The following is a 44,333-nucleotide window of genomic DNA, read 5'->3' as shown; positions in this document are numbered from 1 at the left end:
AACGCCCGGACCCATCCCGAACCCGGAAGCTAAGCCTACCAGCGCCGATGATACTACCCACACGGGTGGAAAAGTAGGACACCGCCGAACACAAATTGGAATCGCCCCCCACTTAATTGTGGGGGGCGATTTCCATTTCCGAATTCGACGCCATGGAATTCGTCAATTGTGGGCGGATCGATTTTGGCCGTATCCTTTGCAGGACGAACATCCATGCGAGCAGGAAGGGCCCACGTGCCGCAGGAGACCCAGGGCGGCCGCGACGATCGGCGCCCGCGCCGAGGTTCGGCAGCCGGCGGCCCGCGACCGGGCCGCGATCAGCGATCGGCGCCGCGCACCTCCGGACCGCAGCGCGCCCGTCGCGCCCAACCGCGGCCGGACGGCGACGACAACCGCGACGTCGGCCCGTCGATCCCCGCCAACATCGAGGCCAGACAGCTCGCACCCGAGATCCGCGGTGAGCTCACAACTCTCGACAAGAGCACCGCCGACGTCATCGCCCGTCATCTGGTCGCCGCCGGGGACCTCCTCGAGGACGATCCCGAAGCGGCACTGGCGCATGCCCGCGCCGCCCGGGCGCGAGCCGGCAGGATCGCTGCGGTGCGCGAGGCCGTCGGCATCGCGGCCTATCAGTGCGGCGACTGGGCCCAGGCGCTGGCCGAGCTGCGTGCGGCCCGCCGGATGGGCAGCCGCTCTCCGTTGCTCGCCCTGATCGCCGACTGTGAACGCGGGATCGGTCGGCCCGAGCGTGCCATCGAGCTCGCCCGTACCCCGGACGCCGCGCAGCTCAGCGGCGACGACGCCGACGAGCTGCGCATCGTCGTCGCGGGCGCCCGTTCGGATCTGGGCGAGCATGACCAGGCGCTGGCCATTCTGTCGTCGCCGCAACTGGATCCGGCCAGGACCGGACAGACCGCCGCCCGGCTGTTCTATGCCTACGCCGAGACACTGCTGGCGCTGGGCCGCGACCAGGAGGCGCTGCAGTGGTTCCTCCACGCCGCCCGCGCCGACGTCGAAGCCGTCACCGATGCCGAAGAGCGGATCACGGAGCTCTCCTGACGTGAGCACCCTTGCTCAGCAACATGATTGCCTGCTGCTTGACCTCGATGGCACGGTGTTCCGCGGGCACGCGCCCACCCCCGGCGCCGTCGAGACACTGGCCGCTGTTGAGTCCCGGATCCTGTTCGTGACCAACAACGCGTCCCGGGGTGCCGGTCAGGTCGCCGAGCACCTGCGTGAGCTGGGCTTCACCGCGGAACCCGACGACATCGTCACCAGCGCGCAGAGCGCCGCCCGGCTGCTCGCCGAGCAATTGCCGCAGGCCGCAAAGGTTCTCATCGTCGGCACCGACGCCCTGGCCGCCGAGATCAGCGGCGTCGGCCTCGCGCCGGTTCGGCAGTGGTCGGACGCCCCGGTCGCCGTGGTGCAGGGACACTCCCCGCAGACCGGCTGGCCCGACCTGGCCGAGGCGGCGCTGGCCATCAGGTCCGGCGCGCTGTGGGTGGCCGCCAACGTGGACAAGACGCTGCCCTCGGAGCGCGGTCTGCTCCCCGGCAACGGCTCCATGGTGGCCGCGCTGCGCACGGCCACCGACCGCGAACCGCAGGTTGCCGGCAAGCCGGCACCGGTCCTGATGGCAGATGCCATGTCCCGCGGCGACTTTCACGCCCCGCTGGTGATCGGCGACCGCCTCGACACCGACATCGCCGGAGCCACTGCCTCACAGCTGCCCAGCCTGATGGTGCTGTGCGGAGTGAACACCGCCGAGGACGCGATCTGGGCGGTTCCGTCGCAGCGGCCCGACTACCTTGCCGAGGATCTCCGCGCCCTCACCGCCGACGCCGACACGCTGCGTGTCGGGCCGCATCCCGGTTGGCAGGTCGACGTCGACTCGGGAACGGTGACGGTGCGCTCCACCGGGAACGACCCCGGTGATGAGCTGTCGGTGGTGCGGGCGATCGCCGCCGCGGTCTGGACGGCCGACGCCGATGGGCGGCCCCGGGCGATCTCCGCTGTCGACGACGCCGCCCGACAGGCCATCGACCGCTGGTCACTGGCGCAGGCTGCCCGCGGCAGGGGTGCGCTAGCGTGAACACCGCCATGACTAACGATCCCGACGAGATCCGCGCCCAGGTCGTCGAATTGCTGGGCGAGCAGACCGACCCCACCGAATCCGACCTGGACGCCGTCGCGGCGCGTCTGGAGGAGGCGCACGATCTTCTGGTGCAGGCGCTGGAATCGGTCGAGAAGGGCTGAGCCGCGTGACGCGGCGCGCTCGTGTGGACGCCGAGCTGGTTCGGCGCGGCCTGGCCCGGTCGCGCCAGCAGGCTGCCGAGATGATCGGCGCCGGACGGGTCAGCATCGACGGAATGCTCGCGGCCAAACCCGCAACGGCCATCCCCGTGAGCGCAAACCTGATCGTCGCGGACCTGGGCGAGCACTCCTGGGTATCGCGCGGCGCGCACAAGTTGATCGGCGCCCTCGACGCGTTCGGCCTCGCCGTCGACGGCCGGCGCTGCCTGGACGCGGGCGCCTCGACCGGCGGATTCACCGAGGTCCTGCTCGATCGCAACGCCCGTGAGGTCGTCGCCGCCGACGTCGGCTACGGCCAACTCGCCTGGCCCCTGCGCACCGACCCGAGGGTGACCGTGATGGAGCGCACCAACGTCCGCGACCTCACCGCCGACGCGATCGGCGGGCCCGTGGACCTGATCGTCGCCGATCTGTCGTTCATCTCGTTGGCGACTGTGCTGCCCGCACTGACCGCGTGCGCGTCGCACGACGCCGATATCGTTCCCATGGTGAAGCCGCAGTTCGAGGTCGGGAAGGACCGCGTGGGTGCCGGCGGAGTCGTCTCGGATCCGGCGCTGCGCACCGAGGCGGTGCTGGCCGTGGCCCGACGCGCCGACGAACTGCACTGGCACACCGTCGCCGTCACCGCCAGCCCGTTGCCCGGGCCCGCAGGCAACGTCGAGTACTTCCTGCATCTGCGTGCCGAGACCGACCATGCACTACTGGCGGCCTCGCTCGAAAATGCGGTCCGGCAGGCCGTCGACGAGGGGCCGCAATGACGCACGAACGCACGATCCTGCTCGTCGTCCACACCGGCCGTGAGGCGGCGACCGAGGTCGCACGCCGGGTGGAGAAGGTGCTCGGCGACCACGAGATCGGGCTGCGGGTGCTCTCCGCCGAGGCCGTCGACAAGGGCCCGGTCCACCTGGCACCCGACGACATGCGTGCCCTGGGCATCGACATCGAGGTGGTCGACGCCGAAGAGCGTGCCGCCGCGGGCTGCGAGCTGGTGCTCGTCCTCGGCGGCGACGGCACGTTCCTGCGCGCCGCCGAACTCGCCCGCAACGTCGAAATCCCGGTGCTCGGGGTGAACCTCGGCCGGATCGGCTTCCTGGCCGAGGCCGAGGCGGACTCGATCGACGCCGTGCTCGACCACGTCATCAAGCGCGACTACCGCGTCGAGGAACGCATGACGCTGGACGTCGCGGTCCGTGCCGGGGGAGAGCTGCTCGACCGCGGCTGGGCCCTCAACGAGGCCAGTCTGGAGAAGGGGCCCCGCCTGGGGGTGCTCGGTGTGGTCCTCGAGGTCGACGGGCGGCCGGTGTCGGCGTTCGGCTGCGACGGGGTGCTGGTGTCGACGCCGACGGGGTCGACGGCCTACGCGTTCTCGGCAGGCGGTCCTGTGCTGTGGCCTGATCTGGAGGCGATCCTGGTCGTGCCCAACAACGCCCACGCGCTGTTCGCCCGGCCGATGGTGACCAGCCCGAAGGCGTCGATCGCGATCGAGATCGAGGCCGGCGGCCACGACGCGCTGGTGTTCTGCGACGGGCGGCGCGAAATGGTGGTGCCTGCGGGGGGCCGGCTCGAGGTGACCCGTTGTGCCACGCCGCTGAAGTGGGTGCGGTTGGACAGCGCGCCGTTCACCGATCGGCTGGTGCGCAAGTTCCGGTTGCCGGTCACGGGGTGGCGCGGACAGTAGTGCTATCCGAGATCCGTATCGAGTCGTTGGGGGCGATCAGCGCCGCGACCGCCGAGTTCGACGGCGGTCTGACGGTGCTCACCGGCGAGACCGGCGCAGGCAAGACGATGGTCGTCACCGGGCTGCACCTGCTGGGCGGCGCCCGAGCCGACCCCACCAAAGTGCGCTCCGGGGCACCCCGCGCCGTGGTCGAGGGCCGGTTCGTCACAGACGAACTCGGCGACACCGTGATCAGCCAGGTGGACGAGATCCTCGATGCCTCCGGCGCCGAGCGTGACGACGACGGCAGCGTCATCGCCGCCCGCTCAGTCAGCCGGGACGGACCGTCGAGGGCGTACCTCGGCGGCCGCAGCGTGCCTGCCAGGTCGCTGAGCGGGTTCACCAACGAACTGCTGACCCTGCACGGTCAGAACGACCAGCTGCGGTTGATGCGGCCCGACCAGCAGCGCGCCGCCCTGGACCGCTACGCCGACGTCACCAAGCAGTTGCACCGATACCGCACGCTTCGCGACGAGTGGCTCGGGGCAAAACGCGACCTCGACGACCGCCGCCGCCGGGCTCGCGAACTCACCCAGGAGTCCGATCGCCTCCTTTTCGCACTCAACGAGATCGAGCTGGTGGCGCCGCAGCCCGGCGAGGATGACGCACTGGTCGCCGACATCCGCCGGATGTCGGAGCTGGACTCGTTGCGGGAGGCCGTGCAGACGGCCCACGCCGCTCTGTCCGGCGCCGTCGACGAGGGGCCGGCCGACGGCTTCTCCGCCGCGTCCGCGGTCGGACAGGCGCGCTCGGCGCTGGAGGGCACCGACGACACCGCGTTGGCGGCGCTGTCCGAACAACTCGGCGCAGCCCTGACGGTGCTCGTCGACGTCTCCAGTGAACTCAGCCGCTTCCTATCCGAATTACCCACCGACGCAAGCTCATTGGAGATGAAGCTGGCACGCCAGGCGGAGTTGCGGACGTTGACGCGCAAGTACGCCGCCGACATCGACGGCGTGCTGGACTGGGCACGGGAGTCGCGCGAGCGGCTCGCCCAACTCGACGTGTCCGAGGAGACGCTGGCCGTGCTGGAGCGCCGCGTCGACACGCTGCAGGCCAAGGTCGTCGACGCCGCGCAGGACCTGACCAAGGCGCGGGTCAAGGCCGCGAAGGGGTTGTCCAAGGCCGTGACGGCCGAACTGTCCGGGCTGGCGATGGCCGGCGCGGAGTTCACCATCGCCGTCGGCCCCCTCGAGGCACGCCCCGATGACAGCGCCCCCCTGACCATTCCCTCAGGGCCGGCATGCACCACGGTGCATGCCGGCCGTGACGGCGTGGACTCCGTCGAGTTCGGCTTCGCCGCCCATCGCGGCTCCGACATCCTGCCGCTCAACAAGAGCGCCTCCGGTGGTGAGCTCTCCCGCGTGATGCTGGCGCTCGAGGTGGTGCTGGCCGCATCGACCGAAGGCACCACGATGGTGTTCGACGAGGTCGACGCCGGCGTCGGCGGTCGCGCCGCGGTCCAGATCGGCAGGCGACTGGCGCGGCTGGCCCGCACACATCAGGTCATCGTCGTCACGCATCTGCCCCAGGTCGCGGCGTACGCCGACGTGCACCTCGTCGTCGAGGGCGACGCCGGCGCCAAGAGTGAGCGGGCGAAGTCCAGTGGGGTGCGTCGCCTCGACGACGACAGCCGGGTTGCGGAGTTGGCCCGGATGCTTGCCGGGCTGGGGGAGTCCGACAGCGGCCGGGCGCACGCCCGCGAACTGCTGGAGGCGGCGCGCGAGGACCGTGCCTCGGTGAGTTGAGGGTCAGCGACCGAGGACCTCGTCGACCACGTCGGTGAGGAAGCCGGAGTCGGCGGGATCGGCGGTCATGAGGCTTCGGTAGAACACCGCGCCGGACAACGCGACCGACGCGGTCTCGGGGTCGACGGTCGGGGGGAACTCACCGGCGCCGACTCCGGCGGTGATGACGTCGGTGAGCCGCCGGCGACGTTGCGCCGAGAATCGGTGGAGCTCATCGCGGAAGCTCGCATCGTTGCCTGCGGCGTGGATCAGCGCCGGAATGCAGGCCGATACCGGTGAGTCGGTCAAGGCCCGCGCGAGGTGGCTCAGCAGCAACTCGACGTGCTGCCGCGCGCTCCCGGAAGCGACGTCGACGCCGGGATCGGGCTGGCGGTGCAAGGTTCTCAGCGCGTCCGCGATGAGTGCCGACTTCTCCGGCCAGTGCCGGTAGACGGTGCTCCTGCCGACGCCCGCGCGGGCCGCGACCGACTCGATCCGGAAGCCCGCGTAGCCGGTCTCGGCGAACTCGTCGAGAGCCGCGCGGCAGATCGCCCGCCGCGAATGCTCGATGCGCGGATCCGGCAGTCGCGCGCTGCTCATACCCCCACCCCCTCACATCCTTTGGGACATATTGCCATGCTATGGGACACAAGTGTATCGTAACTGCCAGGAGGTGCAGTTATGACCACTTTCAGCGTTCGGTACATCGTGGACGATGTCGACGAAGCCGTCGAGTTCTACACCCGCAACCTTCGGTTCGAACTGGTCATGAGACCCGGACCGGGCTTCGCCATGCTCCGCAGTGGCGGGTTACGTCTGTTGCTCAACGCGCCGGATGGCGGCGGCGGCGCAGGGAGGCGGCTGTCCGACGGGCGACGACCGGAACCCGGGGGATGGAACAGGTTCCAGATGGAGGTCGAGGACCTCGACGCCACCGTCGACGCGCTCCGCAGCGGGGGAGTCGGCTTCCGCGGAGACATCGTCGACGGGCGGGGCGGTCGGCAGGCGCTCGCCGTCGACCCGTCCGGCAATCCGATCGAACTGTTCGAGCCGCAGGCCTCCTGAGCCTGTGACAGATGTGAAAAGAAGTAACTAATGGGGCTGGTGTTACGGCGCGCCTCCAACGGATGACTGAGGTTCCTGGACAGAATCGGCTCCATGAAGATGTCAGCGCTGCTGTCCCGTAATGCCAGCTCACGGCCGGGTATCACCGGCACCGCCCGAGTTGACCGCGACATCGACCGCCTACTGCGGCGGCTCACTCCCGGCGACATCGTCGTGCTCGACGCGCAGGATCTCGACCGGGTCACCGCGGACGCTCTCGTCGAGGCCGAAGTCGCCGCGGTCGTGAACGCGTCGTCGTCGATCTCGGGGCGGTACCCCAACCTGGGCCCCGAGGTCCTGGTCGCCAACGGCATCATGCTCGTCGACGACACCGGTCCCGAGGTCTTCAAGAAGGTCAAGGACGGTGCCCGCGTCCGGATCAACGAAGGCGGCGTCTACTCCGGTGACCGCAGGCTGATCCTCGGCACCGAGCGCACCGACGCCGAGATCCACGAGTTGATGCAGGAAGCCAAGGGCGGCCTCGTCGCGCATCTCGAGGCGTTCGCCGGGAACACCATCGAGTTCATCCGCAGCGAGAGTCCGCTGCTGATCGACGGCATCGGCATCCCCGACATCGACGTCGACATGAACCACCGTCACGTCGTCATCGTGGCCGAGGAGGACCACGCCGCGGCCGACCTGAAGGCGCTCAAACCCTTCATCAAGGAGTACCAACCAGTTCTGGTGGGAGTCGGGGCCGGAGCCGACATCCTGCGCAAGGCCGGCTACCGTCCGGCGTTGATCGTCGGCGACCCGGACAAGATCAGCACCGAGGTGCTGCGCTGCGGTGCCCAGGTGGTGTTGCCCGCCGACGCCGACGGCCACGCCGCCGGACTCGAGCGCATCCAGGATCTCGGCGTGGGCGCGATGACGTTTCCCGCCGCCGGTTCGGCCGCCGACCTGGCGCTGCTGCTGTGCGATCACCACGGCGCATCGCTGATCGTCACCGTGGGCCACACCGCGAGCATCGAGGAGTTCTTCGATCGCACGCGCCAGCGCAGCAACCCGTCGACGTTCCTGACCCGCCTCAAGGTCGGCGAGAAGCTCGTCGACGCCAAAGCCGTTGCCACGCTGTACCGCAGCCGGGTGTCCGGCGGCGCGATCGCGCTGTTGGTGATGGCGATGCTGATCGCGGTCATCGCCGCACTGTGGGTGTCGCGCGCCGACGCCGCGGTGCTGGAGTGGGTCGTCGAGTACTGGAACCGGTTCACTCTCTGGGTTCAGGGCCTGGTCTCGTAGAAGGTGATGACGTGATCTCGCTGCGTTCGCATGCCATCTCGCTCGCCGCGGTGTTCCTCGCGCTGGCCATCGGCGTCGCCCTCGGCTCGGGGCTGCTGTCCAACACCGTGCTCACCGGTCTGCGTGACGACAAGAACGAGATGCAGAAGCAGATCGACACCCTGACCGACGACAAGAACGCCCTCAACGAGAAGCTCAGCGCTGCAGGGGATTTCAACGCGCAGATGGCGCCGCGCATTCTGCGCGCCAGCCTCGCGGAGAAAACCGTGGTGCTGTTCGCCACACCCGACGCCGCCGACAGCGACGTCGAAGGACTGACCCGCGTGGTGGAGCAGGCCGGCGGGCGGGTGACAGGCACCGTGGGTCTGACCCAGGAGTTCGTCGACGCCAACTCCGCGGAGAAGCTGCTGTCGGTGGTCAACTCGCCGATCGTGCCCGCGGGCGCGCAGCTGAACACCGGCTCCGTCGATCAGGGCTCGCAGGCAGGCGACCTGCTGGGCATCGCGTTGCTGGTCAACCGCGACCCCAAGGTGACGCCGGTCGACGACACGCAGCGCGAAACCGTGCTCGCCGCGCTGCGGGACACCGGTTTCGTGACGTACGGCACCGAGCGCATCGGCGCCGCGAACACCGCGCTCGTCGTGACCGGCGGTGCGCTGGGTGACGACGCGGGAAACCAGGGCGCCACCGTCGCCCGGTTCGCGGCCGGCCTCGCGCCGCACGGCGCGGGCACGGTCCTCGCCGGGCGCGACGGATCGGCGTCCGGGACCGCCGCTGTCGCGGTGACCAGGTCGGACGCCGCGCTGAACAGCGTCGTCAGCACCGTCGACGACGTCTCCAGCGAATCCGGGCGGATCACCTCGGTGCTGGCGCTCAGTGACCTGATCAACGGCGGCAAGCCCGGACAGTTCGGCATCGGCCAGGGAGCGACCGCCGTCACCGTGGCGCAGTAGCCCCGCCGGCGACGCACCCGCGTGTCAACAACGCGGTGTCGGTGTCGGTGTTAGGGTGAGATTCCGTGGGTCGGCAGGCCCCAACCGGACTCGATCTCGATGAGGGTCCTCCCAAACTAAGCCCTGCCCGTCGTCACGGAGGTCTGTTTTGCCCGGCCGAATGAACCAGTTACGTAAGCACCCGCAGACCGCGACCAAGCACCTCTTCGTGACCGGCGGTGTGGTGTCGTCACTCGGCAAAGGCCTCACGGCGTCGAGCCTCGGGCAGTTGCTGACCGCGCGGGGCCTGCAGGTGACGATGCAGAAGCTCGACCCCTACCTCAACGTCGACCCGGGCACGATGAACCCGTTCCAGCACGGCGAGGTGTTCGTCACCGAGGACGGCGCCGAGACCGACCTCGACGTCGGGCACTACGAGCGGTTCCTCGACCGCAACCTGTCGGGCTTCGCCAATGTCACCACGGGGCAGGTGTATTCGACGGTGATCGCCAAGGAACGCCGCGGCGAGTACCTCGGCGACACCGTGCAGGTGATCCCGCACATCACCGACGAGATCAAGCGCCGCATCGTGGCGATGGCCGAGGCCGACGGCGACGGCAACCGGCCCGACGTGGTGATCACCGAGATCGGCGGCACTGTGGGCGACATCGAGTCGCTGCCGTTCCTGGAGGCCGCCCGGCAGGTGCGCCACGAGGTGGGCAGGGAGAACTGCTTCTTCCTGCACTGCTCGCTGGTGCCCTACATGGCGCCCTCGGGGGAGTTGAAGACCAAACCGACCCAGCACTCCGTTGCCGCGCTGCGCAGCATCGGTATCTCTCCCGACGCGCTGATCCTGCGCTGTGACCGCGACGTGCCCGAGCCGCTGAAGAACAAGATCGCGTTGATGTGCGACGTCGACATCGACGGTGTGATCTCCACCCCCGATGCCCCGTCCATCTACGACATCCCCAAGGTGCTGCACCGCGAGGAACTCGACGCCTATGTCGTCCGGCGACTGAGCCTGCCGTTCCGCGACGTCGACTGGACGCAGTGGAACGACCTGCTGCAGCGGGTGCACGAGCCACGGGAAACGGTGCGAATCGCGTTGGTGGGCAAGTACATCGACCTCTCCGATGCCTACCTGTCGGTCGCCGAGGCGTTGCGGGCCGGTGGTTTCGCCCATCACGCCAAGGTGGAGCTGCGCTGGGTGGCCTCCGATGACTGCGAAACCGACCCCGGCGCGGCGGCCGCGCTGTCCGACGTCGACGGTGTCCTCATCCCGGGCGGCTTCGGAATCCGCGGCATCGAAGGCAAGATCGGCGCCATCCGGTACGCGCGCAAGCGCCGCCTGCCGGTGCTCGGTCTGTGCCTGGGCCTGCAGTGCATCGTGATCGAGGCTGCCCGGTCGGTGGGCGTGACCGAGGCGAACTCCGCCGAGTTCGACCCACAAACACCCGATCCGGTGATCTCCACGATGGCCGACCAGCGTGACGCGGTGGCCGGTGACGCCGATCTCGGCGGCACCATGAGACTGGGGGCGTACCCGGCCGTCCTGGAGCCGGAATCGATTGTCGCGCAAGCCTATGGGGTGACCGAGGTATCCGAGCGGCACCGCCACCGCTACGAGGTCAACAACGCCTACCGGGACCGCATCGCCGAGAGTGGCCTGAAGTTCTCGGGCACCTCGCCGGACGGTCACCTCGTGGAGTTCGTCGAGTACCCCCGCGAGGTGAACCCGTTCCTGGTCGGCACCCAGGCACACCCGGAGCTCAAGAGCCGCCCCACCCGGCCGCATCCGCTGTTCGTGGCTTTCGTCGGCGCATCGCTGGACTACAAGAACGAGGAGCGGCTGCCGGTGGAGATGCCGGCGATGCACGACACCAAGGCCAACGGCGCCGAGCATGCCCTCGAAGACGCCCCGGCCCGTGGCTGAAGAAGCCTCCGGCTCCAACGACACAGGCAGTCACGAGTTCTCCGTCGCCACCTCGGAAACTCTTTACGTCGGAAAGATATTCGCGCTTCGCGCCGACGAGGTGCAGATGCCCGGCGGTGCCGCGGCCCGCCGCGAGATCGTCGAGCACTACGGCGCGGTAGCCGTCGTGGCGATCGACGATGCCGGTGACGTCGTGCTCGTCTACCAGTACCGGCACGCGTTCGGCAGGAGGCTGTGGGAACTGCCCGCGGGGCTGCTGGACCTGGGCGGGGAGGCGCCGCACGTCACGGCGGCGCGGGAACTGGCCGAGGAGGCCGGCCTGGCAGCCGACACCTGGCGCACACTGGTCGACCTGGACTCCGCACCCGGGTTCAGCGACGAGAGCGTGCGAGTGTTCCTCGCCACCGACCTGCGCGACGTCGACCGGCCCGAGGCCCACGAAGAGGAAGCCGACCTGACGGTGCGGCGGTTCGCACTCGACGACGCCGTCGCCAGGGTCTACTCCGGCGAGATCGTCAACGCCATCTCGGTCGCAGGCATCCTGGCCGTTCACGCGATGCCGGATGTCGCGTCGCTGCGTCCCGTCGACGCGCCGTGGCCCGACCGGCCGACCGCGTTCGCGCGCCGGAAGGGACATCCGTGACCGACACGTCGCTGTTTGTCGGCGCCTCCCTCGACGACCAGTTCCAGGGGTACCTCGACCACCTGGCGATCGAGCGGGGGGTGGCGGCCAACACGCTGAGCTCCTACCGCAGGGACCTGCGGCGCTACGCCGAGCACCTGACCTCACGCGGGGTCGACGACCTGGCGAAGGTGGCCGAGGCCGATGTCAGCGAGTTCCTGGTGTCACTGCGCCGCGGAGACCCCGAGAACGGGGTGGTGCCGCTGTCGGCGGTCTCGGCGGCCAGGGCGCTGATCGCCGTGCGCGGGCTGCACCGGTTCGCGGCCGCCGAGGGGATTGCCACCATCGACGTCGCCCGCGAGGTGAAGCCGCCGACACCGACCCGGCGGCTGCCCAAGAGCCTGAGCCTCGACGAGGTGCTGGCGCTGCTCGACGGTGCCGGCGGCGACAGCGAGACAGACGGCCCGTTGACGCTGCGCAACCGCGCGCTGCTGGAACTGCTCTACTCGACCGGCGCCAGAATCTCCGAGGCCGTCGGACTCGACCTCGACGACGTCGACACCCAGGCGCGTTCGGTGCTGCTGCGCGGCAAGGGCGGCAAGCAGCGGCTCGTCCCGGTCGGCCGTCCCGCGGTCAGCGCGCTCGACGCCTACCTGGTGCGCGGGCGTCCCGACCTGGCCAGGCGCGGCAGGGGCACACCCGCTATCTTCCTCAACGCCCGCGGCGGTCGGCTGTCGCGGCAGAGCGCCTGGCAGGTGCTGCAGGACGCCGCCGAACGCGCGGGCATCACCGCGACGGTGTCCCCGCACGTGCTGCGGCACTCCTTCGCGACCCACCTTCTCGACGGCGGCGCCGACGTCCGCGTCGTGCAGGAGCTGCTCGGGCACGCGTCGGTGACCACCACGCAGATCTACACCATGGTCACCGTGAACGCGCTGCGCGAGGTGTGGGCCGGCGCGCACCCGCGGGCGCGGTAGTCGAACGACGATCAAGCGGCGAGGGACGAGCCGCGTTGAGGAGTTCGACGATTTAGCGGTAGTCGTCAGCCCAGGTACTCCGATTCCAGCACCAGATCCGGCATCAGGGACTGGTACTCGACGTGGGTCTTGTGCTCGACGGTGTCCCACGTCGTGCCCTGGTGCTCGCGCATGTAGGCGCGATACTTCGGCGCGCCCGGCACCAGGACGTTGTCGGCGACCACGATCGACCCGCGGTGCAGCCATCCCCGGTCCAGGACGCTCTGCAGGTCGGACAGGTAGGCGCGTTTGTCGTGGTCGATGAATAGCAGGTCCAGGCTCCCCGGGGTGAAGCCGTGTTCGGCGGCAAGGGCGTCGAGCGTCCGGCCGCCGTCGCCGAGGGTGCCGACCACGCAGGTGATCTGATCTGCGACGCCGGCATGCGCCCAGATGCGCCGCGCTACTTCGGCGTTGGCGGCGGAGAACTCGATGGAGCACACCCGCGCCGAGGGTGCTGCTCGGGCGATCCGCAGCGCGCTGTAGCCGCAGTACGTCCCGAGCTCGAGCACCAGGCCCGGTGCGGCGCGGCGCACGGCCGCGTCCAGCAGTCGGCCCTTCTCGTCGCCGACGTTGACCAGCATCGCCTTCTCATAGGCGAAGGTGTCGATAGCGGCGAGCACGTCGTCGACGTCCCCGCGGCGGGCGTGGGTCTCCACATACTCGGCGCAGGCGGCCTCCCGACCGTCGCCGATCTGACCGGTTCGCTGGAACGACGGCATGCCCAGCGCGAGACGCCACGTCGACCACCGCAGGAAGGGCAACCGCTGTTTGAGGCTCATGCCATCCAGCGTAGGAGCCCTCGAGCCGTCGACGAGGGTGCATCCATAGCGCATTTTCCGCCCATCTGCCTCACTGACCGCAATCTCGGCACAGTCCGGCTGCGATATTGCCTGCGGGTCTGCCAGACCAGTACGACACACCCCGTTAAACTTGCCCGGATGTCTGCCAAGCCTGTGGGTTGCCTGACCGGCCAAGGTCTGGGATGACCGACGACACGGGCACCGAGCCCACCCCCGGCTTGACCGGCCGCCTGCCTCGGCCGACGCCCGAGCCCAGGCCCCGATCCACGCACGGCCCGGCCAAGGTCGTGGCGATGTGCAACCAGAAGGGCGGCGTCGGCAAGACGACCTCGACGATCAACCTGGGCGCCGCCCTCGCCGAGTACGGCAGGCGGGTGCTGCTGGTCGACCTCGATCCGCAGGGCGCGTTGTCGGCGGGCCTCGGCGTGCCGCACTACGAACTCGACAACACCGTGCACAACCTGCTGGTCGAACCGCGGGTGTCCATCGACGAGGTGCTGCAGAGCACCAGGGTGCCGGGTATGGACCTGGTGCCGAGCAACATCGACCTGTCGGCCGCGGAGATCCAGCTGGTCAACGAGGTCGGCAGGGAGCAATCGCTGGCCCGGGCGCTGTACCCGGTGCTCGACCGCTATGACTACGTGCTGATCGACTGCCAGCCGTCGCTGGGGCTGCTGACCGTCAACGGGTTGGCCTGCAGCGACAGTGTGATCATCCCCACCGAGTGCGAGTACTTCTCGCTGCGCGGCCTGGCGCTGCTGACCGACACCGTGGAGAAAGTGCACGACCGGCTGAACCCGAAGCTGTCGATCAGCGGGATCCTGATCACCCGCTACGACCCGCGCACCGTGAACTCCCGTGAGGTGATGGCAAGGGTGGTTGAGCGGTTCGGTGACCTGGTGTTCGACACCGTCATCACCCGCACCGTCAGATTCCCCGAGACCAGCGTGGCCGGTGAGCCCATCACCACCTGGGCGCCGAAATCAGCTGGCGCCGAAGCATATCGGGCGCTGGCGCGTGAGGTCATCGACCGGTTCGGCGCGTGAGCGAGACGCCCGACACCGGAACGGCCCCAGACGAGGCAGCAGCGTCCCCCCAGGCCGGCTTCCAGGTCCGCCTGAGCAATTTCGAGGGTCCGTTCGACCTGCTGCTGCAGCTGATCTTCGGCCACCGGCTCGACGTCACCGAGGTGGCGTTGCACACGGTCACCGACGAGTTCATCGCCTACACCAAGGCCATCGGACCGCTGCTCGAGCTCGACGAGACCACGTCGTTCCTGGTGGTCGCGGCGACGTTGCTCGACCTCAAGGCCGCGCGGCTGCTGCCCGCCGGTGAGGTCCACGACGAGGAGGATCTGGCGCTGCTCGAGGTGCGCGACCTGCTGTTCGCCAGGTTGCTGCAGTACCGGGCGTTCAAGCACGTCGCGGTGATGTTCGCCGAGCTGGAGGCCGCGGCGCTGCGCAGCTATCCGAGGGCGGTGGCACTCGAGGACCGCTACGAAGACCTGCTGCCGGAGGTGATGCTCGGTGTGGATGCCGACCGGTTCGCGCAGATCGCAGCCGCGGCGTTCACCCCGCGGCCGGTGCCGACGGTGGGCACCGACCACCTGCACCAGGTGTCTGTGTCGGTGCCCGAACAGGCGGCGAACCTGATGTCGCAGCTCGAAGGCCGCGGCGTGGGACAGTGGGCGTCGTTCTCCGACCTGGTAGCTGACTGCGATGTGCCGATGGAGATCGTGGGCCGCTTCCTGGCGCTGCTCGAACTGTACCGAGCCAGGGCGGTAGCATTCGACCAATCAGAACCGCTTGGTGTGCTCCAGATTTCGTGGACCGGAGAGCGGCCGAACAGCCAACAACTGGCAACCGCCGACGCGGAATAGACAAGACAGATGACTGACGAAATCGCAGACAATTCGACGGAGCCCCCGATCGACACCGACGACGACGTCGCCCCCGAACTGGACGACGCCGAACTGCGCTCGGTGCTCGAGGCGCTGTTACTCGTAGTCGACACCCCCGTCACCGTCGACGCGCTGGCGTCGGCGACCGATCAGCCCCCGTCGCGGGTGGCCGACACCCTGCATGCCATGGCAGCCGAGTTCACGGCCCGCGACAGCGGCATCGAACTGCGCGAGGCCGGTGGCGGGTGGCGGATGTACACGCGTGCGAAGTTCGCGCCGTACGTGGAGAAGCTGCTGCTCGACGGTGCCCGCTCGAAACTTACCCGCGCGGCCCTGGAGACGCTGGCCGTGGTCGCCTATCGCCAACCCGTGACCCGGGCCCGGGTGAGCGCGGTGCGGGGCGTCAACGTCGATGCGGTGATGCGCACGCTGTTGGCGCGCGGGCTGATCACCGAGGCCGGCACCGACGCCGACTCCGGCGCAGTGACGTTCGCGACCACGGAGTTGTTCCTGGAGCGGCTCGGCCTGACATCCCTGACCGACCTCCCCGACATCGCGCCGCTGCTCCCCGACGTCGACGTGATCGACGACCTCAGTGAAACCCTCAGCGAAGAGCTACGTTTCATGAAACTCAACGGTGCTCCCACCCCCGAGGCGGCGCTGTCCTTCGACGTGGACCGGGAGTGACGATGGCTGACGATGAAGGTGTGAGGCTGCAGAAAGTGTTGTCGCAGGCGGGGATTGCCTCCCGCCGGGTCGCCGAGAAGATGATCCGCGACGGCCGCGTCGAGGTGGACGACATGGTGGTCACCGAGATGGGCACCCGGGTGGACCCCGCGGTGTCGGTGATCCGGGTCGACGGGGTCAGGGTCACCCACGACGACACGCTGGTGCACCTGGCCATCAACAAGCCGCTGGGGATGCACTCGACGATGTCCGACGACCGGGGGCGGCCGTGTGTCGGCGACCTGGTGGAGCATCGGGTCCGCGGCAACAAGAAGCTGTTTCACGTCGGACGCCTTGACGCCGACACCGAAGGGCTGCTGCTGCTGACCAACGACGGCGAACTCGCGCACCGGTTGATGCACCCGTCCTACGAGGTGCCCAAGACCTACCTGGCGACTGTCGACGGCAGTGTGCCGCGCGGTCTGGGTCGCAAGTTGCGCGACGGGATCGAACTCGACGACGGACCGGTGCGTGTCGACGATTTCGCGCTCGTGGATTCCGTACCGGGCAAGTCGCTGGTGCGGGTGACGCTGCACGAGGGCCGCAAACGCATCGTGCGCAGGCTGCTGGCCGAGGTCGGCTTTCCGGTGCAGGAGTTGGTCCGCACCGACATCGGCTCGGTCTCACTCGGTGATCAGCGGCCGGGCAGCATCCGGGTGCTGACTCAGAAGGAGATCGGCGAACTGTACAAGGCGGTGGGTCTGTGAGCCGTTCACTGGTGGTGGCGATCGACGGCCCCGCGGGGACCGGAAAGTCCTCGGTGGCAAGGGGTTTGGCGGGAAGCCTGGGTGCGAGGTACCTGGACACCGGCGCGATGTACCGCATCGTCACACTCGGGGTGCTGCGCGGCGGCATCGACCTCGCCGACGCGGCAGCCATCAGCGCCGCCGTCGACGGCATCGAGTTGGCGGTGGGCCACGACCCCACCGAGGACCGTGCATATCTGGCCGGCGAGGACGTGTCCAGGGAGATTCGCGGCGACGCCGTCACCAAGGCGGTGTCGGCGGTGTCGGCGGTCCCCGCGGTGCGGACCCGGCTGGTCGCCCTGCAACGCGCGCTGGCGCAAGGCCCCGGAAACGTGCTGGTCGAGGGCCGCGACATCGGCACCGTCGTCCTTCCCGACGCCGATGTGAAGGTCTTCCTGACCGCGTCGCCGGAAGTTCGGGCCCGGCGGCGCAACGACCAGAACGTCGCGGCCGGGTTGAACGACGACTACGACCGGGTGCTCGCCGACGTCAGGCGCCGTGACCATCTGGACTCCACTCGCGCGGTGTCGCCGCTTCGGGCGGCCGAGGACGCGATCGTCGTGGACACCAGTGACATGAACCTGACCGAGGTGATCGCTCACCTGACCGAGCTCGTCGAACAGAAAGCTGGGGCGTCCCGATGAGCGCTTGCGCGAAGAGCAGACGGCACCGATGACCGACGAATCGGACGGCACATGGGTCGACGAGGGCGACTGGGAGCAATGGGCCGAGGACGCTGAAAACGACATAGCAGAGGCGATCGAGGAGGCGGCGTCGCCACCTCCGGTGGTGGCTGTCGTCGGGCGACCCAACGTAGGTAAGTCCACGCTCGTCAACCGGATCCTCGGCCGCCGCGAAGCGGTGGTGCAAGACATTCCCGGGGTGACCCGTGACCGGGTGTCCTACGACGCGCTGTGGTCCGGGCAGCGGTTCGTCGTCCAGGACACCGGCGGGTGGGAGCCCGACGCGAAGGGTCTTCAGCAGCTCGTCTCCGAGCAGGCGTCGGTGGCGATGCGCACCGCCGACGCGATCATCTTCGTCGTCGACTCCATCGTCGGGGCGACGGCCGCCGACGAGGCCGCAGCCAAGCTGCTGCAGCGCTCCGGGAAGCCGGTGTTCCTGGCCGCCAACAAGGTCGACACCGAGCGTGGTGAAGCCGATGCCGCCGCGCTGTGGTCGCTGGGCCTGGGGCAGCCGCACTCGGTCAGCGCAATGCACGGCCGCGGTGTCGCCGACCTGCTCGACGTCGTCGTCGAGGCGATGCCGACGGTCTCCGAAGTGGGCGGCGGTTCCGGCGGCCCGCGCCGGGTGGCGCTGGTCGGTAAGCCCAACGTCGGCAAGTCCTCGCTGCTCAACCGGCTCGCCGGGGATGAGCGGTCGGTGGTGCACGACGTCGCGGGAACCACCGTGGACCCGGTCGACTCACTCATCGAGATGGACGGCAAGCTGTGGCGGTTCGTCGACACCGCAGGTCTGCGCCGCAAGGTCGGACAGGCCAGCGGACACGAGTTCTACGCGTCGGTGCGCACCCACGGCGCCATCGACTCCGCCGAGGTGGCGGTCGTGCTCATCGACGCGTCGCAGCCGCTGACCGAGCAGGATCAACGGATCCTGACGATGGTCATCGAGGCGGGGCGGGCGCTGGTGCTGGCCTTCAACAAGTGGGACCTCGTCGACGAGGACCGCCGGTATCTGCTGGACCGCGAGATCGATCTGCAGCTCGCTCAGGTGCAATGGGCGCCGCGGGTGAACATCTCGGCCAAGACGGGCCGCGCGGTGCAGAAGCTGGTACCCGCGCTGGAGACGTCGCTGGCGTCGTGGGATTCGCGCATCTCGACCGGTCGGCTCAACACGTTCTTCAAGGAGATCGTCGCCGCGACGCCGCCGCCGGTTCGCGGTGGCAAGCAGCCCAGGATCCTGTTCGCCACCCAGGCCACCGCCCGGCCGCCGACGTTCGTGCTGTTCACCAGTGGATTCCTAGAGGCCGGCTATCGCCGTTTCCTGGAACGCAAGCTGAGGGAGACGTTCGGCTTCGAGGGCAGCCCGATCCGGATCAATGTCAGGGTCCGGGAGAAGAGGGGCGCTCGGACCCGCACCCGGTGACTTCGGCGTGCTCCATCCGCTCATTAAGGTGTTCGGGTGCCCGTCGTCGACATGGTCCTCATCGCGCTGGCGGGTGTGGGAGCCGGGGCGATCAACGCCATCGTCGGGTCCGGCACGCTGATCACCTTCCCGACGTTGGTGGCGCTCGGGTATCCGCCGGTGACGGCGACGATGTCCAACGCCGTCGGCCTCGTCGCCGGCGGTGTGTCGGGAACCTGGGGGTACCGCCGCGAACTCCGCGGCCAGTGGGACCGGCTGAGATGGCAGCTCCCGGCGTCGTTCATGGGCGCCGGTGCGGGTGCCTGGCTGCTGCTGCACCTGCCGGAGAAGGTGTTCATCCAGGTCGTTCCCGTCCTGCTGGTGCTCGCCCTGGCGCTGGTGGTGGTCGGGCCGCGGATCCAGGCCTGGGCGCGTGTCCGGGCCGAGGCCGCCGGGCGCTCCGTCGATCACGTGTCGGCGGGACGGATGACGGCGTTGGTCGCGGCCACGTTCGCGGTGGGGGTGTACGGCGGCTACTTCACCGCCGCCCAGGGGATTTTGCTGATCGCGGCGATGGGGGCGCTGCTGCCCGAGGACATGCAGCGGATGAACGCCGCCAAGAATCTGCTGTCGCTGGTGGTCAACGTGGTCGCGGCGGTGGCGTACACGGTGGTGGCGTTCGACCGGATCAGCTGGGGTGCGGCGGGCCTGATCGCAGTGGGTTCACTCATCGGCGGATTCGTCGGCGCGCACTACGGGCGGCGGCTCTCGCCGGCGGTGTTGCGTGCCGTGATCGTGGTGGTGGGATTGATTGGGCTGTATCGGCTGTTGACCCTGTAGTCTGTCCGAGGTTCGTGAGCTCAAACGGTGAGGAATGTCGATGACGGTATGCGTGGCGGTCGCGCCGGCGCCGTCTGACGTGTCCGCGCTCGAGCCGTTCTGGCCGTCACGCCGGTTGATGGCATTCGACGAGTGGTGTTGTCCGCGTCCCTGACGCGTACCCATTCGTCCTGAGGTCGCCGTGCGGTGACCGCCATCCCTGAAAGCAGCCATGCGTTCGCTTCTCATCTTCACGCTTGTCGGCGTCGGAGCCCAGTTGGTCGACGGCGCGCTGGGCATGGCGTTCGGCATCACCGCCACGACGCTGCTGGTGCTGTCCGGCGTCGGTGCAGCCCAGGCAAGCGCCGCGGTGCATCTCGCCGAGGTCGGCACCACGTTCGCCTCCGGACTGTCGCACTGGAAGTTCAAGAACATCGACTGGGCGTTGGTCGCCAAGCTCGGCGGACCGGGAGCGGTCGGGGCGTTCTTCGGCGCGACGGTGCTGTCGTCGCTGTCCACCGAGCACGCCGCCCCTCTGATGGCCGCGATCCTGGTGGCCATCGGCATCTACGTACTGCTGCGGTTCTCGCTGCGGACACCGCTGACCTTCGGCGGGAAGGGAACCAGCCACAGCGCGAAATTCCTTGCCCCGCTTGGATTATTCGGCGGCTTCATCGACGCCTCCGGTGGCGGTGGGTGGGGGCCGGTGACGACGAGCACGCTGCTGTCACAGGGCAAGACCGCGCCGAGGACCGTCATCGGTTCGGTGAGCGCGTCGGAGTTCCTGGTGTCGGTGTCGGCCTCGCTGGGCTTTCTGATCGGGCTGCGGCAGGAGTTCCTGGAGAACTGGCCGGTGGTCGTGGGCCTGATGGTCGGCGGCGTGATCGCCGCCCCGTTCGCCGCGTGGCTGGTGAGCCGGGTCAGCCCGGCGTTGCTGGGCACCGTGGTGGGTGGCGTCGTGGTGTTGACCAACAGCCAGAAGCTGGTGCACTTCTTCGACATTCACTGGCCGTGGTCGACGGCGATCTACTCGCTGATCGTCGTGGCGTGGGTGTCGCTGGTGATCTACGCCTGGCGGGTGTCGAGCGCACCGCGATTCGCGCCGGAGTCCGGTGCCGTAGCGGCGGGTGACAGCGAGTCAGAACCGGTCACGCGCTGACTCCTGCTCCAGCACCGCGTCGAGGTCGGTGAGCCGGTCCATGGACGACACCGCGCGACGGGTGCGGTTGTTGCGGGCCAGCAGGTCGCGGTGGCGGTGGGTGAACGCCCAGTAGCCGGCGGTGAAGGGGCACGCGTCCTCGCCGAGGCGTTTCTTCGGGTCGTAGTCGCAGTCGCCGCAGTGGTCGCTCATCTTGTTGATGTAGGCGCCGCCGGAGGTGTAGGGCTTGGTGGCCAGCAGGCCGCCGTCGGCGTGCTGGCTCATGCCGACGACGTTGGTGGGCATGACCCACCGGAATCCGTCGACGTAGGCGGTGGCGAACCATTCGGTGAGCTCGTCGGGGCGGTACCCGCGCTGCAGGGCGTGGCTGCCGAGCACCATGAGCCGCTGGATGTGAAGGGTCCAGCCGCGGTCCCGGACACCTTTCAGTGCGTGGTGCAGGCACTGGGCGGTCACCGCGTCGGCGTCGAGATCCTTCCACCAGGTCGGCAGTGGGGTGCGTGCCGCGAGTTCGTTGTTGTCGGTGTAGCCGGGGCCGAAGTGCCAGTACAGGTGCCACATGTATTCGCGCCAGCCGAGGATCTGCCGGATGAAACCCTCGACCGCGGCCAGCGGGGCCTTGTGCTCGCGGTAGGCGCGCTCGGCCGCCTCGACGGCGTCGAGGGGGTGCAGCACGCCGAGGTTGAGCGGCACCGACAGCAGGGAGTGCGACATCGCCCAGTCGTCGCGCATGATGGCGTCCTCGTAGCGGCCGAAGGCGGGCAGGCGGTGGTCGACGAAACGGGTCAGCGCGCGTCTGGCCTCGGCGGGGGTGACGGCGAACAGTCGCGGTCCGTCCACGCCGACGGTGTCGAGGCTCATCCGGTCGAGGTCGCGGCGGACCTGGTCGTCGATGTCGTCCTCGCGGGGTCGATACGGGGCGGGCAACCCCAGCGTCGACTGTTTCTTGGGTGGTGGTTCGCGGTTGTCCTCGTCGAAGTTCCAGCGGTTGCCGACGGGGTCGGAGCCGTCCATCAGGATGTCGAACCGGCGCCGCTGCTCGCGGTAGAAGTCCTCCATGCGGAACCGGGTGCGGTCACCGGCTCATCCCCGGAAGTCCTTGCGGGACAGGGCGAAGGTCGGCGTGGGCAGGATGTCGGCGACAAGCCCCTTGTCGCGGAGCCGGTGCACGAACTGTTCGGCGGCGTGCGAGGTGGGTTCGTGGACGAGGACTGGCCGTTTGAAGCGGCGAAGCGCGTCGGTGTAGGTGTCGGCCTCGAGCAGGGTGGCGCGGCCGCCGAGATCTCGTTGCGCGTGACGCAGCGCCGACAGCACGATGTGCAGCTTCTGTCGGTGATAGCGGCGCTTGGCCAGGGCCGAGGTGGCCTCGACGAGCAGGACCTCACGGTGAGCGTGCTCACCGCCGTGCACCGCCGGGCCGAGCTGGTCGGCGAACAGCCACAGGGGAGTGTCGTCGCTCATCAGCCCGAGGGTAGGCGCGGCAACGGACACGACGCGGGTCGCGACCCGGCGGTTTCAATCTCGGCGAGGGCCTGAGGTAGGCTTTCGACCGCCTACCGGCGATCCCGGAGGCACCGCGGGCTGTGGCGCAGCTTGGTAGCGCACTTGACTGGGGGTCAAGTGGTCGCAGGTTCAAATCCTGTCAGCCCGACAACGAAAAACCCGCTCTGACCAGTGTCGGAGCGGGTTTTCTGTTTCGGTGGTTTCATTTGATTTTGAGCCAATGGGCCAGCAGTGTCCCAAGGGAATTCTAGCGGGGCCAGACCTATCCGAAGAGGGCGGCGCCGGCAGCGCGCAGGTCGTCCCGCTGGGCGTCGGAGTAGATCGACAGCGAGACTGCCGGATCGTGGCCGTGCCACGCTGCCACGACGTGCACCGGCAAACCGCCGGCCAGCATCAGGCTGACGCTAATGTTGAGGACCCTTGAGGTGGATGCGGCGTAGGCCGACGCGCGAACCCCTCGCGGCCAGAGGCGTATTTTCGAACTATGTTGCGGCGGCGGGCTCGAAGCTCAGTTCAGGTGACTAGCGCCGCGCCTCTTCGTATCGACCTGAAGTCCATTCGTACGACGCAGTGATCCCTGTGTAGTCCCGCGGGAGCGTAACGAAATCCTCTCCGTTTTCGCGTCGGACGTCGTATTCGACCTTCGTGCCGTTCACCACGAAAATAAGCTTCAGGAACCAGACGCACGGCCTTTTGGCATGGGCATACACACGGAATATCTCGGTGTCACCCTGGCGGATTTGATAGCGGAACGGGATCGACGGTGCACCAGGATTGTCGCCTACGCGACAGTCCATGGTCTCGTCGTCTAGGGACACGCTCAGAAAGCTTCCTGATGTTGGTCCGCCGGCAGGCGGTGGACACACCTCTATGCCGGATACTTCATCGATGCCAGGATAGACAACGGGTTTTCCACCAATCAGTCCCACTGTGGCGTTGAGCGATTGAACTGCGAACTCGAAAACCGTACTCCCGAGCTCGCGGCCCCTATTCTTGACGACCCAATCGTACGGCTTGCTGTATATCCACCTGTCGCTCTTGTCTGGCAATGGTGTGAGCTTTGCCGGCGAATCCACCGGGAAGAAGAAGCTCTTAACCCCGCTGTCGCTGGCGCAGTCACTAAACGTGTCGTAATGCTCGTTGACTGTGACAGTCACTCGCGATCGACGCAGGTACGCCCGCGCTACCTGGCCTGCGATTTGTACGCCGGTAAAGGGGTCCACGCGGTCAATCTTCTCATTAGCAGCTGACACGATCGGCCGAGCTGCTGTGCCGATATGCGCCACCTTTGGGGGAGACGCAGGATTGGAGCGATTTCCGGCTCCCCCCTCTCCGAACTCCGTGCTGTCGGGCTGCCTGATGCGCGCTGCCTACCGATGGCAGGCCCAACGACCACATCGTGTGAATGCGACAAATCGGAGTGTCAACTAGGGTCGTCCCCGCGCTCCGTTCGTCCGAAAAGCGAGGTTTGTGGCATGCCGGCTTCCGATTCTGATGGCTTATCTGCGGATTGGTTTGACAACAACATCTACAGCGGCTGTCTCGCGTTGAGCCTAGTTTTGCCTGACCAATTGCCGCTCGAAGGCATATTCCCGATTTCCATCGTCGACGAGTTCTTTGACAACCGAGGTGGGGGAGCCCCGATACTGGCCGGTAGCTGGATGGTGTGTCCTTACACCATCATGACCAAGTGGGTTCAACGCCCTTGGGCGATTCAGCCTGTGCTGGAGGACTACTCAATAGCCGAGCAGGTACTGAACAACGCCACTGGCGCCGTTTCGGACGCCGCGCGAGATGACTTGCCGAGGTCGGTTGGCCAGCGGCGGTCGGTTGTAGTAGTCGTCCTACCGGTGAAATCACGGGACTCCGCGCTGTCGCCGCCAGCCGGCACCGTCGGAGCACTCACCTTTACGCACTGGGTTCTCGCTGAATGGATACGGGCGGTCCGGATGGGAACCGATGCACCGGTTAGAGACTTAACTTATGGCCGATTGCCGCCTGTAATCCCAGTCCGCTACGCCCACGTAGAAAGCGGCCGAACACTTCGATGGAGCGACGAAAGATACGACATCTTCAGCGATGAACTCATAAACCGCAGTCTGATGCAACCCATGGCTCCGGGCCCTGTCCGAGACATGATCGGGGAAGCGTTCGGCCAGATCACCTGGGGCAGGCTTGGGGCCGTTGTGTACGACCACATCAAACGAGGTGATTCGGCCAAATTCTACGGCGACGACAGTGGAGCCCTTTTCGCCTATGCGACAGCCTGTGAGCTTGCGATCGTGAACCACACTCTCGCCCTCGCGTGGGAAGACGGTACGAGCGCCATAGATGCAGCACACTTCTATCGCGATATGAGCGTCACCAAGATGCTGACGTCGCTCTGTCACAGGCTTGGCGGCTCCTGGTCGGTGGACAAGCCGGGGTTCGCCTTTGACTGGCGGGTGCGCATTGCGGAGGTCAGAAATAGGATGATCCACAGCGGATTTCGCCCAACACAGGAGGAAGTCGAAAGCGCGCGCCGCGCTCTTGAAGGCATCATGACTACCCTCCCGAAACAGCTGGTCGGCAAGTGGAAAAAGTATCCGAATACCGTGTCTTTGCTGGTGAGTCGAGGTTCGGTTGACTTATACGCATCGAAAAAGGCCCACGACACGATAGTCGAACTCATCGAAGCGAACAGTCATACAGCTGAGACAGAATTCTCAATCTGGCGAAGCGCCTATTTTGCGGCTGGTTAGCTGCAGGGCCAGTGTGTCCTGCTTTGCAGGCTGTTGGCCGAGCACTCTTTATGTCCTATATGGCCGGGTAGAACGAGATATCAGCCGAAGAGAGCGGCGCCGGCTATGCGAAGGTCTTCGCGCTGGGCGTCGGAGTAGATCGATAGTGATACTGCCGGATCGTGGCCGTGCCACGCTGCGACGACATGTACCGGCAAACCGCCGGCAAGCATCAGGCTGACGCTGGTGTTACGCAGACCCTTGAGGTGGATGCGGCGTAGGCCGGCACGTTCACGAAGTCGCTGAAATTCGTCGGAGTACCACTCGTGGCGGATCGGGGAGCCGTCCTCGCGTACCGCGACCAGACCGTCGTCCGACCATGGAATGCCGAAGGCTTTGGCTTCGTCTTGCTGGCGCGTCTTGAGGTCTTCCAGCGCGCTCGCCAGCTCGGCGGGCAGCGGTAGTTCCCGAAGGCTACGGCGGGACTTTGGCATTCCCTCGATGGTCTCTTTGCCAACCGCGACGCGGCTGCGGCGGATCGACAACGTGTCGCCGTCAACTGCAGACCACCGGATACCGAGGACCTCGGAGCGGCGAAGCCCGTAGCAGCTCAGGAGCCAGCAGGCGAATAATCTGTCGTTGCGTATCGAGGCGCGGAACTTCTGGACCTCGGCGGGAGTCCAGGATTTCGAGGTCTCGGGCTTGTCCTCAATGAGTTCATCGGCCGGGCGCTCTACGAGCGCGACGACGTTTCGCGGGAGTGCGCCCTGGTCGACGAAAGACTGAACGACCATTCCGAAGGTGGTCAGTGTCGAGCGGACAGTTACGGGTTTGACCCCGCGCACAGACGACCCCTCTGGCTTCACTGTATTGATGGCGTAGACGCCTCGGCGCAGCCGGGTGACGCGACTGGCTCGGAGCAGACCTGCCAAGCAGGTGTGGACGTCCTCACCGGGATAGGCAGCCGCGAGGCTTGCTGCGGAGACGCCCTCGGGGTGTTTCGCGATCTGTTCCGTGACGCGTCCCGCCAGACTGCCCGGGCGGGATCGCTTTCGTGAGCTGCGGCCCTTTGTGAGCATCCAGTCAACTAGCGCGTCGCCGTCGGCTTTGGTCAGCTGCTGCAGCTTCTTGCTGCCCAGGAATCGGCGTACTGCGGCGAGGTCGTGGGTGTAGCCCTGGAGGGTCACGCTACGGACCCCGCGGCGTCCAGCCAGCCATTCGTCGCACGCTTCAGCGACAGTAATGACTGATCTCTTTGTATATTGACCTGCGGCGACTTCCGTTGTGATGCGACGGTATTCGCGCTTCGCCTCAGCCAAAGTTCGGTAGGTAAACCGGCGGCGATCCCGACTGCCGTCAGGCTTGCTGCCGACGTCTGCACGAAACTCGTAGGTGACCAAGCCGTTCTTCGACGATCTCTTGGTGATCGGCTCTGCTCGGCGCGTGCGCTTGACCGGCTGCGCCTCGCCATCGACGTGGCCGGCCGTTTCGGGGCTCACCGCGAATGCTCCTGCCATTGGAGTCTGCCAGACCATTGGACGCGGGAGACGTCACGTCTCGTCGGCCGCGGAGGCAACACGAGGCGAGCTTCCGCTGCGGGTAAGCACAGGGCTTTGGACTGGGTCATGCTGCGACGAGCTCGCGAAGTTCTGAAGTGACGATATAGATGCGGCCGCCGAGGCGCCGGGACGGCAGTTCTCCTGTGGCCGCGAGACGGTACGCCGACGCGCGGCTGATACCAAGTAGCTTGGCCGCCTGGGGAACAGGGAGAAGTAGCGGGAGTGCATCAAAACTTTTGCTATTCACTGTGATTCACCTCCTCGCTATCCATCCGACAGTGATGCTCGCGACCCTTCCCGTTTGACGGGTCGCGTCGGCTTTGTGCCGATGGATTGGAGAGTATGGGAATCCCGGACGAACCGTCCACCACGATCGCCCAATTAGCTCGAAAGATCCTTAAAAGCAGTCAAATTCGCCATCTGTCCGCATCGAGCGCGGACAGGTGGGGACAAGTGCGCAGCTTGTTTTACTTCCATGCGCAGATGCACCGAGTGACGGCCGAAGGCGGTCGGGCGTCGTCGACGCTGCTTGACGTCGACTGTCGTGTGCGCAGGCGGTCCGGCGCTATACCTCTGCTAAAGAGGCTGCGCGGAATCACCGCTGTCAGCGGTGCGCAGGCCTTCTCCGGATTCGTTATGGGAATCGAGGAGCCGACTGGCCGGTACGCCGAGCGCATCAGCGATGTCGAACAGCCGCTCATAGAGCAATCCTCGTCGACCATGTTCGACGGCGATCAGCACATTGCGAGTGACGCCCGACTGCAGGGCGAGAGCCTCCTGCGTCAGCCCGCAGGAAATGCGCAGCCTGCGGATATTATCGCCCACAGTACGACGGTGCGCCGCCCATGCCGAGACCCGCTCAGGATCATTCTGGCTGGGTCGCGTAGGCACGCTACCCAGTAACAGGTCCTCATGCTTCCAGCACTGCCCTACTAGTAGTACATTGCCGAAGTGTGACCGAGAGTAACTACGCGCCAGAAGTTGACTCGGCGTCGCCGCTGGGGCTTCAGATCCTCGAAGAACTGCGCGTACTTCTGCTTGAGTGCCAACTAGTAGTCATTTCGCTGGCAGATGAAGTTGATCTGAACTTCGAAGATTGTCTTGGTGGACTGACTGCAGTCCGCGAACTAGTTGCGCAGGCGTCGGGCGCCGCGAGCCTGATGTCGCAGAACGCCGCGCTCGACTCCTCGTGGTCCACAGGTCCGTCGAGGCCCAAGGCCATCTATGCCCGGCACACTGCTGCCGTCAACGCAGGTGCGTCGCGTCTGACTCCGAATACGAGTCTGATCGGCACAGTGGAGGCTCGACTTGAGCGGCTCCCGCATTCCGATCTGTCGCAGAACTACTCCGGATCTCGGCCTGGCTGCACGGGCTTTGTGGCCAAAACGGGCAAGCGATGCACCAACACCGCCATCTATCTTGGTGCGGGATCTTTTGCGCAGCATTGTTATTCGCATTGCACACCCGGTGAGCGCCAACGCTATCGCGACCATCAAGACCGCCAGAACCAGGCTCTTGAAGATTCGTGGTTGGAACGGGAGGAGCTATTGCGGCTTGTTGGACGAAACATCATTGATGACTGGGTACAAAACCGAGGGCAGCAACCGCCATGGTTGATTGAGCTGGCAGAACAGTAGTCGACCATTGCAGACCCGTGGCGGGCGGGAATGTCGGCGGCGACTCGCGAAGGCCTGCGACGCCGAGTCCGTCATCTACTTCTCGCCTTCAGCGCCGTCGTCCTGGGCGCTCGCGTTGGAGTCTTCCCAAGCATCGATTTCCACTTGAGGCAGCGGATCGTCAAAGTCATCTGAGACACTGAGAGCCGGCAGTTGGCCGAAGTTGCGCGAGGGAGTAGGCGGAGGGTGCCCTACCTCCTTGTTGCCGGCATCGGTCGCCATCGTTCAACGATAACCAGCTCGTTCAACGAACCCACGGCGCAGGGATGTCCAGGTAAGCGCCGTCACAACGATCAGCTGCGTACGCGACTCCTACGAATGGTCACGTTAGGGAGGACAGGCGGCGGCTGTACCTTAAAAGGGTCGTTTAGACACACCGCACCTGACCTGCACTGATTTGCCAAGTGTTATCTATAGGCAACAGACCTGCGGAAATTCGCTATTTCGAATGCGCCCGCGGCGGTGGCCCGGTGTCACTTACCCGCGATACCGTCGTGTCATGACCATGAGGGGCCGGCGGCGTCACCGCACCGGCATCACCGCCGCGTCGGCGGTGTTCGTGGTTGCAGTGGGTGCCGCGGTGACCAGCGGGCTGGCCCTCGCCCATCCAATCGAACCAGCCCGACACACGGTGAACGTGGTTCCATCACCGCCACCGACGTACAGCAGCAGTGACACCCAGGCCGCTAAGGCGGCCGCCTGCTCGGCATGGGATCGGGCGGCACGGTCGACGGCGGTGGCGAGCAGGTCCAGCGCCGAGGCGTTGGAGCAGAGCTGGACAAGTCCGGAGAGTCTCGCCGCGTTGGCCACGGAGAAACGTACCGGTATGGCCGCGGTTTCGTACCTGCGTACGCAACTGTCTGACGCCACACCAGCTTCAACGGCGAAGCCTCTGCGTGCCTGGATGACAACGAGAATCGACATGCTGCACGCGCTAAATATGCGGCACTGGGACGAGGCCGCTCGTGAACTAAAACGCGGTAACGATCTGATCGATGCCATCACGTCCGAGTGCGGGTTGCGCTAATGCCGGCTGTCGGAGGGTCTGCGGGATCGTATGGGCGGCTGATCGTTACGCCGGATATGGAGCAACCGGACGCGACGCACTGGGACACTCAGGAGCAGACCTACCGGGCTGGTGCTGCGGCGTGGGACGGAATCCACCAGAAAATCGTGACTGACAACGCGGAGTTTCGCGATGCCGCGGATTCGCAGGGTTTCGACGAAGCGCACCGGGCGGGCGCGGTGTTGGCCGAGGAGGCCAAGACGATCGCTGAGTGGCACGACAAGTGCGCCAGCAAGTGCGCCGATATCGCCACGGTGCTGCGCGATACACGCGCCGGTCAGGAGCAGCTCGTCCGCGAGGCAGACGCCAAAATCGCGAGCGCGAAGCTTCCAGGCGAAGCCGAGGCCCTGGTGACCCAGTATCACGGCATAGCCCGGTACCAGACCGAGGCGGGAGTAACCGCCGCAATGGCCTCCCACACCGCCTTCAAGGCAAGCACTGAAAACACAAGGGCACTAGATCTTTTGACGAAGTGGGGCGATGCTCCTACCGCTCCGCCAGTCCAGCCCGTCGACCATACGTCGCCCGGTATTGAACAGGATGAGAGCCCCTACAGCGACACCGAAAAGCGGGAAGCCGGGGCTGACGCACCTAAGCCTGTGGACGACGCGCCGACAGATCCGGCAGGTTCGTCAACCACCCAGCCTGGAGTTAGTCCCGGCAGCAAGTCGGCCGCAGGTGACGAGGGGATCAAGGGCGCGACCGGGCCTGTAACGCAGCCGACGCCTGGCGTGACTTCTTCACCAGCGGCCTCAGCGCTCGGCGGTGGCGGTATGCCGTCCATGGGCGGCATGAGTGGCGGCGGGATGGGTTCCGGTGGGGTTCCGAAGATGCCCGGCGGCCTGGGAAGTGGCGGCATGCCGGGGATGGGCTCTAACCCGCTGAGTGGCGGTGTCGGTCAGATGCCCGGCGCAGCAAGTGGATTGCCGAACTCAGGAGCCGTGCCAGGTGCGGGCAGCGCACCGCCGTTGTCGTCGGCGTTCAACCAGGGAATGGCGACTACAGCGGGGATGGGCGGCGGAATACCGTCTGCACCACCTCCAGCCCCAGCGAGTCCGTCACCGGCCCTATCGGCGGGTGGTGGGCATGCGGCACCCCCGGCGTCAGCGGCCCCCGGTGGGGGCGTCTCACCGGCCGGGGCGCAGCCGGGCATGGTGTCCCCAGCCGCCCCAGCGGCCGCGCCTACCGGCGCGGGGACCGGCGGCGGTGGTGCGCCGATGATGCTGCCGCCGGGTTCGATGGGCCCCCCAGCAGGTGCGCCACCCCCGGCGCCAACTGTGCCGGCGGGCACTGTCGGCTCGACGAATGCCCCGGCAGTGCCCGCCCCGTCCGCAGCGAGTGCGGCTGCGGGCCCGACCCTGATTCCGGCCAGTGTGGTCGCTGCGGGCCAGACCGCGGCCGCCCGGGAGCGCCGCGAGTCCGCAGACGCCGCGGCGGCCAAGGAGTTGGTCTGGAAGCTGCAGCACGCCGCGTACATGGCGCTCAATCCCGCGGCAGGGTGGGCGGTCGGGGTGTTCCGGTCTCCGAGCGGCACCGAGACGGTCATCACTTCCAATGACGGGTCCAGCTACATCCCGGCGGGGGTGTTCGTTCCGCGCTCCGTACGAGTACTTTCCACAGATCCGTTGCTGGACGAGTCTTTTCGGCAGAGGTGGTTTGGCTGGGGCGATCCGGCACGGGTCCTCGTCGAGTACGCCCAGCTGCGCGCCCAGTGGGGCTGGAAGCTGGTTGCAGCAGCCACCACGGCGGGAGTCAACGTCTTGCGCGATGCCGGGGTGGAGCATCCACCGTCGTGCTCGGGAGACACCAACCCGCTGCTACAACAAGGCGTCGATGTGCCCGCCCCAGTGCTCGACGACATGCACGTGCACCGGCTGGCGGTGCTGTGGCCCGAGGTGTATCCGCGGCTGCTGCGCATCATGGACGCCGACCCAATTTTTCAAGACCGGATCGTCTCGGCGGCGACCGCGGCGATGATCAACACAGCAACAACCCAGGCCCTAGTCATCGATGGCGGTATTGACGAGGCGTTACGCCTGGTCTGGGCGATCCGCGGCAGTGACCGCGAGCCATCCCTGCAGCAGTGGGCGGACTATGACAAAGCAGCCAAGGCCCTCAACGTCATGACCGCGATGCGCCGACCCGCTTTCGCCACCAATACCGGCGCGGTCGCCGATCCCAGCGACACCACCGAAGAGCTGGCCGACTACCGGGCGCACTGGCTCGTTGCGCGTACCGCCGAACACATCGGCGGGTGGTCGAGGTGTCCGCTGCCGCTACCCGACATGTGCTACGCCGCAGCCGCTACCGGCGACCCTGACCTGCGCGACATGATCGCCAAAGCCCTCGTGAGCGTTGAAGAGGACCTCCAATACGAGGCTCCTCGATGAGGACTCCAGAGGGTGCGGACGGCGCGGCCTGGAGAGTCGAGCTGGAGCGCTGGCATGCCGAGCTGGCCAACACCATCGACCAAGCATCTCTGTGGGCGCGAGAGTTTCACGTGTCGGCCGGGGACGGTCTCTGGGGTGAGACCTCGGCGCCGCCGAGCTATCCGCTGACCGGGTACGCCCACCAGCTGGAACGGATCGGTGCGACGCTGAAGATGGTGTGCGCGAACGCCTCTTTGGACCCGCCGGTCGTGAGTTGGGATCGCACCACGCTGCAAGCACCGCCGAGGATCCGGATACCTGGGCGTGACCCCGATTGGCGAGAGGCCGACTACACCGAGGGCGGCCAATATCTCCTCTTCATTCGGCCATGCGCCCCTAGTTCCGATAGCGTTACTGCGCAACAGCATTGGCGCACTGCACTCGGGTTCGCCGCTCCGTCGGTGCTGGAACGCGAGTTCGGGATACCGCAGCTCGCTACGTACGCGAAGCAGGCTCAAGGGCTGTTCGACATAGCCCATGACACGGTGTGTGCGGCGTTCCGTGACAGCGTGGCCGCCACCTTCGGCCGGATATGGGCCACGTGGCCCACTACGGGGGATAGTGCCCGACCGCTGATGATGTGGATGACAGAGCTTATGCAGTTCGGCTGTTCAGCCGAGGAGTGCGAGGCCGTGCTCCGCGATATCGAGGTGATCGATTCTCAGGCCGTCGCCATTTGCCGCGCGACTCTTACAACCTGGCTGCGGGACACAGCCTGACCGCTGGGGTTATGCGGCGGTGATGGCGATGTGGAGGCGTTTCCCGCAGGCTGCGGCGAGCCGTTCCAGGGCGTCGATACCGGGGATGCGTGCACCGTTCTCCCAGGCGGCGATGGCGGATTGGCTGGTGCTCATGGCGGCGGCGAGCTGGGTTTGGGTGAGGCCGGCCTCGGTGCGGGCGGCGTAGACCAGCTCGGCGAGGTCCATCGCCCGGCCGGCGTCGTGGTAGGCCTGCTCGTAGGTCTGGCGCTGCTCGTCGGTGAGGGCGGCCTGGCGCTGGGCGCGGGCGGTTCGATAATCGACCCCACCGCTGGCGGTGGCGACCTTCTTGGTGGCGGCCTTCTTCGCAGCGGCGGGGGCTTTCTTGGCGGCCTTCTTCGGGGCAGCGGTCTTCTTCGCGGTGGCGGTCTTGACGGCCATGGTTGGGTTATCCCTTCTTGGTCTGGTGGCGGCGTAGCGCTTTGCGTGCGCGGGTGATCTCGTTGCGTTCGTTTTGGCGTTGTTTGCGGAAGGTGGTCAAGGTGACCAGCTGGCGGTCGGGGTCGGCGGTGTAGGTTATGCGTTGGTTGACCTGTCCGCAGCGAAACCGCAACTCCCACAGTTTTTCTGAGAGATAGCGGTTGTGCGGCATGCCCAGGGTGATGCCCTCGGCGGTGAGCCGGTCGAGGGCCTGATCGGCCTGGGCGAGTTCACTTTCAGACAGACCGGCATACCAGCGCTCCACTTCGCCGCTGAGCATGATCCGCCACTCATCACCCACACCCCACTATATCGAGTTCGATATATACCGTCAACGATCTATATCGGGTGCGGTGCCCGTCAGTCAATGTCGAGGCCGTGTCCGCGGTCGCGGTCTCTGCCCCGATCGCGCGTGGGTCCGGTGGTGAGGGTTCGCCAGCTGCGGGCGGCGATGGCGCGGTGTTCGTCGGCGGCGGCGGCGAGTCTGGGATTGTCGATGTCCGGTGCGGGGCGGGTGTTTTCAGCCCAGGGGAGGGTGAGTCCGTCGAGGAGTGGTCGGGCGCTGCCGGGCTGTCCGTTGTCGATGAGTAGGAGGCGGCCGTGTGCGGGGACTAGGGCGGTGGCCACGGCCGCGAGGGCGTCGGGGTCGGCGGTCGCGGCGTCCTCAACAACGATGACCGGTCCGCGCCGAGTGGGTTCGTGGATGGTGATCTGCTCGGCGAGGTGGTTGAGGCTCAGCCGGTCGGGCTGTGGTGTCGCGGTAACGCGGACGTGGTGACGGTTGGCGTCGGTGGCCGCGGCGTGGATCGCTTCGGCGAGTTCGGGGGTGTAGCGCTCGGCCGCCACGGTGGCCACGACGTAGGGCACCGACAGCGCGACCGCGGCGGGGTCGGTGCGTGGCCGCGCCAGGGGGAGCGGGTCAGCGTTGCGCCAGGAGGCGGCCAGAACCTCGACGAGCGCACGCTCTGCGGCAATGCTTGCGTGCACGCCGTCGCCCCGGGCGGTGGCGTGGTCGACGACGGTCCGATCGGGTATGGCCGCAGTGTGGGACAACGCGTCGGCCAGCCGCCACCACAACGCCGCGGCGGGCATCTCATCGGGCAACGGTCCTCGCTGGGCCGCCGCGGTGATCGCATCGCTAATGTCGTTGCCGCGCGCGGCATTTGTGAGGTGGGCGGCCAGGGTGGGCCAGTAGGCGTCGGCGCGGATGCGGGGGTCGATCTGGTCGAGGAGGTCGTTGAAGCGGGTGGGGTCGGCGCTGTTGCGCTCGATGGCGTCGGTGCCGTGGCGTTGCAGCAGGTCTTGGATTGCGCGGGTGGCCACCGGGTATTGGGCTGGGCCGGTGAGGCGGGTGTCGGCGCCGTCGACCCCAGTGGCGGTTCGGAACACGGCGATTTCTGCGGCCAGAGCAGGGTTGGCCGTGACCAGGGGCTGTGCCCAGCTCGGCGCGGTGTCGGGGGTCCAGGCGCGGGCTTGTTCGCGGATCTGGTCGGCCAGGTCGCTGACGAGTTGTCCGCGGCGGCGCAGGTAGTCGCCCCATTGCGGGTCGCCGGCCAGAGGGTCGGGGATGGCGGGCAGCCAGCGCAGCGGCCCGCAGTCGCGGCCGGCGGAACCGGTGGGGTCGATGCGGTAGTCCAGCACCGCGGCCGCGTCGGCGGCATCGTCGAGGCCGCCTCGAGCGTGGGCGGCGGCCAACAGTTCGCAGGGATCGGCACCGGAGAGCGCCCGGACGGCCAGGCGACGACGCAGTACCGGCCACGCTGCGCAGGTACTGAGATCGGTATGCACTGATTCAGCGATGGCGTCGAGACGGTCGCGGGCACCCGCGCCGAGCTGGTGCTCGGCCGCAGCGCCGAGAGCGTCGGTGAACATGTCGGCGGCTGCGGCCAGTCTGCGGGTCGGGTCGGCGGCCTGGCGGGCGGTGGTGGTGGCCGAGACCTGGCCGCCGTCGCGGGCCACGATCCGGGACAGGACGTCCACGGCGGTGTCGGGGTGGGTGGCCTTGGGGGCCAGGATGCGGTGCGGGTCGGTTTCGGCGGTCGAGAGGTACAGGTGGTTTTCGGCGCGGCCGCGGGTGAGGGCGACGTAGAGCTGTTGGCGGGTCAGGTGCTCAGCACCCACCACGTGGCAGCTGTGCCCGGCGGTGGCGCCCTGGGCGCCGTTGATGGTGCTGGCATAGCCGAGGGTGACGTGTTCGGTGACGTAATCGGTCGGCAGGGTGATCTCATGCCCGGTGCCGCGATGGCGAGCCCGGAGCGCTCCGTCGCGGGCGACATCGAGGATGTCGAAGGTGTAGCCGTTGCGGACGTAATCAGTGCCCGACAGGGGCAGCCAGCGGGCGTTGTGGCGGGTGCGGATGACGTCTCCGACGCTGGCGCGGAGTTGGTCGGCGAGCACGGTTTCCCGACCCGGCCGCCAGTTCGGGTCAGCCTCAACGTGGGCAGCAATTCGTGCGGTGCGGGCGCGGGCGTTGAGGTCGTCGACGATCGCGTTGGTGGGTCCTAGGAGCAGGCTGTCGCGCCCGGCGTTGCGGTCGGCCAGCCACGCCGAAAACGCGGTGTCCGCGGCGGTTTGTTCGGTGCCGACGTGGATGCGCCCGGAGTCGATGTAGAAGCCGATCCCGGCCGGATCGCCGCCGCGCAGCGCCAGCGACGCCGCGGCCTCGGCGCGGGAGTGAAACCGCACGACTTCCGAAAGCGTCAGCGCACCGGTCTCTGTGGCGATGTCGCGCAACACCCCGCCAGCGGAAATCGACGCCAACTGGCAGTCATCAGCCACCAGACGCACACTCGCGCCCTTGCGCTGAGCGTCAGCGATCATCGCGTCCAGACCCGCGGTGGACGCCATGCCGGCCTCATCGACGATGATCAACGTGTCCGGTCCGATGTCGGTGAACCACTGCGGTGTTCCGAATGTCGCAGCGTTGTCCGGATCAGCGCAGTGGACGTACTTGTCGAGGGTGTCGGTGGTCGCGCCCAGATCCTCCCCGAGCACGATCGCCGCGGCCGCGGTCGGAGCCAATCCGAGGACATGTCCGCCCGAGCTGCGCCACGCATGCGCCAGCGCGGCCATGGCCGTGGTCTTGCCCGCCCCGGCGGGCGCCAGCGCCAATGCGACGCGGCGTCCGCTGGTGGCCATCTGCTCGACGAGCGCGGCCTGACCGAGGTTGAGTGGCTTGCCGCGGGCGGCCGAATCTGACAGCGCGAGATCGACCTCGGACGCCGTCGCCATACGACCGTCGCAGCGTGCGACAGCGGCCAGGATGCGCTCCTCGGCAGTGAGCACGTCGCGGCTGGTGTAGGTCGCCACGCCGTGGCGGCTGTAGACGCTCGAACCGTCGCGGCGACGCAATGCGACAGGCTCGCCCAACTCGCCGTCCTCGACGCGGGCGTGGGGCACCGAGAACGCCTCGGAAAGTGCGGTGTCGGTGAGCCGTTCGACAAGCCCCGCCACGTGTACGACGCCTTCGGCGCGGACCATCCGCAGGGCCTCGGCGCGCACGTGGTGGGCCTGCCACGTCGCGCGTGTTTCGGCCACGGTGGCGACGAGTGCGACAGCACGCGACGCCACCCATTCCGCGGTGATTTCCGGCGTCTTCTGGGCGCGACGCGGGGCCAAAACTGTGGCCAGCATGCGGTTCAATCCATCGTGTCCGAGGACTTCAATAGCTTGGTTGCGCCAGGTGGCGCGCTGCTCTGCGAACGAGCGCGGTTCGTGCTTGGCTTCACGCGATTCCAGCGTCGCTTGTTGAGCCAGTGCGAGGGATTCGATGGTGGTGGGTTCGCGGCCGTGATCGTGCTGGAACTGCTTGGCCAGCTCGGCGGTGCGGGCCTTGATCGCGATACCGCGACTCGACCACCGCATCATCAATTCCACTGACATCCCAACGATCTCGCGCACGGGTCGTTTACCGCGTTCACGGGACGCCTCGGCAAAGTCCACACCGAGGCGGTCGATGGTGTGAACTTCCATGCGGGTGTTGTACATCTCCGAAGCCGCCACGATGACCCGGTGCAGCGGTTGTCCATCCAGCGCGAGCCAGCGGCGCACCCCATTTTGATCGAGGTAAGACACCTTGTTGGCGATCGCTACATGGGTGTGTAGATCGGGGTCCCCGGCACGCGAATCGCGATGGGTGAACACCGCCGCGATGAGCCCTTCGGTGTCGACTTGTGCGACACCGTTGGTGCCGGTACGGGTGAAGGCGGCGTTGTCTTGCAGCCACTCCAACACGTCGGCCACCGCGGCCTCGTGAGCGGCCTCGATCTGCTCGGCTATCTCCGGCGGGGCAATCGCCCACAGCGCCGAAATCGACTTCACCGGAGAGAACGTCAAGTCATAGCCGGCCACCGCTGTAGTGCGTGCCCTGGTGGCCCGCGCAACGAACCCTGACAGCTCCCGCTCATCGGCCGGGTCGCGGCCAAATTGCTCGGCGAACATCTCCTGGGCCACCTGTGTACGGATGCCTGCCCGCACGTCATCGTCGATGGTGGCGTTGCCCTCCAGACCGGCCTCGATGTTGTGAGCGCGGAACGCTTTTCCGACACGACGGGTGAACTCCGACGACGGCTCCTCCTGCGCAGGATATTTACGGCCTAACTGGCCAGCCGCGGTTGCGGGTTGAACGCCCAACCGCGGGGACAGATGGCCATAAATCTTGTCGGCGTTGGGGTGCCAACCCAACCCAAACAAGGCCTTCATTTGCGCCTCAGTGACCACGGATCCGCCTTCGACGGCCCACACGTTTTGACGCACTTCGTCGCTGACCTCACGGGCTCCGGTGTCGGCCAACGCAGCCAGGCCGCGGCCCATCCAGCGGCCCGGCGATTCACCCTTGGCCGAGTAATAGTCAGCCAGGGTGGAGCGGCCCCGTTCGGTGCTGTCGGCGGCCGCGACTTGCCGCACCAGGTACAGGTAACCGTCCCCGGCGGTCAGCTTGTGCATCGACATCACCGCCGAGCGCACCCCTCGGTCTGCATGCGCCCGAAAGTACGGAGCCAGCCGCGGAAAAAGCCACCATCACAGCCACCTTCGAAATGGCCGTTACCAAACCGTGACCTTCATGCAAGAGGTGTGTGGCTTTTGAGGGGGTGTGGCAGGGGCCTATGCGGAGGTGAGCTGAGTGGGCGGTCGGCCGGTGGCGAGGCGGAGGGGTGAACGGTGGGTGAGTCGGGAGCATTGGTGCGGCATGTGTGGCGGCGGAAAAATTGGTGAACGGCGAATGTGGCTGTGGTGGTGGCCCGCACCGCCTGATCGCTCTTATGGTCCCGTTCATGACAGCAGCAGGTACGTCGAAAGTGGAAGCCCGGCGGCGGGCGCGAGAGGCGACCCGGCGCGCCAATGTGGCCCGCGCGGCTCGGGAGAAGGCGAACATCGAGAACGCGGCGAACTACATGGTGGCCAAGGCCAGACTGGTTGAAATCGACGCCTGGGAGACCCAGCGATTGGCGGCGGTGACCGACCAGGTGCGCGACGCGGCCAACAAGCGGCGTGCCGGCACTCGGGCCGAGGCTGGCGCGGCGGTCAAGCTGCTGCAGGAAAGTGGTGAAACGCTGACCACGATCGCCGAGCTGACCGGCGACGGCATCGGCGAAGTCCGCGCGATGCTGCGGCACGCACCGAAAGTGGAGGAACGCAGTGCGAGAAACGATCACATGCATTAGGCGGTTATCCAGCAGTGCCTCTCGGCGGCGGTTCCTGATGCGACCTCAGCTAGGACGCTCGCATCCCGAGCGGCGCTGCGTCCAGAACCGAGGGACAGGCGAGACGCGAACACCACAGCGGAGCGCACGTGGCTCGGCGGGCGCACTGCAGGCGAGACGCTGTTGTGCGGTGCCGCTGCGATCCGGCCCGCGGCGGCTGAGCGGACGTAGCCGCGGGCAGCTCATGGTTGAACAGGTTGGCGGCCAGTGGCGTCATCGAGAAGCGTTATGGCTACGCGGTTTTTCGGTGTCGGTTCTAGGGCTGACGGCCATGAGAGGCGCGGCGAGTTGTTGTTGATCGGCGTCAGCCTGCGGCCCAGTTAGCGCGCTTCGACAGTCACGTCGCATAGGAGCCAACGCCGCCGCATTGCAGCATCTGCGCCGACGGCTACGTTCCTCACGCCCCGACGTATGGTCTTTGCGTGCGTTCGCATCGCTATGCGTTGGGGTTGCAGGCACAGCAGCGTGGCAACGGGGTGCTGGGTTTGCGTGAGTACTACAACCCGGTGTGCGTGAGATCGCGGCCGAGACAGACCCGCGACAGCACGCCGTTTCTGGCTCCCCGGGGCGACAACGTGGAGCGGATAGCGCGGATGCGTCGCGGCGGTGGCCGCTCTGCGGTGCGGCGCTTCGACAGTCGCGGTGTGCGGCGCGAACGATCGGTGGCGTTACGCAATGTGGTGCGCCACGGCTGGGAACGCCGCCGCGGTGCAGACGGCGGCGTTTGGCGACCAGCCCACCCGGTGGTGAGTCTGGGGCCCTCTCGCGGGGGTGAGCGACTCGGCAGGGGGCCGGCTGGGCAGCGGTACGTGGCCGTGGCGGGTGTTGTCGCAAGGCCGAGCTGGACGAACTGAGAGTGCGCGGGCAAGGCGTCCGCGTGAGGGCTCGACCGAGCTGGAGGAGCACGGCGGCGCGTGGCGGGTGCACCGTGTCGGCGTTGAACCGCACAGGCAGGGATCAGGCACCGGCTCTGCGGGCCCAGCGAGATATCGCGTGACGACTTGCCACCACCCGCGAGTTGATAACCTCAGTAGCCGCAGGTAGCGGTGAGTTCAGCAAGGGGTGACGTGACGTCGGACGACCGGTGGATCGAGGTCTCCAAGTCGGCGTACGCCCACGAAGCTGAAGGGCTGGAGCTACTGCGCAGCATCATTCCGCTGACGACGCCTTACCGTGTCTGGACCAACTTCGAGTTCATGGACAACCACGGGGGGTGGAACGAGGTCGACGCCCTGGTTCTCGGCCGCCGGCGGCTGCACATGGTGGAGCTCAAGAGTTACAACGGCGTGCTCACCGGCAACGAGAAGAACTGGATCCTGACCGGGCATAGCCGGCAGAGTCGCACCCAGCGCTCGGCATTGCTCACCACCCGCCACAAGGCGCAGAAGCTTGCATCGCGACTCAAAGAGGAGGCCCGCAAGGTCGCTCTCAACAACGGGTTGAATGTGGATGCAGTGCTGCGGTCGTTGCCGTTCATCCAGGAAGAAGTGTTCTTCCACGGCGACAGCTTCCACGCCGACCTCTCCGACCTGGCCAAGTCCAATTTGTACGGGATCGACGGGCGCGAGGACCAGACGGGGCTCCCGGGCATCGCGGCCCGCCTGCTCGAGCCACCCAGCGAGGGGCCACGACAGTACGGCGAGGACATGAGCGTCATCGTCGCGCTGGCCCTGCGGGAACTCGGAGCGACCCGCCGCACCGAACGGGACGCCGGCTCATGGACCATCACCGGCTCGACCATCGCCAGCGGCGAGGATTGGCAGGAGTTCGAGGTCGTCCACAAGCTCACTGGTGACCGTGGACGTGGACGCATCGTCACCGCCCGTCGCGGTGCCCCACCACAGACCCGCGCCGCGGCGCACCGGCGCATCCAGCGCGAGTACACGCTCATCAAATCGCTGCGCCAGGAGTCGATCGTCCCGCCCGAGGATCTCACTTTGGACGATGACGGCAACACCGTCCTCATCTACCCGGAGCTCTCCGGCTATGAGCCACTGGACCTCGCCGTAGAAACCCGGGCGCTGACCGCTGAGCAGCAGATCACGATCCTCGCGGCGGTCGCTGACGCGCTGGCCTACGCCCACCGCAACCAGGTGTCCAACCGCGGACTGAGCCCGAGTTCGGTGCTGATCAACACCGGACGGCTGGATCAGGAGCAGAAGGTCGAGATCCGGCTCGCCGACTGGTCGTGGGCCGGCCGCATCCACTCTTCGACGTCGGCGTCGGCGTCCTCAACCATGCTCGGCCCGCAGTCCCCGGGGACGGCCAGCGACGACGACGTCTACCAGGCTCCCGAGGACCGGTGGTCGCCGAGCGCGGACCGGATCGCGGTCGACGTCTTCTCCCTTGGTGCGCTGGCCTATTTCCTTCTGACGGAGGAGTCGCCTGCCCGCAGCCGGAGTGAATTGCTCCAGCGGCTGCGCAGCGAAGGCGGCCTGGACCTCGCCGCCTCGGGCGGTCGGTTCGTCGACGAGCTACTGCGGACGTTGGTGCTGCAGGCCACCAAGCCGTCGGTGTCCGACCGGGTCGACACCGACCCCAAGTCGGGTCTGCCACGCTTCGGGGCAGCGGAGTTTCGTGCAGCGTTGGAGAGATACTCGGCCGAACACCGCCCGAACGCCGAACCAGCACCCGATCCGCTGAACCCGCTTCCGGGTACCGAACTCGGCGATGGCCGGTTCGAGGTGATCAAGGTGCTCGGTGCCGGCTCGACGGCCCGCGGGGTGCTGGTGCACGACCATGAGGACGACGACGCGCAGCGGGTCCTCAAGGTGGGCCTCGACGACTCGTCGACCGCCCGGCTCTACGACGAAGCCGAGGTGTTGAACCAACTGGGACAACAGAATCCGAAGATCGTGGGTGTCGTCGAGATCCTCGGACCGCCGCTGGACCTGTCCGGGCACACCGCGCTGCTGCTGTCCGACTGCGGCGAGCAGACCCTCTCGGACCTCGTCCGGCACATGGCGCTCAGCGAGGCGCAACTCAAGACCTGGGGCACCGAACTGCTCGATACCGTGATGGCTCTCGACGCGATCGGGATCGCCCACCGCGACATCAAACCGGCGAACCTCGGTATGGCGCGGACCGCGACCAAGGGAAAGCGAGCCAAGACGCGGCTGGCCCTGTTCGATTTCTCGCTGTCGCGGGCCGGCGTCACCCAGATCGAGTCGGGGACCCCGCCTTACCGCGACCCCTTCCTCGGCATGGGCACGCGCACCGCTTTTGACTCTGCGGCGGAACGCTATTCGGCTGCCGTGGTGCTCTACGAGATGGCGACCGCATCGACACCGGTTTACGGTGATGGGCTCTCGGACCCCCGCGCGATCAACGACGACGTCTCCGTCGACGCCGAAGTCTTCACCGACGCGGGTCTGAGCCCGACCCGCGCGGCGGCGCTCGCCGAGTTCTTCCGCACGGCGCTGGCGCGCGACGCCCGGCGGCGCCACGACACCGCGGCCGCCATGCGCGAGGCCTGGGTCGCGGCATTCAAGGCTTCGGCTACGCCCACCGCGGATAAGCAGCGACCCGGCGCGCCGACCATCGCCGTCGAATTCGACGACGACCCCCAGCCCGCTGTCCCGCCGTATGACTCGCTGGCCCACCTGATCACCGACCTGAAGAACGCAGCGGGCCGCAAGCCCACAGTGATGCGCCGGCAAGTGCTCGAATTGCTGCTCGGCACCCATGAGAACGCCCCGGAAGACCCGTTCGTCACTTACGCGGACCTCGGTGCGCGTGTCGGCGTCACGCCGGGGCGCGTCGCGCAGATCTTCGGGGAGTTCGGTGGATTGTTGCACTCCGACGACCCGGTACGGGCGTTCACCGCGCAGCGTCTGGCGCTCACCGTCGGCGACCTGTATCAGCGTGCGCACACCCTCCTGGTGGCCTCGGGCGGTGCCTCCAGTCCGGATCTGCTGGCCCGAGAAGCAGTGGCGGACATGCAGATCAACGGTGTCGCCGATCCGCAACGTGCCGCACTCGGGGTGCTGCGGCTGGTGCTGGCGTGCGGTCAGAAGTCCGAGGGGACCGGTGCCGACCAAGCCGGGCATACCTCCATCGAGATGGTGCGTCGCCACGGGGCCGGGACGGTGGCGATGCTCGCCACCGAGGCAGTCGATCGTCGGTTGCCGGCGGCGTTGGCGCGTTCGGCGGAACGTCTGGTCGCCGCAGCGCAGCAGCAGGGGACCGCGCTGGTGCCTGCCGCGGACGCCGAGCCCCGCCTCCTCAAGGATGCGGCCTCGGTCCTCGGTGTTGACGTGTCCGAGGTGGAGATCGACGCTCACGTGCTGCTGGCGATCGCGGCGACCGCCTCGCCGGAGATCGGGCTCACCTCGCGAGACGAGTTGCATGCGTCCACCCTGCCGGTCGACGCGGCGGTGCGGATCGTGTTGCAGGGGTTGTCCAAGAAGGATGCCTTCGGCCGTACCGAGCTTGAGGACCGGCTCAATGCCCGCTTCCCGGCCCTCCGCGGCGCCTTGCCTCGTCGTCCGGCCCTCGACGACATGGTGGCCTTCGTGGCGCCCGGTATGGGCTGGAACGAGACCAGAGCCCGGTATCAATTCCCGGCGACGAGCGAGCCGAAAGGGTCGACGATCCCCACCTTCAAGACCATCACCGTCGCGTCGCCGGCCGGGGTCGAGTCGGGATCAGGGTTGTTGCACGCCATCGGTTCCGGTGAACGTCGGTTCCGTGCGCTGGGCGTGCCGCTGGGACACTGCGATGCGGTGGCCGACGCGCTCTGCGGGCGGTTCGGAGCCACCCGCATCAACGTCACCGACGCGATCCTGGACGCGATGCGTGAGCGCGCCGCCGCGGTGGGGCTTGACTGGAACATGATCCTGGCCGCCGATGCCGGTGCCGCCACCGACCGCGAGGGCCTGCGGGGTTTTGTCGCTCAAGCGGTCCCGGCCGTAGTTGAGGCGGTCGCTGCGGTGCACGGGCCCGTCGTGCTGACCGATCTCTCCACGCTGGCTGCCTACGGTCAACTCGGTATCGTGAGCACCTGGACCGATCTGACTGCGCCACCGGAATATTCGATGTGGGCCACCCTGCCGCAGCCGCATTTTGCGGGCGGCGGCGGTCCGCTGGTTGACGGGGTGTCGTTGCCAATCAACAGCCCGGAGCAGTACATCCCGCTCACCGAGGCAGACATGAAAGTCCTGGTGTCGGAGGAGGCGGCCATAGGATGAGGACGTCAGCGTCCACACATGGCTCTGTGTAAAATCGTGTGTGAGGTGATTCACATTGGCTACAAATCTCGGTATTGATCCAGAGCTGCTCCAAGAAGCGCTCGCGGTTAGCGGGGTTCGAACAAAGAAAGAGGCGGTGACCTTGGCTCTCCAAGAGTTCATCGCACGCCGCGCGCAGGCCAAGCTCGTCGAGTCGTTTGGGACCCTCGATTGGGACGACTCCTACGACTACAAGGACGATCGTCGGTCGCTGGATCGTAACCTCGCTGCCGATCCCTGATGGCACTCCTGGTCGATACCGGCGTGTGGTCGCTGGCATACCGTCGCGACTCGCCTCCGCAGGTGCCGGAGGTGACTGCGCTGCGTAGCGCCCTAGCTGTTCTTCACGGGCAGGTTGTGAACACGTAGGCGTTCGATGGGTGTTTTTCCGCCGATGCCGGTGTGGGGTCGGTGATGATTGTAGTGATGCAGCCAGT

41 protein-coding genes, 1 tRNA gene, 1 rRNA gene and 1 pseudogene are annotated in these 44,333 nt (G+C 67.3%); 30 read left to right on the top strand and 14 right to left on the bottom strand.

Annotated features, from left to right (window positions below):
* The 7 genes from rrf to recN all read left to right on the top strand — a co-directional run.
* Positions 1 to 90 (top strand): 5S ribosomal RNA (gene rrf / locus H7I57_RS15690); the annotation flags it as partial.
* 123 nt (positions 91 to 213) lie between these two features.
* On the top strand, positions 214 to 1,059 hold the full coding sequence (locus H7I57_RS15685) for a tetratricopeptide repeat protein (RefSeq protein ID WP_264024509.1): 846 nt from the start codon (positions 214 to 216) through the stop codon (positions 1,057 to 1,059).
* Position 1,060: 1 nt separating this feature from the next.
* Positions 1,061 to 2,092: an HAD-IIA family hydrolase gene (locus H7I57_RS15680; RefSeq protein WP_264024508.1), complete on the top strand. Its 1,032-nt coding sequence runs from the start codon at positions 1,061 to 1,063 to the stop codon at positions 2,090 to 2,092.
* Between the two features lie 8 nt (positions 2,093 to 2,100).
* Positions 2,101 to 2,256: a hypothetical protein gene (locus tag H7I57_RS15675; RefSeq protein ID WP_264024507.1), complete on the top strand. Its 156-nt coding sequence runs from the start codon at positions 2,101 to 2,103 to the stop codon at positions 2,254 to 2,256.
* 5 nt (positions 2,257 to 2,261) lie between these two features.
* Positions 2,262 to 3,071 (top strand): TlyA family RNA methyltransferase, encoded by an 810-nt coding sequence (locus H7I57_RS15670; RefSeq protein ID WP_264024505.1) that lies wholly within the window; start codon positions 2,262 to 2,264, stop codon positions 3,069 to 3,071.
* Entirely contained in the window at positions 3,068 to 3,991 is a 924-nt protein-coding gene (locus H7I57_RS15665; RefSeq protein ID WP_264024503.1) for an NAD kinase, read from the top strand. The genes H7I57_RS15670 and H7I57_RS15665 overlap by 4 nt, the downstream gene beginning before the upstream one ends.
* The gene (gene recN, locus H7I57_RS15660) at positions 3,991 to 5,778 is read left to right on the top strand and encodes a DNA repair protein RecN (RefSeq protein WP_264024514.1); all 1,788 of its coding nucleotides are present in this window, start codon (positions 3,991 to 3,993) and stop codon (positions 5,776 to 5,778) included. Before H7I57_RS15665 ends, recN begins: the two co-directional genes overlap by 1 nt.
* A 3-nt stretch (positions 5,779 to 5,781) precedes the next feature.
* Here recN and H7I57_RS15655 read toward each other — a convergent pair whose 3' ends face one another.
* The gene (locus H7I57_RS15655; RefSeq protein WP_264024502.1) at positions 5,782 to 6,357 is read right to left on the bottom strand and encodes a TetR/AcrR family transcriptional regulator; all 576 of its coding nucleotides are present in this window, start codon (positions 6,355 to 6,357) and stop codon (positions 5,782 to 5,784) included.
* Between the two features lie 81 nt (positions 6,358 to 6,438).
* Between H7I57_RS15655 and H7I57_RS15650 the strand changes: the two genes are divergently transcribed.
* The 6 genes from H7I57_RS15650 (at position 6,439) to xerD (ending at position 12,564) form a co-directional block, all read left to right on the top strand.
* Complete coding sequence (locus H7I57_RS15650) at positions 6,439 to 6,822, top strand: VOC family protein (protein ID WP_264024500.1); 384 nt, start codon at positions 6,439 to 6,441, stop codon at positions 6,820 to 6,822.
* 93 nt (positions 6,823 to 6,915) lie between these two features.
* Positions 6,916 to 8,100: a putative cytokinetic ring protein SteA gene (steA, locus tag H7I57_RS15645; RefSeq protein WP_264024498.1), complete on the top strand. Its 1,185-nt coding sequence runs from the start codon at positions 6,916 to 6,918 to the stop codon at positions 8,098 to 8,100.
* An 11-nt stretch (positions 8,101 to 8,111) separates the two neighbouring features.
* Positions 8,112 to 9,053 (top strand): copper transporter, encoded by a 942-nt coding sequence (locus H7I57_RS15640; RefSeq protein WP_264024496.1) that lies wholly within the window; start codon positions 8,112 to 8,114, stop codon positions 9,051 to 9,053.
* 160 nt (positions 9,054 to 9,213) lie between these two features.
* Positions 9,214 to 10,965, top strand: a complete 1,752-nt coding sequence (pyrG, locus tag H7I57_RS15635) for a CTP synthase (RefSeq protein WP_264024495.1) — start codon at positions 9,214 to 9,216, stop codon at positions 10,963 to 10,965.
* On the top strand, positions 10,958 to 11,608 hold the full coding sequence (locus tag H7I57_RS15630; protein ID WP_264024494.1) for an NUDIX domain-containing protein: 651 nt from the start codon (positions 10,958 to 10,960) through the stop codon (positions 11,606 to 11,608). The genes pyrG and H7I57_RS15630 overlap by 8 nt, the downstream gene beginning before the upstream one ends.
* A complete protein-coding gene (xerD, locus tag H7I57_RS15625) occupies positions 11,605 to 12,564 on the top strand; it encodes a site-specific tyrosine recombinase XerD (RefSeq protein ID WP_308204369.1) in 960 nt (319 codons plus the stop codon). The genes H7I57_RS15630 and xerD overlap by 4 nt, the downstream gene beginning before the upstream one ends.
* Positions 12,565 to 12,629: 65 nt before the next feature.
* On the opposite strand, the gene H7I57_RS15620 is transcribed toward xerD, so the two are convergent.
* Positions 12,630 to 13,382 (bottom strand): O-methyltransferase, encoded by a 753-nt coding sequence (locus H7I57_RS15620; protein WP_264024493.1) that lies wholly within the window; start codon positions 13,380 to 13,382, stop codon positions 12,630 to 12,632.
* Positions 13,383 to 13,585: 203 nt separating this feature from the next.
* On the opposite strand from H7I57_RS15620, the gene H7I57_RS15615 reads away from it, so the two are divergent.
* The 8 genes from H7I57_RS15615 to H7I57_RS15580 all read left to right on the top strand — a co-directional run bounded on the left by H7I57_RS15615 (position 13,586) and on the right by H7I57_RS15580 (position 20,835).
* A complete protein-coding gene (locus tag H7I57_RS15615) occupies positions 13,586 to 14,449 on the top strand; it encodes a ParA family protein (RefSeq protein ID WP_264024492.1) in 864 nt (287 codons plus the stop codon).
* Positions 14,446 to 15,282: a segregation/condensation protein A gene (locus H7I57_RS15610; RefSeq protein ID WP_264024491.1), complete on the top strand. Its 837-nt coding sequence runs from the start codon at positions 14,446 to 14,448 to the stop codon at positions 15,280 to 15,282. Before H7I57_RS15615 ends, H7I57_RS15610 begins: the two co-directional genes overlap by 4 nt.
* Positions 15,283 to 15,291: 9 nt before the next feature.
* The gene (gene scpB / locus H7I57_RS15605) at positions 15,292 to 15,990 is read left to right on the top strand and encodes an SMC-Scp complex subunit ScpB (protein WP_264024490.1); all 699 of its coding nucleotides are present in this window, start codon (positions 15,292 to 15,294) and stop codon (positions 15,988 to 15,990) included.
* Positions 15,991 to 15,992: 2 nt separating this feature from the next.
* Complete coding sequence (locus tag H7I57_RS15600) at positions 15,993 to 16,736, top strand: pseudouridine synthase (RefSeq protein ID WP_264024489.1); 744 nt, start codon at positions 15,993 to 15,995, stop codon at positions 16,734 to 16,736.
* Complete coding sequence (cmk, locus tag H7I57_RS15595) at positions 16,733 to 17,419, top strand: (d)CMP kinase (RefSeq protein ID WP_264024488.1); 687 nt, start codon at positions 16,733 to 16,735, stop codon at positions 17,417 to 17,419. The genes H7I57_RS15600 and cmk overlap by 4 nt, the downstream gene beginning before the upstream one ends.
* 28 nt (positions 17,420 to 17,447) lie before the next feature.
* Positions 17,448 to 18,878, top strand: a complete 1,431-nt coding sequence (der, locus tag H7I57_RS15590) for a ribosome biogenesis GTPase Der (RefSeq protein ID WP_264024487.1) — start codon at positions 17,448 to 17,450, stop codon at positions 18,876 to 18,878.
* A 51-nt stretch (positions 18,879 to 18,929) separates the two neighbouring features.
* Positions 18,930 to 19,697, top strand: coding sequence for a sulfite exporter TauE/SafE family protein (locus tag H7I57_RS15585; RefSeq protein WP_264024511.1), 768 nt, complete (start codon positions 18,930 to 18,932; stop codon positions 19,695 to 19,697).
* A 211-nt stretch (positions 19,698 to 19,908) separates the two neighbouring features.
* A complete protein-coding gene (locus tag H7I57_RS15580; protein ID WP_264024485.1) occupies positions 19,909 to 20,835 on the top strand; it encodes a sulfite exporter TauE/SafE family protein in 927 nt (308 codons plus the stop codon).
* Here H7I57_RS15580 and H7I57_RS15575 read toward each other — a convergent pair.
* Positions 20,815 to 22,296 (bottom strand): annotated as a pseudogene (locus tag H7I57_RS15575) (cryptochrome/photolyase family protein). The gene H7I57_RS15580 and the pseudogene H7I57_RS15575 sit on opposite strands and share 21 nt — an antisense overlap.
* A gap of 116 nt (positions 22,297 to 22,412) precedes the next feature.
* On the opposite strand from H7I57_RS15575, the gene H7I57_RS15570 reads away from it, so the two are divergent.
* A tRNA-Pro gene (locus H7I57_RS15570) sits at positions 22,413 to 22,486 on the top strand.
* Between the two features lie 114 nt (positions 22,487 to 22,600).
* Here H7I57_RS15570 and H7I57_RS15565 read toward each other — a convergent pair.
* Both H7I57_RS15565 and H7I57_RS15560 read right to left on the bottom strand, forming a co-directional pair.
* Positions 22,601 to 22,732, bottom strand: a complete 132-nt coding sequence (locus H7I57_RS15565; protein ID WP_241473102.1) for a recombinase XerD — start codon at positions 22,730 to 22,732, stop codon at positions 22,601 to 22,603.
* 127 nt (positions 22,733 to 22,859) lie between these two features.
* The gene (locus tag H7I57_RS15560) at positions 22,860 to 23,495 is read right to left on the bottom strand and encodes a hypothetical protein (protein WP_264024483.1); all 636 of its coding nucleotides are present in this window, start codon (positions 23,493 to 23,495) and stop codon (positions 22,860 to 22,862) included.
* Between the two features lie 318 nt (positions 23,496 to 23,813).
* On the opposite strand from H7I57_RS15560, the gene H7I57_RS15555 reads away from it, so the two are divergent.
* Complete coding sequence (locus tag H7I57_RS15555; protein WP_264024482.1) at positions 23,814 to 25,079, top strand: hypothetical protein; 1,266 nt, start codon at positions 23,814 to 23,816, stop codon at positions 25,077 to 25,079.
* An 80-nt stretch (positions 25,080 to 25,159) separates the two neighbouring features.
* Here the strand turns inward: H7I57_RS15555 and H7I57_RS15550 are convergent, their stop codons facing one another.
* From H7I57_RS15550 to H7I57_RS15540, 3 genes are all read right to left on the bottom strand, one after another.
* Positions 25,160 to 26,557, bottom strand: coding sequence for a tyrosine-type recombinase/integrase (locus tag H7I57_RS15550; RefSeq protein WP_264024480.1), 1,398 nt, complete (start codon positions 26,555 to 26,557; stop codon positions 25,160 to 25,162).
* Between the two features lie 124 nt (positions 26,558 to 26,681).
* Positions 26,682 to 26,864 carry a helix-turn-helix domain-containing protein gene (locus H7I57_RS15545; RefSeq protein WP_264024479.1) on the bottom strand — a complete coding sequence of 61 codons (183 nt, stop codon included), beginning with the start codon at positions 26,862 to 26,864 and terminating at the stop codon, positions 26,682 to 26,684.
* Positions 26,865 to 27,193: 329 nt separating this feature from the next.
* Positions 27,194 to 27,508 carry a helix-turn-helix domain-containing protein gene (locus H7I57_RS15540; protein WP_264024478.1) on the bottom strand — a complete coding sequence of 105 codons (315 nt, stop codon included), beginning with the start codon at positions 27,506 to 27,508 and terminating at the stop codon, positions 27,194 to 27,196.
* A 62-nt stretch (positions 27,509 to 27,570) separates the two neighbouring features.
* On the opposite strand from H7I57_RS15540, the gene H7I57_RS15535 reads away from it, so the two are divergent.
* The gene (locus H7I57_RS15535; RefSeq protein WP_264024477.1) at positions 27,571 to 28,254 is read left to right on the top strand and encodes a hypothetical protein; all 684 of its coding nucleotides are present in this window, start codon (positions 27,571 to 27,573) and stop codon (positions 28,252 to 28,254) included.
* Positions 28,255 to 28,329: 75 nt separating this feature from the next.
* On the opposite strand, the gene H7I57_RS15530 is transcribed toward H7I57_RS15535, so the two are convergent.
* Entirely contained in the window at positions 28,330 to 28,515 is a 186-nt protein-coding gene (locus H7I57_RS15530) for a hypothetical protein (protein WP_264024476.1), read from the bottom strand.
* A gap of 300 nt (positions 28,516 to 28,815) precedes the next feature.
* Positions 28,816 to 29,103 (bottom strand): hypothetical protein, encoded by a 288-nt coding sequence (locus H7I57_RS15525; RefSeq protein ID WP_264024475.1) that lies wholly within the window; start codon positions 29,101 to 29,103, stop codon positions 28,816 to 28,818.
* Positions 29,104 to 29,319: 216 nt separating this feature from the next.
* On the opposite strand from H7I57_RS15525, the gene H7I57_RS33765 reads away from it, so the two are divergent.
* Both H7I57_RS33765 and H7I57_RS15515 read left to right on the top strand, forming a co-directional pair.
* A complete protein-coding gene (locus H7I57_RS33765; RefSeq protein ID WP_372510235.1) occupies positions 29,320 to 31,749 on the top strand; it encodes an EspK C-terminal domain-containing protein in 2,430 nt (809 codons plus the stop codon).
* Positions 31,746 to 32,507 carry a hypothetical protein gene (locus H7I57_RS15515; protein WP_264024473.1) on the top strand — a complete coding sequence of 254 codons (762 nt, stop codon included), beginning with the start codon at positions 31,746 to 31,748 and terminating at the stop codon, positions 32,505 to 32,507. Before H7I57_RS33765 ends, H7I57_RS15515 begins: the two co-directional genes overlap by 4 nt.
* 9 nt (positions 32,508 to 32,516) lie before the next feature.
* Here H7I57_RS15515 and H7I57_RS15510 read toward each other — a convergent pair whose 3' ends face one another.
* Genes H7I57_RS15510 through mobF form a run of 3 tightly spaced genes read right to left on the bottom strand, consistent with a single transcriptional unit; the run spans position 32,517 to position 37,916 of the window.
* Positions 32,517 to 32,927 carry a type II toxin-antitoxin system RelB family anti-toxin gene (locus tag H7I57_RS15510; RefSeq protein ID WP_264024472.1) on the bottom strand — a complete coding sequence of 137 codons (411 nt, stop codon included), beginning with the start codon at positions 32,925 to 32,927 and terminating at the stop codon, positions 32,517 to 32,519.
* A 7-nt stretch (positions 32,928 to 32,934) separates the two neighbouring features.
* Entirely contained in the window at positions 32,935 to 33,267 is a 333-nt protein-coding gene (locus H7I57_RS15505; protein ID WP_264024471.1) for a type II toxin-antitoxin system RelE/ParE family toxin, read from the bottom strand.
* Between the two features lie 59 nt (positions 33,268 to 33,326).
* Positions 33,327 to 37,916 (bottom strand): MobF family relaxase, encoded by a 4,590-nt coding sequence (gene mobF, locus H7I57_RS15500; protein ID WP_308204368.1) that lies wholly within the window; start codon positions 37,914 to 37,916, stop codon positions 33,327 to 33,329.
* 242 nt (positions 37,917 to 38,158) lie between these two features.
* Between mobF and H7I57_RS15495 the strand changes: the two genes are divergently transcribed.
* The 4 genes from H7I57_RS15495 to H7I57_RS15480 all read left to right on the top strand — a co-directional run bounded on the left by H7I57_RS15495 (position 38,159) and on the right by H7I57_RS15480 (position 44,137).
* The gene (locus H7I57_RS15495) at positions 38,159 to 38,629 is read left to right on the top strand and encodes a hypothetical protein (RefSeq protein ID WP_264024468.1); all 471 of its coding nucleotides are present in this window, start codon (positions 38,159 to 38,161) and stop codon (positions 38,627 to 38,629) included.
* A gap of 461 nt (positions 38,630 to 39,090) precedes the next feature.
* The gene (locus tag H7I57_RS15490) at positions 39,091 to 39,522 is read left to right on the top strand and encodes a hypothetical protein (RefSeq protein ID WP_264024466.1); all 432 of its coding nucleotides are present in this window, start codon (positions 39,091 to 39,093) and stop codon (positions 39,520 to 39,522) included.
* Between the two features lie 213 nt (positions 39,523 to 39,735).
* Positions 39,736 to 43,857: a protein kinase domain-containing protein gene (locus tag H7I57_RS15485; protein ID WP_264024465.1), complete on the top strand. Its 4,122-nt coding sequence runs from the start codon at positions 39,736 to 39,738 to the stop codon at positions 43,855 to 43,857.
* A gap of 55 nt (positions 43,858 to 43,912) precedes the next feature.
* Positions 43,913 to 44,137: a type II toxin-antitoxin system VapB family antitoxin gene (locus H7I57_RS15480; protein WP_264024463.1), complete on the top strand. Its 225-nt coding sequence runs from the start codon at positions 43,913 to 43,915 to the stop codon at positions 44,135 to 44,137.
* A gap of 92 nt (positions 44,138 to 44,229) precedes the next feature.
* Here H7I57_RS15480 and H7I57_RS15475 read toward each other — a convergent pair.
* Positions 44,230 to 44,333, bottom strand: a 104-nt coding sequence (locus H7I57_RS15475; protein WP_264024510.1) for an integrase core domain-containing protein, incomplete at its 5' end; no start/stop codon positions are given.

Source organism: Mycolicibacterium pyrenivorans (assembly GCF_025821625.1).
Lineage (GTDB): Bacteria > Actinomycetota > Actinomycetes > Mycobacteriales > Mycobacteriaceae > Mycobacterium > Mycobacterium pyrenivorans.
Note: the sequence above shows the minus strand (reverse complement) of the source record. Positions and strands in the feature narration are given on the sequence as shown.

Excerpts from the sequence above, each read along its gene's own strand:
- H7I57_RS15665 (WP_264024503.1), top strand. The coding sequence starts at position 3,068 with ATGACGCACGAACGCACGATCCTGCTCGTCGTCCACACCGGCCGTGAG.
- H7I57_RS15685 (WP_264024509.1), top strand. The coding sequence starts at position 214 with ATGCGAGCAGGAAGGGCCCACGTGCCGCAGGAGACCCAGGGCGGCCGC.
- H7I57_RS15555 (WP_264024482.1), top strand. The coding sequence starts at position 23,814 with ATGCCGGCTTCCGATTCTGATGGCTTATCTGCGGATTGGTTTGACAAC.
- H7I57_RS15675 (WP_264024507.1), top strand. The coding sequence starts at position 2,101 with ATGACTAACGATCCCGACGAGATCCGCGCCCAGGTCGTCGAATTGCTG.
- H7I57_RS15585 (WP_264024511.1), top strand. The coding sequence starts at position 18,930 with ATGGTCCTCATCGCGCTGGCGGGTGTGGGAGCCGGGGCGATCAACGCC.
- mobF (WP_308204368.1), bottom strand. The coding sequence starts at position 37,916 with ATGTCGATGCACAAGCTGACCGCCGGGGACGGTTACCTGTACCTGGTG.
- H7I57_RS15620 (WP_264024493.1), bottom strand. The coding sequence starts at position 13,382 with ATGAGCCTCAAACAGCGGTTGCCCTTCCTGCGGTGGTCGACGTGGCGT.
- der (WP_264024487.1), top strand. The coding sequence starts at position 17,448 with ATGACCGACGAATCGGACGGCACATGGGTCGACGAGGGCGACTGGGAG.
- H7I57_RS15510 (WP_264024472.1), bottom strand. The coding sequence starts at position 32,927 with ATGGCCGTCAAGACCGCCACCGCGAAGAAGACCGCTGCCCCGAAGAAG.
- H7I57_RS15580 (WP_264024485.1), top strand. The coding sequence starts at position 19,909 with ATGCGTTCGCTTCTCATCTTCACGCTTGTCGGCGTCGGAGCCCAGTTG.
- H7I57_RS15515 (WP_264024473.1), top strand. The coding sequence starts at position 31,746 with ATGAGGACTCCAGAGGGTGCGGACGGCGCGGCCTGGAGAGTCGAGCTG.
- H7I57_RS15650 (WP_264024500.1), top strand. The coding sequence starts at position 6,439 with ATGACCACTTTCAGCGTTCGGTACATCGTGGACGATGTCGACGAAGCC.
- H7I57_RS15565 (WP_241473102.1), bottom strand. The coding sequence starts at position 22,732 with ATGCTGGCCGGCGGTTTGCCGGTGCACGTCGTGGCAGCGTGGCACGGC.
- H7I57_RS15655 (WP_264024502.1), bottom strand. The coding sequence starts at position 6,357 with ATGAGCAGCGCGCGACTGCCGGATCCGCGCATCGAGCATTCGCGGCGG.
- steA (WP_264024498.1), top strand. The coding sequence starts at position 6,916 with ATGAAGATGTCAGCGCTGCTGTCCCGTAATGCCAGCTCACGGCCGGGT.
- pyrG (WP_264024495.1), top strand. The coding sequence starts at position 9,214 with ATGAACCAGTTACGTAAGCACCCGCAGACCGCGACCAAGCACCTCTTC.
- H7I57_RS15600 (WP_264024489.1), top strand. The coding sequence starts at position 15,993 with ATGGCTGACGATGAAGGTGTGAGGCTGCAGAAAGTGTTGTCGCAGGCG.
- H7I57_RS15530 (WP_264024476.1), bottom strand. The coding sequence starts at position 28,515 with ATGGCGACCGATGCCGGCAACAAGGAGGTAGGGCACCCTCCGCCTACT.
- H7I57_RS33765 (WP_372510235.1), top strand. The coding sequence starts at position 29,320 with ATGCCGGCTGTCGGAGGGTCTGCGGGATCGTATGGGCGGCTGATCGTT.
- H7I57_RS15615 (WP_264024492.1), top strand. The coding sequence starts at position 13,586 with ATGACCGACGACACGGGCACCGAGCCCACCCCCGGCTTGACCGGCCGC.
- scpB (WP_264024490.1), top strand. The coding sequence starts at position 15,292 with ATGACTGACGAAATCGCAGACAATTCGACGGAGCCCCCGATCGACACC.